The 47,099-nt window shown below is 60.9% G+C and carries 39 protein-coding genes, 1 tRNA gene and 2 pseudogenes; 22 read left to right on the forward strand and 20 right to left on the reverse strand.

The window, feature by feature from the left end; translation table 11 throughout:
* Positions 1-234: 234 nt before the first annotated feature.
* The 3 genes from M5B99_RS25710 to M5B99_RS25720 are packed head-to-tail and all read left to right on the forward strand — an operon-like array spanning position 235 to position 3,800.
* Positions 235-894 (forward strand): paraquat-inducible protein A, encoded by a 660-nt coding sequence (locus tag M5B99_RS25710; protein WP_191485792.1) that lies wholly within the window; start codon positions 235-237, stop codon positions 892-894.
* Positions 881-1,504, forward strand: coding sequence for a paraquat-inducible protein A (locus M5B99_RS25715; protein ID WP_248806691.1), 624 nt, complete (start codon positions 881-883; stop codon positions 1,502-1,504). Before M5B99_RS25710 ends, M5B99_RS25715 begins: the two co-directional genes overlap by 14 nt.
* The gene (locus tag M5B99_RS25720; RefSeq protein WP_248806692.1) at positions 1,497-3,800 is read left to right on the forward strand and encodes a PqiB family protein; all 2,304 of its coding nucleotides are present in this window, start codon (positions 1,497-1,499) and stop codon (positions 3,798-3,800) included. The genes M5B99_RS25715 and M5B99_RS25720 overlap by 8 nt, the downstream gene beginning before the upstream one ends.
* A gap of 258 nt (positions 3,801-4,058) precedes the next feature.
* Here the strand turns inward: M5B99_RS25720 and mksF are convergent, their stop codons facing one another.
* Genes mksF through mksB form a run of 3 tightly spaced genes read right to left on the reverse strand, consistent with a single transcriptional unit; the run spans position 4,059 to position 8,879 of the window.
* Positions 4,059-6,899, reverse strand: coding sequence for an Mks condensin complex protein MksF (gene mksF / locus M5B99_RS25725; RefSeq protein WP_248806693.1), 2,841 nt, complete (start codon positions 6,897-6,899; stop codon positions 4,059-4,061).
* Positions 6,896-7,609: an Mks condensin complex protein MksE gene (gene mksE / locus M5B99_RS25730; RefSeq protein ID WP_248806694.1), complete on the reverse strand. Its 714-nt coding sequence runs from the start codon at positions 7,607-7,609 to the stop codon at positions 6,896-6,898. Before mksE ends, mksF begins: the two co-directional genes overlap by 4 nt.
* Positions 7,599-8,879, reverse strand: coding sequence for an Mks condensin complex protein MksB (gene mksB, locus M5B99_RS25735; protein WP_248794945.1), 1,281 nt, complete (start codon positions 8,877-8,879; stop codon positions 7,599-7,601). The genes mksE and mksB overlap by 11 nt, the downstream gene beginning before the upstream one ends.
* Before the next feature lie 167 nt (positions 8,880-9,046).
* Here mksB and M5B99_RS25740 point away from each other — a divergent pair, with 167 nt between their 5' ends.
* From M5B99_RS25740 to can, 3 genes are all read left to right on the forward strand, one after another.
* Positions 9,047-9,826, forward strand: coding sequence for an energy transducer TonB (locus tag M5B99_RS25740; RefSeq protein ID WP_248806695.1), 780 nt, complete (start codon positions 9,047-9,049; stop codon positions 9,824-9,826).
* Complete coding sequence (gene rimI / locus M5B99_RS25745) at positions 9,819-10,271, forward strand: ribosomal protein S18-alanine N-acetyltransferase (RefSeq protein ID WP_100942348.1); 453 nt, start codon at positions 9,819-9,821, stop codon at positions 10,269-10,271. Before M5B99_RS25740 ends, rimI begins: the two co-directional genes overlap by 8 nt.
* A gap of 69 nt (positions 10,272-10,340) precedes the next feature.
* Complete coding sequence (gene can, locus M5B99_RS25750) at positions 10,341-10,985, forward strand: carbonate dehydratase (protein WP_248806696.1); 645 nt, start codon at positions 10,341-10,343, stop codon at positions 10,983-10,985.
* Between the two features lie 85 nt (positions 10,986-11,070).
* Here can and M5B99_RS25755 read toward each other — a convergent pair whose 3' ends face one another.
* The 4 genes from M5B99_RS25755 to M5B99_RS25770 form a co-directional block, all read right to left on the reverse strand.
* Positions 11,071-12,243 (reverse strand): hypothetical protein, encoded by a 1,173-nt coding sequence (locus M5B99_RS25755; protein ID WP_248806697.1) that lies wholly within the window; start codon positions 12,241-12,243, stop codon positions 11,071-11,073.
* A gap of 199 nt (positions 12,244-12,442) precedes the next feature.
* On the reverse strand, positions 12,443-14,140 hold the full coding sequence (locus M5B99_RS25760) for an acid phosphatase (RefSeq protein WP_248806698.1): 1,698 nt from the start codon (positions 14,138-14,140) through the stop codon (positions 12,443-12,445).
* Between the two features lie 179 nt (positions 14,141-14,319).
* A complete protein-coding gene (locus tag M5B99_RS25765) occupies positions 14,320-15,006 on the reverse strand; it encodes a helix-turn-helix transcriptional regulator (protein WP_248806699.1) in 687 nt (228 codons plus the stop codon).
* A gap of 278 nt (positions 15,007-15,284) precedes the next feature.
* Positions 15,285-16,703, reverse strand: a complete 1,419-nt coding sequence (locus tag M5B99_RS25770; RefSeq protein ID WP_248806700.1) for a short-chain fatty acid transporter — start codon at positions 16,701-16,703, stop codon at positions 15,285-15,287.
* A 241-nt stretch (positions 16,704-16,944) separates the two neighbouring features.
* Here M5B99_RS25770 and M5B99_RS25775 point away from each other — a divergent pair, with 241 nt between their 5' ends.
* Positions 16,945-18,258 carry an MFS transporter gene (locus M5B99_RS25775; RefSeq protein ID WP_248806701.1) on the forward strand — a complete coding sequence of 438 codons (1,314 nt, stop codon included), beginning with the start codon at positions 16,945-16,947 and terminating at the stop codon, positions 18,256-18,258.
* A gap of 19 nt (positions 18,259-18,277) precedes the next feature.
* Here M5B99_RS25775 and M5B99_RS25780 read toward each other — a convergent pair whose 3' ends face one another.
* Positions 18,278-18,502, reverse strand: coding sequence for a DUF6555 family protein (locus M5B99_RS25780; protein ID WP_248806702.1), 225 nt, complete (start codon positions 18,500-18,502; stop codon positions 18,278-18,280).
* Positions 18,503-18,691: 189 nt separating this feature from the next.
* On the opposite strand from M5B99_RS25780, the gene M5B99_RS30080 reads away from it, so the two are divergent.
* Positions 18,692-20,008 carry a PAS domain-containing methyl-accepting chemotaxis protein gene (locus tag M5B99_RS30080; protein WP_318654589.1) on the forward strand — a complete coding sequence of 439 codons (1,317 nt, stop codon included), beginning with the start codon at positions 18,692-18,694 and terminating at the stop codon, positions 20,006-20,008.
* Here the strand turns inward: M5B99_RS30080 and M5B99_RS25795 are convergent.
* Positions 20,001-20,105, reverse strand: a pseudogene (locus M5B99_RS25795) (RidA family protein); the annotation flags it as partial. The gene M5B99_RS30080 and the pseudogene M5B99_RS25795 overlap by 8 nt on opposite strands.
* 123 nt (positions 20,106-20,228) lie before the next feature.
* On the opposite strand from M5B99_RS25795, the gene M5B99_RS25800 reads away from it, so the two are divergent.
* The 3 genes from M5B99_RS25800 (at position 20,229) to ddlA (ending at position 24,066) form a co-directional block, all read left to right on the forward strand.
* The gene (locus tag M5B99_RS25800; protein WP_248806703.1) at positions 20,229-21,860 is read left to right on the forward strand and encodes a sensor domain-containing diguanylate cyclase; all 1,632 of its coding nucleotides are present in this window, start codon (positions 20,229-20,231) and stop codon (positions 21,858-21,860) included.
* 74 nt (positions 21,861-21,934) lie between these two features.
* A complete protein-coding gene (locus tag M5B99_RS25805) occupies positions 21,935-22,804 on the forward strand; it encodes a Dyp-type peroxidase (protein WP_248806704.1) in 870 nt (289 codons plus the stop codon).
* Between the two features lie 167 nt (positions 22,805-22,971).
* Positions 22,972-24,066, forward strand: a complete 1,095-nt coding sequence (ddlA, locus tag M5B99_RS25810) for a D-alanine--D-alanine ligase (protein WP_248806705.1) — start codon at positions 22,972-22,974, stop codon at positions 24,064-24,066.
* Between the two features lie 58 nt (positions 24,067-24,124).
* Here the strand turns inward: ddlA and M5B99_RS25815 are convergent, their stop codons facing one another.
* Together M5B99_RS25815 and M5B99_RS25820 are read right to left on the reverse strand one after the other, a co-directional pair.
* Positions 24,125-25,081, reverse strand: a complete 957-nt coding sequence (locus M5B99_RS25815) for a cation diffusion facilitator family transporter (RefSeq protein ID WP_248806706.1) — start codon at positions 25,079-25,081, stop codon at positions 24,125-24,127.
* A gap of 390 nt (positions 25,082-25,471) precedes the next feature.
* The gene (locus M5B99_RS25820; protein WP_248806707.1) at positions 25,472-26,143 is read right to left on the reverse strand and encodes an ATPase; all 672 of its coding nucleotides are present in this window, start codon (positions 26,141-26,143) and stop codon (positions 25,472-25,474) included.
* A 209-nt stretch (positions 26,144-26,352) separates the two neighbouring features.
* Here M5B99_RS25820 and M5B99_RS25825 point away from each other — a divergent pair.
* Positions 26,353-26,532, forward strand: a pseudogene (locus M5B99_RS25825) (nuclear transport factor 2 family protein); the annotation flags it as partial.
* A gap of 30 nt (positions 26,533-26,562) precedes the next feature.
* Here the strand turns inward: M5B99_RS25825 and M5B99_RS25830 are convergent.
* Complete coding sequence (locus M5B99_RS25830) at positions 26,563-26,934, reverse strand: VOC family protein (RefSeq protein WP_248806708.1); 372 nt, start codon at positions 26,932-26,934, stop codon at positions 26,563-26,565.
* A 103-nt stretch (positions 26,935-27,037) separates the two neighbouring features.
* Positions 27,038-27,727 carry a helix-turn-helix transcriptional regulator gene (locus M5B99_RS25835; RefSeq protein ID WP_248806709.1) on the reverse strand — a complete coding sequence of 230 codons (690 nt, stop codon included), beginning with the start codon at positions 27,725-27,727 and terminating at the stop codon, positions 27,038-27,040.
* 388 nt (positions 27,728-28,115) lie between these two features.
* Between M5B99_RS25835 and M5B99_RS25840 the strand changes: the two genes are divergently transcribed.
* The 3 genes from M5B99_RS25840 (at position 28,116) to M5B99_RS30005 (ending at position 29,691) form a co-directional block, all read left to right on the forward strand.
* The gene (locus tag M5B99_RS25840; RefSeq protein ID WP_248806710.1) at positions 28,116-28,469 is read left to right on the forward strand and encodes a hypothetical protein; all 354 of its coding nucleotides are present in this window, start codon (positions 28,116-28,118) and stop codon (positions 28,467-28,469) included.
* A gap of 342 nt (positions 28,470-28,811) precedes the next feature.
* Positions 28,812-29,333, forward strand: coding sequence for a DUF4765 family protein (locus M5B99_RS25845; protein ID WP_248806711.1), 522 nt, complete (start codon positions 28,812-28,814; stop codon positions 29,331-29,333).
* A 232-nt stretch (positions 29,334-29,565) separates the two neighbouring features.
* Positions 29,566-29,691: a hypothetical protein gene (locus tag M5B99_RS30005; RefSeq protein WP_263860634.1), complete on the forward strand. Its 126-nt coding sequence runs from the start codon at positions 29,566-29,568 to the stop codon at positions 29,689-29,691.
* Position 29,692: 1 nt separating this feature from the next.
* Here M5B99_RS30005 and M5B99_RS25850 read toward each other — a convergent pair whose 3' ends face one another.
* The 6 genes from M5B99_RS25850 to M5B99_RS25875 all read right to left on the reverse strand — a co-directional run bounded on the left by M5B99_RS25850 (position 29,693) and on the right by M5B99_RS25875 (position 36,865).
* Complete coding sequence (locus M5B99_RS25850) at positions 29,693-30,538, reverse strand: LysR family transcriptional regulator (protein ID WP_248806712.1); 846 nt, start codon at positions 30,536-30,538, stop codon at positions 29,693-29,695.
* A 221-nt stretch (positions 30,539-30,759) separates the two neighbouring features.
* The gene (locus M5B99_RS25855) at positions 30,760-31,101 is read right to left on the reverse strand and encodes a DUF6124 family protein (RefSeq protein WP_248806713.1); all 342 of its coding nucleotides are present in this window, start codon (positions 31,099-31,101) and stop codon (positions 30,760-30,762) included.
* A gap of 435 nt (positions 31,102-31,536) precedes the next feature.
* Positions 31,537-31,613 (reverse strand) — tRNA-Met (locus tag M5B99_RS25860).
* A gap of 115 nt (positions 31,614-31,728) precedes the next feature.
* Entirely contained in the window at positions 31,729-33,774 is a 2,046-nt protein-coding gene (locus tag M5B99_RS25865) for a methyl-accepting chemotaxis protein (RefSeq protein WP_248806714.1), read from the reverse strand.
* 533 nt (positions 33,775-34,307) lie between these two features.
* Positions 34,308-35,030 (reverse strand): FadR/GntR family transcriptional regulator, encoded by a 723-nt coding sequence (locus M5B99_RS25870; RefSeq protein ID WP_248806715.1) that lies wholly within the window; start codon positions 35,028-35,030, stop codon positions 34,308-34,310.
* Positions 35,031-35,128: 98 nt separating this feature from the next.
* Entirely contained in the window at positions 35,129-36,865 is a 1,737-nt protein-coding gene (locus M5B99_RS25875; RefSeq protein ID WP_248806716.1) for an IlvD/Edd family dehydratase, read from the reverse strand.
* Between the two features lie 193 nt (positions 36,866-37,058).
* Here M5B99_RS25875 and M5B99_RS25880 point away from each other — a divergent pair, with 193 nt between their 5' ends.
* The 6 genes from M5B99_RS25880 to araH all read left to right on the forward strand — a co-directional run bounded on the left by M5B99_RS25880 (position 37,059) and on the right by araH (position 44,641).
* Positions 37,059-38,381, forward strand: a complete 1,323-nt coding sequence (locus M5B99_RS25880; protein WP_248806717.1) for an MFS transporter — start codon at positions 37,059-37,061, stop codon at positions 38,379-38,381.
* A gap of 21 nt (positions 38,382-38,402) precedes the next feature.
* On the forward strand, positions 38,403-39,395 hold the full coding sequence (gene araD1 / locus M5B99_RS25885; RefSeq protein ID WP_248806718.1) for an AraD1 family protein: 993 nt from the start codon (positions 38,403-38,405) through the stop codon (positions 39,393-39,395).
* Positions 39,396-39,405: 10 nt separating this feature from the next.
* Positions 39,406-40,986, forward strand: coding sequence for an aldehyde dehydrogenase (NADP(+)) (locus tag M5B99_RS25890; protein WP_248806719.1), 1,581 nt, complete (start codon positions 39,406-39,408; stop codon positions 40,984-40,986).
* 63 nt (positions 40,987-41,049) lie between these two features.
* Positions 41,050-42,054 carry a substrate-binding domain-containing protein gene (locus M5B99_RS25895; RefSeq protein WP_248806720.1) on the forward strand — a complete coding sequence of 335 codons (1,005 nt, stop codon included), beginning with the start codon at positions 41,050-41,052 and terminating at the stop codon, positions 42,052-42,054.
* Between the two features lie 64 nt (positions 42,055-42,118).
* The gene (gene araG, locus M5B99_RS25900) at positions 42,119-43,663 is read left to right on the forward strand and encodes an L-arabinose ABC transporter ATP-binding protein AraG (RefSeq protein ID WP_248806721.1); all 1,545 of its coding nucleotides are present in this window, start codon (positions 42,119-42,121) and stop codon (positions 43,661-43,663) included.
* Positions 43,664-43,672: 9 nt separating this feature from the next.
* Complete coding sequence (gene araH, locus M5B99_RS25905; protein WP_248806722.1) at positions 43,673-44,641, forward strand: L-arabinose ABC transporter permease AraH; 969 nt, start codon at positions 43,673-43,675, stop codon at positions 44,639-44,641.
* 275 nt (positions 44,642-44,916) lie between these two features.
* On the opposite strand, the gene M5B99_RS25910 is transcribed toward araH, so the two are convergent.
* Entirely contained in the window at positions 44,917-46,065 is a 1,149-nt protein-coding gene (locus M5B99_RS25910; RefSeq protein ID WP_248806723.1) for an aldose epimerase family protein, read from the reverse strand.
* Between the two features lie 210 nt (positions 46,066-46,275).
* Between M5B99_RS25910 and M5B99_RS25915 the strand changes: the two genes are divergently transcribed.
* Entirely contained in the window at positions 46,276-47,058 is a 783-nt protein-coding gene (locus M5B99_RS25915) for an SDR family NAD(P)-dependent oxidoreductase (RefSeq protein ID WP_248806724.1), read from the forward strand.
* Positions 47,059-47,099 lie beyond the last annotated feature (41 nt).

The raw sequence follows: 47,099 nt of genomic DNA on the forward strand, positions 1-47,099 counted from the left end.
GTCGTCAAGATTAAATTCCAGAACCCCTGATTGCTAACGCGATCAGGGGTTTTGTTTTTGTGCTGCGCAAATGTCCGGTGCCCGATCCAGAATCTAGAGTGGCTGCTCAGCCGCCATCGCCAGCAAGCCGGCTCCCATACGAGGATACCGACCCTTTCCTGACAAATTGACAAGGTTATTTTTGATCCGGAACACTAGAATAGGCACCGTCTTTTACAGAGCCTGAGCCCCTTTATGCCGGATCCGGTTGACTCTTCAAAGGTGTCGGAACTGCCCCTGGACACATTGGTGGCCTGTCACGAATGCGACCTGCTGATGCTCAAACCCCAGCTGGGCCTCGGTGAAAAAGCCCAATGCCCACGCTGCGGCTATGAGCTCTATGCCCATCGCCACAATGTCATCGAGCGCAGCCTGGCCCTGGTGATCGCAGCACTGCTGCTGTACATCCCAGCGAACTTTTTACCCATCATGCGACTCAATCTTCTGGGCCGATCCTCAGAGGATACGGTCTGGAGTGGTGTCCTGGGCCTGTACCATACCGGCATGTCCGGCATCGCCGTGGTGGTGTTCCTGTGCAGCATGGGTATTCCCCTGCTCAAGCTGCTCTGCCAGTTGGCCGTGCTGTTGAGCATCCGTTGGGATATCGGGCGTAGCTACGGCTTGTTGCTGTACCGCATTTACCATCATCTGCGCGATTGGGGCATGCTCGAGGTCTATCTCATGGGCGTGCTGGTGGCGATTGTCAAACTCGCCGACCTGGCGGAACTGAGCCTCGGCCTGGGGCTGGCCTGTTTTGTCGGTTTGCTGCTGGTCCAAGTGCTGCTGGAGGTGCTCATGTCGCCTCACCAGATCTGGCAGGCGTTATCGGGAGAAGACGAACATGCGGGCGATTGATGCAGGTATTCTGATCTGCACGGAATGCCACGAGTTGAACCGCCAGGACGCGGATAGCGACGAGCAGGTCTGTACCCGCTGCGGTGCCTTGGTACATCCACGCCGCCCCAACAGCCTGATGCGTACCTGGGCGCTGCTGTTGACCTCGGCGATTCTCTACATCCCGGCCAATATGCTGCCGATCATGACCGTCAACTCCCTGGGCAAGGGTGATCCCAGTACCATCATGTCCGGTGTCATCGCCCTGGTGCAGCACGGTATGTTTCCGATCGCCGCGGTGGTCTTTGTCGCCAGTATCCTGGTGCCAACGTTCAAACTGGTGGGCATCGCCCTGTTATTGTTCTCGGTACAGCGCCACCAACCGCTGTCAGCCCGGCAGCGGATCGTCATGTACCGGTTCATCGAGTTCATTGGCCGCTGGTCCATGTTGGATATCTTTGTGATCGCCATCTTGGTGGCGGTTGTGAACTTTGGAAGAATTGCCAGCATCGAGGCCAATCTCGGTGCGATAGCCTTTGCCAGTGTGGTGATCTTGACGATGCTTGCAGCAGTAACTTTCGATCCCCGACTCATCTGGGACAACACGGAGTCGGATGACGACCATGACTGATTTGCCAAAAGCCAAAGCCCGCCCGGCCTCGAACTGGTCGGCCATCTGGGTTCTGCCGTTGATTGCCCTGATCATCGGCGGTTGGTTGGGCTGGCGTGCCTACAGCCAGGCCGGTATCGAGATCCAGGTGCGCTTTGAAAGCGGCGAGGGTATTCAGGCCAACAAGACCGAGATCGTTTACAAAGGCATGCCCATTGGCAAGGTCAAGGCCCTGAACCTGGATGTCGAAGGCTCCAGCAAGGGGGTCGTCGCCACCATTGAAATGAACAAGGACGTCGAGCCGTCCCTGCGTACCAATACCCGCTTCTGGCTGGTCAAGCCGAGCGTGACCCTGGCGGGGATTACCGGCCTGGATACCCTGGTGTCCGGCAACTACATTGCGGTCAGTCCCGGTGATGGCGAACCCGCGCGCAAGTTCAAGGCGTTGACCCAGGAGCCACCGCTGTCGGATCTCAAGCCCGGTCTGCACATCACCATCAAGGCCGACCGCCTGGGCTCGCTGAATCGTGGCAGCCCGGTATTCTACAAGCAGATCCAGGTCGGCCAGATCAAAAGCTATGCGCTGTCTTCGGACCAGAACATGGTCGAACTCAAGGTCTTTATCGAGCCGACCTACGCCAACCTGGTGCGCAAACACACGCGCTTCTGGAACGCCAGCGGCATCAGCATCGACGCCAACCTGTCCGGGGTGAAGGTGCGCAGCGAATCCCTGGCGAGTATCGTTGCCGGCGGTATCGCCTTCGCCACGCCGGAGAACCGCAAGGACAGTCCGCCCACCGATCCGAGCCTGCCATTCCGTCTCTATGAGGATTTCGATGCGGCCCAGGCGGGGATCCGGGTCAAAGTGAAACTCAGCGATTTCGAAGGGTTGCAGGCCGGTCGTACTCCGGTGATGTACAAAGGGATCCAGGTCGGCAGTTTGAAAGCCCTGAAAATCGATCCCGACCTGTCCAGCGCCAATGCCGAGCTGACCCTCGATCCGTTGGCGGAGGACTACCTGGTGAGCGGTACCCAATTCTGGGTGGTCAAGCCGTCGATATCGCTGGCCGGTATCACTGGGCTAGAGGCTCTGGTCAAAGGTAACTACATTGCCGTTCGCCCCGGCGACAAAGGCGGTCACCCGCAACGCGAGTTCGAGGCCCGGGCCAAGGCGCCGCCCCTGGACCTGCGCTCCCCGGGGCTGCACATGGTGCTGTTCACCGACAACCTCGGTTCCCTGGATGTCGGCAGCCCGGTGCTCTACCGCCAGGTGAAAGTCGGTTCGGTGCAGAGCTACCAGTTCTCCCGCACACGCAAGCAGGTGGTGATCGGCGTCCATATCGAGAAGGAATACGAAAACCTGGTCAACGCATCGAGCCGCTTCTGGAATGCCAGTGGCATCACCTTGAGCGGTGGCCTGACCGGGGGCATCCAGGTGAAAAGCGAATCGCTGCAAAGCCTGATGGCTGGCGGTATCGCCTTCGAGACCCCGCAGGACAAGGCCCCGCTGCAAAAACGCATTCCGCGTTTCCGCCTGTTCCCCAACCATGACGAGGCGCAGCAGCAAGGCACGCTGATCACCATTCGGGTCGATCGTGCCGATGGCCTGCGCAGTGGTACGCCGATCCGCTTCAAAGGGCTGGATGTGGGCAAGATCGAAAGCGTCGACCTGAGTGATGACCTGCAGTCGGTGCTGCTCTCGGCACGGATTACCGAAGTGCCGGAGCGGATCGCCCGGGTCGGCAGCCAGTTCTGGGTGGTGAAGCCGGAGTTGGGTCTGATCAAGACCGCCAACCTGGAAACCCTGGTCACTGGGCAGTACCTGGAAGTGCAGCCGGCGACGAAGAAGCTCGGGGTACAGAAGGATTTTGTCGCGCTCAAGGAGCCGCCGGATGCGCTGGCGCCACAAGCCGGTTTGAGCCTGACCCTGAGCGCGGCGCGACGGGGGTCGCTGAAGGAAGGCGTGCCGGTGACTTACCGCGAGGTGACGGTGGGCAAGGTGACCGGGTATGAGCTGGGGGCCACCGCCGACCGAGTGCTGATCCATATCCTCATTGAGCCGCGTTATGCGCCGCTGGTGCGCAGTGGCAGCCGGTTCTGGAACACCAGTGGCTTTGGTGTCGACTTCGGCCTGTTCAAGGGCGCGACTGTACGTACCGAATCGCTGGAGACGCTGATCCAGGGTGGGATCGCCTTCGCTACGCCGGATGGCGAGCGTATGGGCGTGGCGGCGCGGCCGTTGCAGACCTTCCCGCTGTTCGACAAGTTCGAGGATGAATGGCTGACCTGGGCACCGAAAATCAGCCTCGGCAAATAGCCGGGGGATTGCGGGTAGACACCAGGCCTGCAGCGGCAGAGCCTGTGTGGCTGTAGAGCTTGTGTGAGGTGTAGAGCTTGCGTGGGAGCGGAGCTTGCCCGCGAAGCTTTTAGCGGTCTTGAGGGCCCCTTCGCGGGCAAGCTCCGCTCCCACAAGAGTGCAGGCGCGACACACATCGGTGTTCATCCGTGGGTTGAGTAGCCAAATGAAAAGGCCGCGATCAATGATCGCGGCCTTTTGTTTTTCCAGCTTCCGGAGTCAGACCTCGTCCAACTCCGCTGCCACCACTGCGCTTGGCACCGTTGCCCGGACCTCATCGTGCCGGCGGATGTACTTCCAGTCCGCTTCGTCGATATAGATTCCGTTCGGCCCGCTGCCGCCTTCCAGGTCAATGGCCACGTGCGCCGATACCTGCGGCTTGACGCTCGCCAGGATCGGCACGAAGCCCAATTGCAGGCTGGTCTCCAGCAGCGCCGCCTGGTTGCGTTCGTCGATGTCCGCGGCCTCGTCGAGGTAATACGGCAGACGCACGCGCCCGGCCTGGTCGCGGTCCATCAGGTGCAGCAACAGGTACATGTTGGTCAGCGCTTTGATGGTCATGGTCGTGCCGTTGGACGCCGCGCCGTCGATATCGGTGTGGATCACCGGCTGGCCGTTGACCTTGGTGATTTCGAACGCCAGCTCGAACAGGTCCTTCAGGCCCAACTGGTTGTGGTTCGCCGCCACCAGCCGCGCCAGGTATTCCTTGGCTTCTTCGTTCTTGTTGTCCTGATCGGCACTCTGGCTCAGGTCGAATACCGACAGCGTCTCGCCTTCCTCGTACTGGCCGGCACTGTGGATGATCTGGTCGATGTGCTTGAGGGCTTCCTTGTTCGGCGCCAGCACGATGCGGAAGCTTTGCAGGTTGGAGACCTGGCGCTTGTTGATCTCGCGGTTGAACAGCGCCAGCTGGTGTTCCAGGCTGTCGTAGTCGCTGCGGATATTGCGCAGGGTCCGGGCAATATCGGTCACCGCCGCGCGGCGCGCCTTGCCCAGGGTCAGGGCTTCGTCGGTGCGATGGTCATAGGCGTTGATCAGCAGTTGCAGGCGGCGCTCGATATCGTCCTCGCTGTCGAACTTGGCCACGCCCTTGAGGCGCACCTGGGCGTAGAGCGCGTCGATCTGCCCGTCGGCCCGCTGCAAGCCTTGCCAGCTGTCCTGGTAGTCGTTGAGCAGCGGCAGCAGGTTGTCCATGGAATCGTCTATCGGATCCATGAACGGCGTGCCGAACGGCAGGTCGGCCGGCAGCAGCTGGCGACGGCGCAGGGCGTCGTCGAGGGTGCGCTGTTTGGCTTCCATGTCGCCGATCTGCCGGCCGACCAGTTGCAGCTTGGCCGACAACTGCTGGACGCGTTCGGTGAAGGCGTCGCTGGAGCGCTTCAGTTCATCCTGCGCGGCTTCCAACTGGGCCAGTTGTTCCAGCTTCTCGCCTTCCTCGGCGCTCAAGGTCTGGGCGCGGCGGAAATCTTCCAGGGCTTTCTGCGCATCCAGCACCTGCTGGTACAGCGCTTCGGTCTGGGTCTTGCTCGCGGCGCGGTCGGCGGCCACGGCCTGCTGGGTTTTCAACTGCTTGAGCTCTTTGTCCAGGCGCTCCTTCTGGTCGCGCAGCGCGGCGCGATCGGCCAGGGCCTGGAGTGCCGGCGGCTCGATATGGGACAGGTCGATGGACAGGCCCGGTACTTCGAAACGCTCGCCCTTGAAGCCGTCGAGGATCAGTTCCATGGACTTGACCCACTGGCCTTCCTCGTCCAGGGCAATGCCGTGCTCGCCCAGCGGCAGGCTGAACAGGGCACTGTTGAACAGGCGCATCAGGCGTTCGACATCCTGTTGCGAGAACTCTTCGCGCAGCCGTGCATAGCTGTTGTTGTCGGCGTGATCGAGTTGTTGCTTCACCGACTTCAGGCGTTTTTCCAGGTCGCGCAGGCGCTCTTCCAGGTCCTCGGCGCTGAATTGTCGGGACTGGGCCAGGGCACCGGCGAGCTCGTCGTGGGCATCCTTGGCCGCCAGCAGTTGCTGCTCCAGCACCTTCACATCGTTGACCAGGGCGAAGCGATTCTTGAGCACCGACAGCTCGCCGAGCCAACGTTGCAGGTCGCTGATTTCCCGCTCCAGGCGCATCAGCTCCTGGGTGCTGCTGCGCTGGTCGTTCTGCAGAGCGTCCTGTTCATTGCGGTAGTGCTCGGACTGGATCAGCAGCTCTTCCTTGCGCGCCCCGGCATAGTCCGACCAGGTGCCGAGCAACGAGTCGAGCAGCGGCGAGATCCGGTGCAACTTGCCGCGCAGCACATCGCGCTGGCGCACCCCCGAGGCCAGCGCCTCGACCAGGGGACCGGCGGCAACCATGGCGTTGTAGTCCTGCTCCATGCGCCGTACGTCGCGGAAGGCTTCCTCGCAGGCGGCGATATAGTCGACGCTGCCGGAGCGCAGGCTGTGCTCGAAGGCATCGAGGAACAGCTGCTTGAGCTTGGCGGCGGTGATCTCGCGCATATGCAGCAGGTTGATGAACAGGGCGCGGAAGGTCTTCAGGCTCTGTTCGCTGGTGGAGCGCAACGGGATCAGCGTCAGGTCCAGGGGAATCGAGGTGTGACCGCCGACCAGCAGCCGGCGCAGTTCATCGGGCTTGAGCTCGTAGGCCTTGAGGCCGTTGCGCTCCAGATTGTTGAACAGCTCCTTCTGGCGCAGGCAGGTGTCGTCTTTCTGGTAATGCGCCAGGTCCAGGCGCCCGGCATAGGCGAAGAACTGGTGGCCGAAACCGCCGCCCGGGCCGCGCCCGACCACGCCGATCACATGCGGGCCGTGGGGCAGGGCGACTTCGACGAGGATGTAGCTGGTGTCGGTGGCGAAATAGAAACGCCGCGACTGTTCCAGGCTGTACTTGCCGAAGCTCATGTCCGACATGCGCGCCAGGATCGGGAACTGCAAGGCGTTGATCGACGCCGATTTACCCAGGTTGTTGGCGCCGTACACCGACAGCGGATGTTCCAGGGGAAACAGGCCGAGGCTGTAGCCGGCGGTGTTCAGCAGGGCGAAGCGGCGAATACCGTAGCGTTCCTGGCTCATGCGTCCATCTCCTGTTGCTCGGCGGCAATGGCCCGGGCCAGCGCGTCTTCTTCACTTTCTTCAGGGGCCTCGACGAATTCGCTGAGGTCCAGCGGGTCATCGGTTTCCAGCAGTTTTTCGTCGCTGTCGTCGTCCACCAGCACCGGCGTCGGCAAGGGCAGCACGCTGTGCAGGCTGGCGGCCATGTCGCGGTCCTGCTGGACCGACAGGCAAACGTCGAGGAAACGGTGCATCGGCGGCAGGAAGCGGAACAGACCGGGCTCCTCGAGGGCGAAGCCGAGCTGGGTCATGCGGCGCATGATCTTCTCTTCCAGCTCTTCCTGGGTGGTGACTTCGGCCTGGACGAACAGGTCGCGGTATTTCTCCAGCAGCGACGGCAGTTCGTCACGGCCGAGGCTACCGCCGTCGAGCACGGCAACCGGGTCGCGGCCCTGGTCGGCCAGGTGCTCCACCAGGATGAAGGTGAACAGCGCCAGGCGCTGGGCGGTCTTGTTGACCTGGGCGGCGGCGTTGTCCGGGACGAAGTAGTAGAAACCACGGGTGTCGCAGACCAGTTCGAAGCCCAGGGCCTTGAACAGGGTGCGGTATTGGTCCTGGCAGTTGGACAATTGGGCGTACAGCTCCGGGTCGCGGCGGCTGACGTGGTAACCCTTGAACAGCTCGCGAAAGATCGGCGCCAGCTGGGACAGTTCGGAAAGATCAAGATGCATGAGGTGTGCTCGCGGAATTCTCGCCGGCTTCTTCGACACGCGAGAGCAGGGCGAAGGAGCGCAGGCTGACCTGGTGCTCCTGGGTGTGGTAGTCGCGGCGTTCGAGGCGCTCGCGCTGGAAACGTTTTTCCCGCGACAGGCGCGAGAACCAGTAGAGCAATTCGTCGGTGGCGCCGTCCGGCTCCTGCTCCAGCAGCCAGCTCATCAGGTCCGGCATCGGCAGGGCGTCGCTGCAGCGTTCGAGCATTTCCTTGACCGTGCGCGGGGCCCGTGGCGACTCGCCGCCCTTGGACGACTTGTGCGCCTTGGGGAAACGCGACGGCTTGGCTTCGAAACGGGCCAGGGCGTAGACATAGGCCTCGACCTGGCCGGAGCTGCCGAGAAAGGTGCTTTGCGGACGGCTGAACATAGGCATCGCCGCTTGTGGCACGGCGTCGAGGCCCTTGCGGCGGATCACCGACAGGGCCAGGGCCGCGCCACGGGTCACGGCGTTGTGCCGGCGTGCTTCTTCACGCAGCGGCAGCAGCAGTTCGCGGGCATGGCGCAGGGTCAGTTGGGCGCTGGTCTGCATCTCGAGGATTCGCGCGTGGGTACGCAGCAGCATGTCGTCGTCCACCAGGTGGCCGAGGCGCTGCTGTTCGCTGAGCATGCGCAGCAGCACGTTCTCGACCTTGCGTACGCCCTGTTCGAAGGCACCGTCGGCGTTCACCAGCTGGATCATCGGTTCGACGTATTCGTCCCAGGTCGCCAGGACCTCGGCGTAACGCTGACGCAGCGGGATCTGCCGGTCGCTGGTCTTGGCCCGTTCGGCGACGGCCACCAGGGCCTGTTCGTCGTTGGCGAGCTTTTTCAGGACATCGCGCACGCGCATGTCGAGCAGGCGCAACTGGCGGGCCAGGTCGTTGCCGTCGCGGATGTCGAAGGCGTCCTGGATGTAGCCGGCCAGGCGCTCGAGGTGGCGCAGGTAGGCTTCGATCTCCAGGCACAGGCCCAGGCGGTGTTCGCGGCGCAGGTAGGCGAGGAAATCGTGGATCTGCGCATTGAGCTCGAAACGGTTCGGGCTTTTCGCCACGGGCACCAGGATGTCGAGGCGAATCCACACGTCCAGCAGGCTGGTGATGTCCTGGGGCGTGCTGTCCAGCTGCTGGGCAGCCAGTTGCTGGCGCAGTTCACCGAGGCTCAGGGTGCCTTGGTCGAAGTGTTCGCACAGAGGCTCCAGAAGGGCCCAGTGCTCGGCGAGGGCGCGCAAGACGCGCTTGGGTTCGATCATGGGAGAGGCCGGCTGGTTGGCAAATTAAAAGGAGCGATTGTACTGCATCAGGCACCTGATTGACCCGCAGGTGATCGGTGGCTTGGCGTTCTTGCGATCAACTGCGGGCGATCTTCGCCGAAGGGCGGTAGAATCCCAGCTTCAACTTATCCACAGATGGCCGACCTTTGCTTATCGAGTCCCGCCGCCGCGCTTATCTGACTGCCATGCAGGTGGTCCATTGGCTGCCCCGCACCGAACTGCCGTTCGCCGCGCCGTCGCGGCCGGAGTTGTTTGTCGAGTTGGAACCGTTGGTCGAGGTCCAGGCCCCCGTGCCTGAGGCACCCAAAGCCGCGGAACCGCTGGCCAAGCCCGCCGAGCGGGCGAAGATCGAAGTGCCACGGCCTTCGCCGATCCAGCGCGCCGAAAGCAAGCCTGCGGTTGTCGCCGAAGAGGCGCCGACCCCGGTCAAGGTGGTTCAGGTGCCGCCGCCGCGTTTCGCGCTGCAATTGTTGCGCGCCGGGCGTTGCCTGGTGCTGGTGGAGTTACCCACGGGCGAAGCGTTCCAGAGCCGCGATCCGGCCTACCTGTTGCTCAAGGACCTGCTGCGTGCCGCCGGGCTGCCGGACAGCCCGCAGATCGTCGGCGAGCCGGTGCGCTGGCCGCTGCTGGTACGCGGCAACCTCGACCAGGGCCCGGACGCGGCGCGGGATTTTGTCCAGGGCTTTGTCCAGGCCCGGCGGGAAGAGGGGGAGTGTGCCTGCCTGTGGCTGATCGGCCTGCCGGCAGTGCGTTTTGCCGGTGAGGTCGATGCCGAATCATACAACCGTGAGCTCCAGGTCGAAGGCCTGGGCTCGGCCTGGGCGCTGCCTGGCCTGGAATTATTGATGGATGAGCCACAGCGCAAGGCTGATGTCTGGCAAGCCATGCGCCGGCTGATGGCGCGCTGGAAAAGTGACGATGAGTGATGCAGTAAGTTTTCGCCCGATGACCGAGGCGGACCTGGATGCGGTGCTGAAGATCGAATATGCGGCCTTCAGCCATCCCTGGACCCGCGGGATTTTCCTCGACGGCCTGGGCAAGTATCAGATCTGGCTGATGTTCGAAGGCAGCCAGCAGGTCGGGCATGGCGTAGTGCAGATCATTCTCGATGAGGCGCATCTGCTCAATATCACGGTCAAGCCGGAAAGCCAGGGCCGCGGCCTGGGCTTGCGCCTGCTCGAACACCTGATGTCGCGGGCCCATGCGGCCGAGGCCCGGGAGTGTTTCCTCGAGGTGCGCGACAGCAATCGCGCGGCCTTCCGCCTGTATGAGCGCTATGGTTTCAATGAGGTCGGGCGCCGTCGCGACTACTACCCGGCGGTGGGTGGGCGCGAGGATGCAGTAGTGATGGCGTGTACGCTGGTTGACTGAGGATTTTTCCACGTGACCCCAAGCCGGGGTCGGGTGTCATAACTTCGGACTATCTTGAGGCAGTAGAGCATGAACGAACTACAGGATCTGATTGATAACAACGAGCGCTGGGCCGCTGCGATCAAGGAAGAAGACCCGGAGTTCTTCGCCAAGCTTGCGCGCCAGCAGACCCCGGAGTTTCTCTGGATCGGTTGTTCCGACGCGCGGGTTCCGGCCAACGAGATCGTCGGCATGTTGCCCGGCGATCTGTTCGTGCACCGTAACGTGGCCAACGTGGTGTTGCACACCGACCTCAACTGCCTGTCGGTGATCCAGTACGCGGTGGATGTGCTGAAGGTCAAGCATATCCTGGTCACCGGTCACTACGGTTGTGGCGGTGTGCGGGCTTCGATGCAGGATCGTCAGTTGGGCCTGATCGATGGCTGGCTGCGGTCAATTCGCGACCTGTACTACGAGAACCGTGAAGTGCTGGCGCAGTTGCCCACTGAAGAGGAACGGGTCGACCGCTTGTGCGAGTTGAACGTGATCCAGCAGGTGGCCAATGTCGGCCATACCACCATCGTGCAGAACGCCTGGCATCGTGGGCAGAGCCTGTCGATCCACGGCTGCATCTACGGGATCAAGGATGGGCGCTGGAAGAGTCTGAACGCAACCATCAGCGGTATCGAGCAGTTGCCGCCGCAGTACCGGTTGCGGCCGGTGGAAGCGCTCTGAGGTTTTGCTGACCCGGCAAATCTTGCGTCGAGCGCCCCTGTAGGAGCCGGCAAGCCGGCTCCTACAGGGGTGGTTGCAGCGTTTGTCAGATAACCGGCATCGCCGTCACTGGCGCTGGTGCCGGTGTCTTCAGCTGATTGAGCTGCGTCTTGATCTCCGCGGTCGAGCATTTCTTCTCGGCATCGGCTTGCGACAGGTTGCGTATCGACTCATAGAACAGCACGCAGGTTTTCTGCGTGTTGGTCACCTGCCAGTTGTCGGTACAGCTTTTCAGTTGCGCCGCCGGATCGCTGTCCGGTTTCTGGCCCATCCCGGCCTGCCAGCAGGCGGCACTCAAGTCCTGCCCCATCACTTTCAAGCCCGCCGCATCGGCTTTCGCCTGATCGCCGCCATAGCTGGCCGGATCTGCCGCGTACCAGATGTAGCTCGGGTGGTTGGAGCCCAATACCGGTACTATCGTCCCCGCTGTCGGGCGGATGAGACCTAGCTGTAGCACACCGACGTCCGCGCCATATTGCTGCTTGATCCAGTTCCGCACCGGTGCACCGAAGGCCACCATCGGCAATGCCTTGCCCTTGGTGGTGATGCTGACTTCCTTGACCATGGTGGTCTGGTAGTCGGTGAAGTAGCTGTAGACGGTTTCCAGGGTGCTGCCGGCGTTGGACGGCGCGGCAATCGGGGCGATGTCGATGATGGTCTGGTAACCCGGTGTCTGATCCTTGGGGATGCCGTTGTCGGTCAGCAGCTCGGCCCAGCGGTCGGTGGTGGCCGACTCCAGATAGTCCTGGGCCTGGGTCAACGAGTAATCCGGCGGGAAATGCAGCAGTTCGACACTCTTGCGGTTGTCCAAGGCCAGGCCCAGCGGCAGGAACAGATACCAATTGTAGGCCCATTTACCGTCGGCATTCAGCTTGGAGGCACCTTTGTAGGCCAGTTCGCCGGCGTTGAGCAGTTGCGCCAGCGGTTTGTCATAACCGTTCGGCACGCCGCTGAAGTGGGCATAGAGTTGGCCGGCATCGGCTTTTACCGTCACCTTGGCGTTGGGGTAGCCGTCACGCTTCACGCTCTGGTTCAGATAGTGCTCGGCGGTCTGTTCCAGGGTCCAGGGGCGAAAGCAGATGACATTGCAATTGTTGGGATAGGCGAAAAGCTGGGTGACGCGTTCCCGGCTACCCAGTTTCATTTCGACATCGGCGTGGGCGAGGGTACTCAGGGTGAGTGCGGCTAAGGTACTCGTCAATACAGCGAGTTTTGACATGCTCAGATCCTTTTCAGCGTTGGCCCCTTCAATGCGGAGGCAGCTCCATACTGGATCAGGCACGGCCAGTAGAAAAGCCGGTAGCCGGTGTTTTTTGCGTTGTTTGACGCAAGTGGGAAAGCTTGTCGCAATTGGCTGTAGGAGCTGTCTGAAAGGAGGGCTCGCTCCCCGTGGGGGAGCGAGGACGAAGCGGTATCCGTCAGGCCGTGAAGCGCAGTGCGTTGGTCAGATCGCCCATCGGCTTCTGGCCGCGGGCGACCATTGCGTCATCACGCTGCTTGAGACCGTCGAGTTTCTCCAATTGGAACACCCGGGTAATCAAACGCAGGATCGAGGCGGTGTCATACACCGTGTGATCCACCGTGCCCTTGCGGGCGAAGGGTGAAACCACCAAGGCTGGAACACGTGTGCCCGGCCCCCAGCGATCGCCTTGTGGCGGCGCCACATGGTCCCACCAGCCGCCGTTTTCGTCGACGGTGACGACCACCACCATGTTTTTCCATTGCGGGCTTTCGCGCAGTACTTTCAGGACACGGTCGATATGCCGGTCGCCGGAGGCCACGTCGGCATAACCGGCATGCATGTTCAGGTTGCCCTGGGGTTTGTAGAAGGTCACCGCGGGCAACTTGCCGGCCTGGGCATCGGCGACGAACTTGTTGGTGCTCGACTCGTCACCCAGCCCGCCATCGCGCAGGCGCTTGGCGCGCTCGCCGGGGTTTTCCGGCCCCTGTTGCTTGAAGTAGTTGAACGGCTGATGGTGGTACTGGAAGTTCGGGATCTTCGGAATGCCGCCCGAGTCCTTGAACTGCTCCAGGGTGACCTGCCAGGCGCCGGCGTACCAGGCCCAGTCGATGTTCTTCTTCGACAGCTTGTCGCCGATGTGTTCGTGGACCTGTGGCACCAGCACCGTGGGCAGGTCCGGCTTGGCATAATCCGGATGCTCGGGGTCGCGGATCCAGGTCGGCCAGTAGGGCGGGGCCATGGTGTTCACCGCGTAGCCATCCGGGGTCAGTGCGCTGGGGCCGAATTGCGGCGCGCCGGTCATGGCGCTGGCCGGGGATTTCTCCAGGGGCTTGAGGCGTGTGTCGAGCGGGTTGTCGCTTTGCAACGTGGCGATCTGCGGCTTGGCCACCGAGTTGGCGGCGTCCGGGTAAAAGGGCACCGCCGCGCTGACGAGGTATTGGTGGTTGAGGAAGGAACCGCCGAAGGTGCCCTGGAAGAAGTTGTCGCAGAGCACGAATTCCTTGGCCACGTCCCACAGGCGCAACGAGTAACGGTTCTGGGCGTAGTGCCCCATGGTCAGGCCGCCGGAGTCGGCCCAGGCGACGAACTGGTCGTTCTTGCCGCCGTTGATCTGCATCTGGTTCTGGTAGAACACGTGCCACAGGTCACGGGTGACCAGGCTCAGGGGCAGGTCCTCGCCGCTCGGGCCCTTGAGGGCGTACGGGGCGTTGGGCAGGTTCTGCTGGAACTGGGTTTCCGCCGGATAGGTCACGCCGTCCACGCTTTGCGGGCCGAGCTGCAGGACTCCGCCCCAGGCCGGTGGCAGGGTCTGCAGCAGGCTGCCATCGCGGTCGCGTTGCTGGTAGTCCGCGGGCGCGAGGGCCGACAAGGGTTTCTCGAGCCCGGGGAAGTCGGCGAACAGGTTGTTGAAGCTACGGTTTTCGGCGTAGACCACCACCACGGTTTTCACCTGATCCTGCAGCGCCTTGTCCAACTCGGCGCCCGACAGTTCGCGAGGCTCCGGCTTGCCGGGCTCGCTCGGGGAACCGCAGGCGGTCAGCGTCGCGCCAACCCCCAGCACCGCCACGCCACCGAGGAAGCGGCGACGGCTGGTGTCAGTGGGGTTATCGGTTTCGGGCGCTTGCGACTGGTCGAGGTCTTTCTCGTCACTCATCCTGGGTTCCTGCTGGCTGGGTTTGACGTATCAAAATATTTCGCATCGCAACTTAGCAATGCAATGTGACGGAACAGCGACAGATCCGTTCTGCCGCCGGGCAGTATGCCTATTGTCGAGAGGATGGGGCAGGGATTGCGTGACGGGATTTTACCTGGGGCCGGGCTTTTTTCGCGGACCTACAGGACCCCGGACTGAATCGCCGCGACTATCGCCGCGATTTTGTTGGTGGTGCCGGTCTTGGTGATCGCGTTGGCAATATGAAAGTTTACGGTGCGCACGTTGAGCTCAAGCAGTTGGGCGATTTCCGGCGCGGTCTTACCTTCGCCTGACCATTTCAGGACCTCGACCTCCCGAGGGGACAGCAGTGGGATGGATGTTGCCGGAAGGTCGCGAGTGGCCGCCGAGTGCAGGACATTGCACAGCCATAGAATATGCACAGCCTTTTGGTGGAATTCGCGCCGATCGATTTCGCCCTCGGGGCGGGCAACACACAGAATGCTCTGGTGGCCCTGGATATGCTGTACCGCCTGTGACCAGCCATGGCGCATACCAAACGATTGCTTTTTGCGCCAGAACGCCGGTGCCTTGGCAAAAGTTTCCGGTGACCAGAGCACGGGCTGGTGCGAGTGCCAGGCATGACTCAGTACCGGGTCGATCTGATGGAGGTTGTGGTCCTGGTAGTGCTGGTTCCACTCATCGGGATAATTGTTCTTTATCCAGGGGGCGGTGCCGACCTTGAGTCTGATATAGCGGTAATAGGGGTAGCCTATTTGCCTGACCAGCCTGGGCAAGAGTTCGAGCAAGGTCTGTTCGTCCTGGGTTGCACCCAGAAGTCGCAATTGTTCTTCTTTCCAATGGTTCATGATGACTCATCCACCTTGCTGCACAACGGGTGGGGCAGGGCACGCTCGAAACCACATAATGGTACGATCGTGCCGGTCTATTTCAACAGCCTAATACAGGATATGAATCAGTCACCAGGGGATTTGCTTTCTTGTGTATTTGTTCAGCATCAATTCAGGATTGTGACAAATAGCGTCGTCGTTTTTGCGATTGAAACCTGAGCGAATGGTTTTCAGGTCGGGGCAAACCTCAAGAGCACCGGTAACAGTGCTCTTGAGTCGGGGGGGAATGTTCGCGGTTATGGCATTACCGGCCCGTTGTAGGCCAGCGTGGTCCCCAGTGCCCACAGCAGGAACAGCACCAGTGGCGCATGCACCAGCAGTTGCACGAAGGAGAAACCGATCAGATCCCGCGCCTTCAGCCCGAGCACGCCCAGCAGCGGCAGCATGTAGAAGGGGTTGATCAGGTTCGGCAGCGCCTCGGCCGCGTTGTAGATCTGCACCGCCCAGCCCAGGTGGTATTTCAGGTCATTGGCCACCTGCATCACATAGGGTGCCTCGATGATCCACTTGCCGCCACCGGAAGGGATGAAGAAACCGAGCACTGCCGAGTACACCCCCATCAGCAACGCGTAGGTGTCATGGGAGGCGATCTGGGTAAAGAAGGTCGAGATATGGTGGGCCAGGGTCAGCGCATCGCTGCCCTTGACCGTGGTCATCAGCGCCGCGATGGAACCGTATAGCGGAAACTGGATCAGCACGCCGGTGGTGGTCGGCACCGCACGGGCCACGGCATCGAGAAAGCTGCGCGGGCGCCAGTGCAGCAGCGCACCGGCCATCAGGAACAGGAAGTTGTAGGTGTTCAGGCCGGAGATGGCGCTGATCGCCGGTTTGCTCGAAAACTCATGGAACAGCCAGCCGGCGGCCAGCAGGGCCAGCAGAATGGTCAGCAGCGGGCTGTATTCCAGCCATTCGCCGGGGCGTGTGCGGGGGCTCAGGGGCGGCAGATTGAAGCTCGGATCGACGCCGCAGGCCTTGGCGTCCCGGGCCGAGTCGGGCCCCGGTGCGGTGGCGTAGGCAATCACCAGCGAGACCACGATCAGCGCCAGCAACAGGACGCCGGACTGCCAGAGGAAGATGGTCTGGGTGAACGGGATCACCCCGGTGATCGACAGGATCGACGGCGGCAGGCTGGCCGGGTTGGCCTGCAACTGCGCGGCGGACGAGGACAGCCCGAGGGCCCAGACGGCGCCCAGGCCCAGGTAGGCCGCGGCACCGGCGGCGCGGTAGTCCATGTGCAGGTCGGTGCGGCGCGCCAGGGCGCGGACCAGCAAGCCGCCGAAGACCAGGGACAGGCCCCAGTTCAGCAGCGAGGCGACCATGGAAATCAGCGCGACCCAGGCCACCGCCGAACGGCCGTTCTTCGGGATCCGGGCCAGACGGTCGATCAGTTTCACCGCCGGGGGTGAACTGGCGACCACATAACCGCCGATCACCACGAAGGCCATCTGCATGGTGAAGGGGATCAGGCTCCAGAAACCGTCGCCGAAAGCCATCGCCGCTTCGCTCGGCTTGGCGCCGATGGCCAGGGTGGCGAGGGCGACGACGATCACCGCCAGCGAGGCAAACACCCAGGAGTCGGGAAACCAGCGTTCGGCCCAGTTCGAGCAGCGCAGGGCAAAGCGGGCGTAGCGGCTGGTTTCAATAGCAGCGGCCATGGAGAGGTCCTCTTGTTCTTGATCTTATTGGGGAGTCACAGGCGCAACCTGTGCGCAGGTGACCACGATAAATCAATCCCGTGGCTTTTTCCGATTTTGGTTAATGGCAGAGTGATATTGCACTGGAGTGGCATTGTCGACATCGGCCCAATGCCGTTGGCAAACTCAGGTATCCTCCGATTTTTGCAGCGGCTGGCAAACCGACCGATGCGCTTCCTGAATACGTTGCCAGGGTGTTTTCATGACTGCCGATCACATTCCCCACCCCCGTCGTTTTGTCCGGTCTGACTACAAGACCCTGGGGCTGGCGGCCTTGGGCGGTGCGCTGGAAATCTACGACTTCATCATTTTCATGTTCTTCGCGCTGACCCTCAGCGAGCTGTTCTTCCCCCCGCAAATGCCCGAGTGGCTGCGGCTGTTGCAGAGCTTCGGGATTTTCGTCACCGGCTATCTGGCGCGACCACTGGGTGGCATCCTGATGGCGCACTTCGCCGATCGCCTGGGACGCAAGCGGGTCTTCAGCCTGAGCATCCTGATGATGGCCCTGCCATGCCTGCTGATCGGGATCATGCCGACTTATGCCCAGATCGGTTACTGGGCGCCCCTGCTGCTGTTGCTGCTGCGGGTGTTGCAAGGCGCGGCGGTGGGCGGCGAGGTGCCGAGCGCCTGGGTCTTTGTCGCCGAACACGCGCCGGCCGGGCACCGCGGTTACGCCCTGGGGGTCTTGCAGGCGGGGCTGACCTTCGGCTATCTGCTGGGCGCCTTGACCGCGACCGCTCTGGCGCGGATCTACAGCCCAGGCGAAATCCTCGATTTCGCCTGGCGCTTGCCGTTCCTGCTGGGCGGGGTATTCGGCGTGATCGGTGTCTGGTTGCGCCGCTGGCTCAGTGAGACCCCGGTGTTCATGGCCTTGCAGGCGCGTCGGGAAGAAGGCGAGGAGGTGCCGTTGCAGGCGGTCTTGCGCACTCACCGTCGGGCGATCCTGCCGGCGATGCTGCTGACCTGTGTCCTGACCTCGGCGGTGGTGGTGCTGGTGGTGGTCACGCCGACCTTGATGCAGAAGGTCTTCGGCATGAGTGCCAGTCACACCTTTGCCTTGAGCAGCCTGGGGATCGTGTTCCTGAACATCGGCTGTGTCCTCGCCGGTCGGCTGGTGGACCGGATCGGTGCCTGGCGCGCCGTGCTGTTCTACAGCGCCTTGCTGCCGTTGGGCATCGCGCTGCTCTATAGCTGCCTGATCCATGGTGCTGAATGGGTTGGCCTGGCCTATGCTCTGGCGGGCCTGGCCTGTGGCGTGGTGGGGGCGGTGCCTTCGGTGATGGTGGGGTTGTTCCCGGCGCGCATCCGCGTCTCCGGCATTTCCTTTACCTACAATATCGCTTACGCACTCTGGGCCAGCACCACGCCGCTGTTGCTGATCGGCCTGATGCCCTGGAGCCCATGGGTCTGCGTCGGCTATTGCGCGGTGATGGGCGTCGTCGGCGTGCTGATCGCGTTGTACTTCGGGCCGCGTGCAACCGCGACGGCCGAGGCTTCGAGCGTGCGCGGCTGCTGAGCCGCGTCCGTCCAGCCCCTCAGGCCTGGCGCCAGCTCACCGCGTCGATACCGAATTTCTCGGCCATGGGCTTGCTGGTTTTCTTCACCCGTTCTCGACCGAATTTGCCGATGCGGCCCACGCCGGCATCACAACTGGCCCAGTGCCAAGCCTCGGCATTGTCCATGTGCTCGGAGCGGATCACAAAGGACTTGGGAGTGCCGTTAAGGGTGTAGTCGATAACGAAAAGCTTTGCCGTGCTCATAAACCTGAGAATCCTCCTTGGGATGCTTCCTTGTCGTTCTAAAGTGATCCCAGGCAGCGGGAAAAATTCAGTCGAATTGTCCGCCGGCTGCTCGCGGGAAATAACCCGAAATTCTCCTTCAGAAAAAAACACCCTAGCCGATGCCAATGACAGCTTAATCCGCGCTTTCATTTGCCCATCGGTGCCCGCATGTTTAACAAACGCTTGAAGCAGGAGCTCTCGGCTCTTCGCGAAGAACTCTCCAGCGTCCAGCAAGTCAAGGATAGCCTGGAGCAGGAAATGCTCGTGCTGACCCTGGACCCCGACGGTCGCATCGAATCGGCTAACCAGAATTTCATCCAGGAAATGCTCTACCCGAGCACCTCGCTGGTGGGGCGTAGCCTTGACGAGTTAGTCCCGGAGTACCTCAAGCATTCGGACTTTCACCTGCGCTTCAAGAATGCCTTGACCCGGGGCGAGCATTTCAGCGGCGCGGTGCGCTTGCTGCGTGGTAACGGCGAGGAAGCCTGGCTGCGTTCGATCCTGCAGCCGATTCGTGATTCCCAGGGGCGTATCCGCCATTTTTCGATTTACTCCAACGATCTGACCCGCACCATCGAATCGTCCCGCGAGTATGAAAACCTGATCGGCGCGCTGTTGCGTTCCACCGCGGTGATCGAGTTCAACCTGGCCGGAGAGGTGCTCACCGCCAATGACCGCTTCCTCAACGCCATGGGTTACAGCCTGGCGCAGATCCAGGGCAAGCATCACCGTGTTTTCTGCGAGCCGGCGCAATACAACAGCGCCGAATACCAGACGTTCTGGACACGCCTGAACGCCGGTGAATTCGTCGCCGGTCGTTTCAAGCGGGTTGACAGCCACGGTCGCGAGGTCTGGCTGGAGGCGTCCTATAACCCGGTACTCGATGCCAATGAAAAGCTCTACAAAGTAGTCAAGTTTGCCACTGTGATCACCGATCAGGTGAGCCAGGAGAGGGCGGTAGCCGAAGCGGCGAACATTGCCTACAGCACCTCGTTGCAGACCGACAGCACCGCCCAGCGCGGGACCACCGTGGTAACCCAGGCCGTGGAAGTGATGCGCGACCTGGCTGCACACATGCAAACCGCCAGTGACGGCATCGAAGCCTTGAATGCGCAGTCCCAGGTGATCGGCACCATCGTCAAGACCATCAGCGGCATTGCCGAGCAGACCAACCTGCTGGCGCTCAACGCGGCCATTGAGGCGGCGCGCGCGGGTGAGCAGGGTCGCGGGTTCGCGGTGGTGGCGGACGAAGTGCGGCAGTTGGCCTCGCGCACCAGCCAGGCCACGGACGAGATCGTCGGCGTGGTGCGGCAGAACCAGGACATGGCGCGGGACGCGGTGTCGCTGATGAACAGCGGCAAGACCCAGGCCGAGGAAGGTCTTGCGCTGGCGGCGGAGGCGGGCACGGTGATCGTCGAGATCCAGGACGGTGCGCAGAAAGTGGTCAACGCGGTCGGGCAGTTCGCCAACCAGTTGTCTAGTTGAGCACCACCGCGCTATCCACCTGGACCGAGGCGTTTTTCGGCAGTTGGAACACCCCGACCGAGCGGCGGGTATGTACCCCGGCTTCGCCGGACACCGAGCTCGTGCCGGGGCCGCTGCTGGCTCCATGGCGCGATCCGGTCTCCGCGAGGCTTGGCTGCCGCGTTTGAACCGCGTTGGGGAAAATAGCGAAAAGTGCAATGTCGTCGGTTACACTTCGATAATGTCAAAAAAACATCATGCACTTTCGATCCTCGCCCGAATCTACAACAGCGTGTTGACCCGACTGCTGGTGTTGGCGCTGTGCATTGTCGTTTCCGGCGCTATCCTGCGCTATTACGTGCTGACCAACTTTCTGCGCGAGGACCTGAGCGCCGTCGTGGAAGGCCAGCAACTGGCGTTGGCCACTTATGTCGCGCACGATGTCGATAGCAAGATTATTCGGCGCCGGCTCTTTATCGAGCACCTGGCTGCCAGCGTGCCCTTCGATTTGCTCGCTAGGCCTGAAAAACTGCGAGATTGGCTGAAAGAGCTTTCGCCCTACCAGACCTTGTTATCGATCGATATCTTCATCGTCGATGCCAGTGGCCGGCGGGTGGCGGGCTACCCCGATCAAGAGGCAGCGTCCGATAGCGATTATGTGAATCGGGACTATGTTCAAGCCGGATTGGCCGACAGACCCTTTATCGGCCGGCCGATCGAGAGCCCGTCGAGCGCGGAACCGATACTGCCGATATCCGCGCCGATCAGGAATGCCGCGGGTGAGGTGCAGGGGGTCGTGGTTGGCATGATGTCACTCGCGGCCCCCGGGTTTCTTGATTCCTTGCTGCAGAGCCGTGGGGGAACGACAACGGGCGAATTCCAGCTGGTTTTTCCGCAAAGTCGCTTGCAGATCGAGTCCACGCCGCTGGGGATACGCTTCAAGCCGGTATCGCGTCCGGGCCTCAATACCCTGTTGGATCGAGCCATGGCGGGTTTTCGCGGTACCGGGATAACGCTCAACGCGCAGGGCCAGGAGGAGGTCCGTGCCATGGTCACCGTCCCAAGCACGGGCTGGTTCATTGTTGCCAGCCTGCCGGGCCACGAGGCGTTTTCAACCGTTGAGCGAACCCAGCGTTTCTTGATCAAGGGTGCTATCGGCTCGATTCTTCTGTTCGGCACTATCTGTTCCATCGTGCTGTATTTTGTCTTTCGTCCGCTATTCCATGCCGCCGCCCAGGCGGACTGCATGACCCGCGATGAACTGCCCCATGCACCCTTGCCGGTGCTGCGCAACGATGAAGTCGGTCACTTGATCTCGGCGTTCAATCGCCTGTTGTTCAAGCTCAACGAGAAACAGGCGGAACTCGAAAAGATCGCCCATCACGACACGTTGACGGGCCTGCCCAACCGCCATCACCTCTCTGGCCGCCTGCGTCAGGTGTTGGCCCAGGCCCAGCGCAAAGGCACCCAGGTCGGCTTGCTGTTCATGGACCTCGATGGCTTCAAACGCATCAATGACACCCTCGGGCACGAGGCCGGTGACGAGGTGTTGCGTCAGGTGGCGAAGCGCTTTGGCGCGGTTGTACGGGGCAGCGATACCCTGGCGCGCATCGGCGGCGATGAGTTCGTTGTCCTGCTGAGCGATCTTGGCGCCGACGCCGAAGAAACCGTGAGCTCCGTGGCCACCAAGTGCATCGAGGCGCTGAGCATGCCTTTTCTCATTGCCGGTACGGTTTGCCGGGTGGGGGTCTCGATCGGTATCGCCCTTGGAAACGGCGAAAGCTCCCCTGATGCGCTGCTGCTGACCGCGGATCGAGTCATGTATCAGGCCAAGAAAACCGGGCGCGGTCGCTACATGACCCACAAGCTCTGAGGGCGATCCAGGTGCAGTTGCAAGCACCGCGGGCGCAACAAAGGTAAACTCCGTGCTTTCCCAAAGGAGTTCCCATGAGTCACTACCAGCCCGGCATCCTTGCCAAGCCCGTGCCCTTGCAGGCACGCCACCTGTTCTTCGCCCTTGAGTCCGCCGAAGCATTGCCGGTCGCACTCGACAATCTCACCCGGCTGGTGGATGTAAAGCACACCGTGGTCGGTTTTGGCGAGTCGCTGGTGCAAGCGCTGGGTGGGCATGTCCAAGGGTTGCGGGCTTTTCCCGTTATCACTGGCGTGGGCGTGGATAATCCGTCGACCCAGCATGCCCTGTGGTGCTGGCTGCATGGCGAAGACCGTGGTGACTTGCTGCACCGCGGTCGTGCGTTGGAGCAGGCGTTGGCGCCGGCCCTGAAGTTGGTGCAGATGACCGAGGCCTTCCGGCACAAGAGCGGCCACGACCTGACCGGTTATGAAGACGGCACCGAGAACCCGGTGGATGAGGCCGCGGTGGCGGCGGGGATCGCCGCTGACGGGGGCAGCTTTGCCGCGATCCAGCAGTGGCAGCATGACCTGGACGGTTTCGCTGCGCTTGCGGCCCATGAGCAGGACAACATCATCGGGCGGCGCAAGAGCGATAACGAAGAGCTCGACGATGCACCGGAGTCCGCCCACGTCAAACGCACTGCCCAGGAGAGCTTTGCTCCGGAGGCCTTCGTGGTGCGCCGCTCGATGCCCTGGTCGAACGAACAGGGCGCCGGCCTGATGTTTCTGGCGTTCGGCCATTCCTTCGCGGCCTTCGAGGCGCAGTTGCGGCGCATGAGCGGTTTGGACGATGGCATCGTCGACGGCTTGTATCGCTTCAGCCGGCCGATTACCGGTGGCTACTACTGGTGCCCGCCGTTGAACGAAGGGGGCCTGGACCTGAGTGGGTTGACCGTCGCTTGAGCCGCTGTCGCGCCTGAAGGATGAGACTCGGGCTCCACCGGAGCCCGGGAGTGTTCATCATGATCTGAAGAAAATACCCATCAGGGGATGCCAAATCTTCGCCTTGCGAATAGTCTGCGTACAAAGGGAATTCCCCTGAAACACAGATTTGGGCACGAGGTCGGAAGATGGGCAAGTTGCGAGTCGGGATTATTTTCGGTGGGTTGGGGGCCGAGCACGAGGTGTCGTTGCAATCGGCGCGCAATGTGGTCGATGCGCTGGATCGCGAGCGTTTCGAGCCGATTCTGATCGGTATCGACAAGCAGGGCCGCTGGCACCTCAATGACAGCTCCAACTACCTGATCAACGCCGAAAACCCGGCGCTTATCGCCTTGAACCAATCCAATCGCGAACTGGCCGTGGTGCCCGGAAAGTCCAGCCAGCAGTTGGTGGACACCAGCAGCCAGGCGCTACTCGAGCAGGTCGATGTGATCTTCCCCATCGTTCACGGTACCCTCGGTGAAGACGGTTGCCTGCAAGGCTTGCTGCGCATGACCGACCTGCCTTTTGTCGGTTCCGATGTGCTCGGTTCGGCCGTGTGCATGGACAAGGACGTGAGCAAGCGCCTGTTGCGCGATGCCGGGCTGGCGGTGACCCCCTTTATCACCGTGAACCGGACCAGCGCCGCGCGGCTCGGCTTCGAGGCTGCACAGGCGAAACTGGGCCTGCCGCTGTTCATCAAGCCGGCGAACCAGGGCTCGTCGGTGGGCGTGAGCAAAGTGGAGACCGCCGAGGAGTATCAGGCCGCCTTGGCCCTGGCGCTGGGCTTCGACGAAAAGGTCCTGATCGAGTCGGCGGTCAGCGGACGGGAGATCGAATGCGCGATCCTCGGCAACGACCAGCCGATTGCCAGTGGTTGCGGCGAGATCATCGTGCGCAGCGGCTTCTATTCCTACGACAGCAAATACATTGATGAGCAGGCCGCCGAAGTGGTGGTGCCGGCGGCCATCAGCGAACAGGACAGCGAGCGCATTCGCGCCCATGCCATTGAGGCGTTCCAGGTACTGGGCTGCGCCGGGTTGGCGCGGGTCGATGTGTTTCTCGGCGCTGACGGCGAGGTGCTGATCAACGAGGTCAACTCGTTGCCCGGTTTCACCCGCATCAGCATGTACCCCAAGCTCTGGCAGGCTGCGGGGATGAGCTACAGCGAACTGGTGAGCCGCCTGATCGAACTGGCGCTGGAGCGGCATGCGGCGCGCAAGAGTCTGAAGAACAGTCGTTAAAAGGCCCGAAGCCGCTGCGCCGCTTCAGGCCGGGTAAACGCTTGGCTGAGCCCTGGTTTCAGGCTCCGGACCTGGATGGATCGAGATGGTCCAGGTCTGGCCGGTGCCAGGGGTCAATGTGTGTCATCAGGTTCAGGACCCGATGACGCAGCATGACGTTTTCACGCGCGGCCACGGCAATCGCATGCCCTTCTTCGACGGTCATCGAGGCTTCGACTTCGATGTGCGCATCGACCGTGAGCATATCGCCCATCTTGCGCGTGCGTACATCATGCACGCCCTTGATCCCCGGGGTTTCCAGGAGCGTGGTGCGAATGGAAGCGACCTCTTCTTCATCGGCCGCGCTGTCCATCAGGTCGTTCAAGGCGTTCCAGCCGAACGACCAACCCATTCTGGCAATCATGCCGCCGACCACCAGCGCGGCAATCGGGTCGAGAATCGGATAGCCCGCCAGGTTGCCGACAATACCGATACCGACCACCAGCGACGAGGCCGCATCCGAGCGTGCATGCCAGGCGTTGGCAATCAACAGGCTCGATTTCACCTTCTTCGCCACTCCGAGCATGTAGCGAAACAGCAGTTCCTTGGTCAGCAACGCGGCACCCGCCACCCACAAGGCCGTCATATGCACTGTCTGGATGGATTCCGGGGTTTGCAGCTTGAGCACGGCCGAACCGATCATGCCGATGCCCACGGCCAACAGCAGCAGGCCGAGGATCATCGAGGCGGCGGTTTCAAAGCGCAGGTGCCCATAGGGATGGCCATCGTCGGCGTCCTGCTTGCTCTTATGGCTGGCGAACAGCACCACAAAGTCGGCAATCAAGTCTGACAGGGAGTGAATACCGTCGGCGATCAGGCCCTGGGATTTCGACAGGATGCCCACGACAATCTGGGTGCAGGACAGCGCCAGATTGACGCCGACACTCGCCCAGGTGCAACGGGAAGCCGCCGCCGCTCGCTCGGCGGGGCTGCAGTATTCGTCCTCAGAGTCTTCGGAGAACTTCTCATCGATCATTAGAAACTTCTTCCCTTATTTGCAAATGACTATCAACGCTTGGCAATCCCGGCTTGCCGACCAACTAAGTGCGAGCCCCGAGGTGATTGGCAATCATTGGCGTTCGCCTTGAAACAGGCGTGATCAAAGAATAAAGCATACTTAAAAGTTGAAGGGGTATACAGATTATATTAAATAATCAGGGCGATTGAAAATTTGTTTCGTATACATATCGCTTATGTTCTCAAATGCGAATCTTAATGTTTCGTTGCCTAGTGTTCAAAGGCACTTGCACTCACGCCAATAGTTTTATACCCGGCTAACGGTGGATGACTTTCAGTGGGCCTATATTGATTGGCTGGCGAATGGCAAACAGAGGGGGAGCGTAGCTCCCCCTGGCGGGGTGTGGAGTCAGTTGGTGGCGACCCGGTCGGTTTCGCCGGTGGTCACCAAGGCTTTGAGCGAGGCATCGAATTGCTTCAGGGCGTTGACCTGCAGATCGCGTTGCTGGTTGATTTGCGCGGCAATTTCCGGCGCGGCCTTGCCATGGACCCAGATCGAAGGCAGTTCCTTGCCACCGAAGCCTTCGGCCTTGCCGATGTACTGCAGGTTCGAATCATAGAACGTGGCGACGAAGCGCGCTTCGAACTGGCTGTTGCGCTTGGTCACCAGACGGCTGTAGGTGTCGAGCATCACCACCACGTCAGGGCGGGCCTTTACCAGCGCATCGAGGTTGTCATAGACGGTCACCGAGGCGAACTGTTTCTGCAACGACCCCATCAGCCAGTCGATGGCCAGCTTCGGATCGGAGCTGTTGACGAAGGCGTCGCTGATGCGTGGATCCAGCGCAGGGTTCTTTGCGCCGCTCAGTGCAACGCTGTGGTAGCGTTCCAGATATTGGAGCGTACTGACGGTGTTTTCACTATAAAGCACCCCCACTGATTGGGCCTGCTTCAAGCTGGCGGCGCTGTCGACCACCGGCAGGAAATGGCAGGATTGAACGTCCGCCGCGTAGCTCGGGGCGGTGGCGAGGAAACCGCCGGTCAATACGGCGACAAGAGCCAGCAAGGTCGAAATTCTCATCGCGCGTTTTCCTTCTGAAGTCGGTTCGGCATGACGCTATCCTCCTCCTTTGACAGAAAAACTGAACTCGCATTCCTTGATGGTTACTATCAACTGAACGAATGATAGGCGGCCGTGCCTTGTAGTGTAGTCGTCAAAAGGGCGCCTTATAGGGCGCGCCAGCGCAATATTCAAAATGTCATCTCATGCTACCGGCGCCTGCTGCATTTATTCCTGAATTGAAGGCCCTGACCTCCGAGAACCTGACCTACGGGTATTCCAGTGGCAAGGTGCAGGGCAAGAAAGACTTTATCGGCGATATTGAAACAGGGAAAAGCGCGTTCAAGACGCTGGAAATGCAGAACCAGACCGTCAGCCTGTCAGGTGACGTGGCTTTCGTCCGCCATCACTAGGGCTGCAAGCCTCAGCGCAGTCGCCCATCAGGCGTCCGACGAAGCGAACACCCGCAGCCGATGACCGTCCGGATCAAGTGCGACAAAGGTATAGCCGAAATCCATCTCTACCGGTGCTTGGAGAATGGCCAGCCCCTTGGCAACCCACGCTTGATAGGTTGACTCGACCAGCGATTTTTCCGCGACAGAGAATGCCACTTCGCCTGCCACCCCGATATCAGCGCCCCGTGGTTCCACCGTGTGCTTCGACCAAAGGCCCAACATGAGTCCGGAGCCCAATGCGAACATTGCAAACGTGGCCGAAGCTTCTATCGCCGGGCTACCGAACAAGTCGGCGTAGAAGCGGGCGCTGGACTCCGGGCTGTCGACATACAAGATGAAAAAATTGGGCTTGATCATAGAAAGGCTCCTGGCCTGGGATGGAAGTGGCCTATCAGCACAGTGCTGGCCGGCGCTTTCCATCCTACGCAGGCCACTACCCATTTTTGTCAGCAGTCATCGCCTATTGCGGCCTGATCCCTTCCTGTAGACGCCAAGCCTTCAGCAATGCCTGGCGTCGGCGCGGATATCGCTCCTGGGCCACCTTGAATTCGCTGATCCGGTCACTGCGGAAATGCCGAAAACCGTCACGTAGCTCGCACCAGGCCACCAGTACGCGGGCCTCGTCGAAATAACCCAGTGCAAAGGGCCAGATGGTTCGGCAGGACTGTTCGCCCCTCAAATCCTGATAGACGATCTCCACTTTCAGTTCCGCCCTGATCGCCTGGCGAATCAGCGGCTGTACGATGTCTACCGGCAGCGGCGAGGCGCTGGGCCCGATAAGTAGCGCAGATGCGTCCAGTTCGTCCCTCAGCCCTGGTGGAAGGACCGCCGATATTTTGTTCAGGGCATTACGTGCCGCTTGACCCAAGCGTTCATCCGCACGCTCGGCCACCCAACGCGAACCGAGGACGAGAGCCTCTATCTCGTCCTCTGAAAACATCAGTGGCGGAAGTAGAAACCCGGGATGCAGGACAAAACCCAGTCCGGCGACCCCCTCGATGTTTGCGCCTTGTTCCTTCAAGGTTCCGATATCCCTGTAGAGGCTGCGCAGGGTGATGCCAAGCTCCTGGGCCAGCACTGCGCCGGCCACCGGAAAACGATGGCGTCGTAAAATCTGGATCAAGGCCAGGAGGCGTTGGGAGCGCGACATTGAGCTGAGTTCAAAAAAGACGATGTTCGAGAGGATTTCATATCAAGGCAGGTACTACAACCGCTCGCCACCTGGTCAGGACATCCCCCGGATACATTCGACGCATTAGGCTGATGGCCAGATGATACATGGTTTTATATACATGGAAATCTGTCTGAAGTTGATGCGGGAAGGGCCGGAACCATTCATTGGCAGGTTTGTTTTCGTGTTCATAAAACCGCCGAATACAGCCGTTCAGTTCAGCGTCGGTTTCAGGTGACGAGCGGACAGTAAACTTTACCTGGTATTTACTTTGGCGCGTCGTGAATTCATCAAAAAAAACTGTCTGAAAGGTAGGTCCGGATATATTATTGAAACCGGCTCGGTGCAAAGAAGAGGATGTGTCATGATGAGTCGACTCTCAAAAATGAAACTAGCCGTCTTGCTCATTGGCGTACTCGCCATTGCAGGGCAGGCCGAGGCCCGTGGCGGGTACGGTTATGGTTGGGGTCACGGTCACGGTTATGGTTATGGACACGGTGGGGGCTGGGGCTGGGGTGGCCCGGCCCTGCTGGGGGCGGTGGTCGGCGGTCTCGTAGTGGGCTCGGTTGTCGCCAACTCCCAGCCTCCGGTTTACGTTCAGCAGCCGGTTTACGTCCAGCCACAGCCGGTGTACATCCAGCAACCGCCGCCGGTCTACTACCAGGCGCCACCACCGCCACCGGGCTACTACTACCCGCCACAACCGGTTCCGATGCGATAGGTGCTTGTGGGTCATCGCCACGTGCTTGATGGCGCAGGTCCCGGCGTAATTACCTCCGGGATACCTGGAGCGCCTGCGTGAGTCGGAACGGGAGGCGCAGGTAGTCGTTTGTAATTTCTGAATGAGTTGACCATTCAGCCAGGCCAACTGCGGGATAGTCCCGAAGCTGATCAGAGGTTAACACCACAACGTTGTCTGCTTTCTCCGCGTCATCTCGGGGCGGTGTGGCGTTTTTTGTACACGGTTTAACTTGCTTTTGATTCAGGGGCGGTGGCGTGAGTAAGAAGCTCAATCGATGATCTATACTCGTACTTCTTATATGGGACGGCGTCAGGTGGAATTATGGATGGGGAAGAAAAGAAGGAGGCGGCTCCAACCGCTCCTCCCACACTGAATGAGGAGCAGCGTATTGCGTACCTTAACGCTGTGGTGACTGAGAGCATACTTATTGAAAATGCTATCGCACAAAATCAACATATAGATGTTTGGTTGGTGAGGGGGGGAGGGCAGGAGAGCTGTTTAACTGCGATCAATGCTGGCAGCGCTGGTGGAGAGCCTGAAAACGAGGCCTGTGGGAAACCCACGCCCGAGCAGGTGATTAGCCAGGTAGGTGGTTCGCGACCCGGAGTTCCTCAAGAGAAACTGCCTGAATTTACGTCTGTTGCGCGAAACTCGGCCAAATGGGCGCGGCGTGGCGGTTGGCTTCTTATAAAAATCAATACCAAATATCTGGCGGCTGGAGACGCCATTGAGAGCGGCTGGATCTGCTTGAAGTCGGCGCCGTTTACCAAAGCAAAATACATCCCGCATCCCAATCCGATTGTCGCTGTCGGGGGAGGTCGAGCGCTACCAAACGCAGATTGATGCTGGGTGATGCAGAATCCATTAAGAAATAAAAAGCCCCGGAGCATAAGTAGGGCGGGGGCTTTTTATGTTGCTAATAGTGAGAGGGGGCTTTGGCGCGTTGCATTTGATTGGCCACCTTGGGTGCTCGCAACCCGCACAACGGTTATCACTGAAATAGCCTGCGACGTCTGTTTCACGCACTATTCCCCTCCCCATACTGTTGCTTCTGGAGCCCGCCAAGGAAGCTAATATGGAACAGTATCGAATGCGCTCGCTGATGGTCGTGCTTGTACATCTCGCGGCATTCGTCCTCGTCAGCCTGGGTTTGCTGAGCCTGACGATGATGATGGCCTGGGTCGGACGCTTGTTCTTCTAGTTCAACCGTTTGAAATGTCTGCGCTCAAAGTACTGATCAGCGCTTGGGCCTGGGCATCGCGTTGCGCGGTATGGAGCACGATTTCACGCGAGGGCAGGGGGGGTAGGTCGATCCGCTGTGCCACGTCGACACAGCCGTTTGGCGCCATGCGCCCGACCATCGCGCCTATTCCGATGCCGGCCGCCACCGCTGCGCCGATGGCCAGAATCCCGCTGCCGACAAAGACCTCTTCCCAAGGGCGGTTCTGCGTTTGCAGTGCCGCCATCACCATGCTCCGCATGCCGCAGGGCTCGGGTTGTATCGCCAGGGGTAAAGCTGCTCCGGGCGGCAGTTCGAAGTCTTGTGCGGCCATCCAGCTGAATCGTGCCGCGCCGATCACCTCGCCGTCCTGGCGTCGGTTGTCGTGCCTCAGGATCAAGGCCACATCCAGCTTGCCCTGCTCGTAGCTCTCCAGCATGTCCCGGGAAGTGCCCAGGCTGAAGGCGACGACAACCTCCGGGTCGGTGTTCGCCATGCGCCGCAACCATAGGGTGAGATCGGCCCCGACAATGTGATGGCTGACGCCGACCCGCAGGGTGCGCTTCTGCTTGCCGAAGCAGTTCATCGCTTGCTGGTAGTTATCCAGCAAGTGCCGTGCGCTGGCCAGGAAAGTCTGTCCGTGAGCCGATAAGGTTACCCGTCGCGGCGTGCGTTCGAGCAGCTTGCGCCCCAGGGTTTCTTCCAGGCGCTTTATCTTCAGGCTGATAGCCGCCTGGGTGCCGCCTATGACATCAGCGGCACGGGTGAAGCTCTTGAGCTCCGCGACCAGGACAAACGCCTGGATAGCGTCGATGTCGGGCATTTTCATGGTTGAGCTGGAGGTCCTGTCTCGAAGGTAGTGAAGTTACCATGACGAGCGACATGTGTGCCGAAGGCGGCTTTCGCGACAGCCTATTTTGAAAAAAAGCCCCAAAGCATTACGAGTGCCTGGGGCTTTGCGTGTTGCTAATAGCGAGGGTTTTTGGAGGGCAAAAAGGAAATGGGTTATGAGAGGACGTTAAGCCGGTGCTTTCTATCGCATTGCTCTTGTCAGCTCGTTATAGCTGTTTCCTCTATCACAGAGTCCACCTGTCTTTGTGCCAGCTCGATCAAATGCACGATGCCCATCGCCACCTTGCGGTTGGCGCCCGTGAGGTTGTCAGCATTTTCATAGGCGGTGGCGGCAGCGGAGTCGAGAATCGAACTGGCGTTGACGAGGGCGTCTTCGCGGCTTTGGGATGCCTGTTGGCGTTTGTGCGGTTTTATGGAAATGGGTGGCTTTGGTGCGTTAGCTTCTGGCCACAGATAGTGAGCCAAGGCGCGATCGATGGCTTGTGGATCAATGCTTTCGACGGCGGATGAAACAGGTGGATTTGGCGTTACCTTGAACATGATTGTGCATCCCCAATGTTGAATGGAGCTGCCGGCTATCGCTGCTAAACGAAGGAGGGTGGCAGCTGTACGCAGGTTAGCAGACCGGAACATTGGGAAACCCGGCGCACCCGAAGGTGCCCTGCGCACAGCCACCATAAAACGGAGGCAAAAAAATTGCGCCCGACTTGGGTGGCGCTGTGCGCCCAATGTTAAAGATTCCAGGCTGCTAAACCCGATCACTGATTTGGCAGTGACGTCTCAAGGCTAGCCACCGAAATCGGCAGGCGCAACAGCTCGGAAGTTTCTAGGAAATTTCACGCGAGGGAAAGGGAGGTGTCTTGCTGGCCTCTGAAAATCACGGACCAAAACGAAAGCGTTTGTTGCTGCTAGCGCCAGCACTTTTCTCCGGGCATAAAAAAACGGCCTACCTTTCGGTAAGCCGTTTTTAGTACTTGGTGGCTACACAGGGACTTGAACCCCGGACCCCAGCATTATGAATGCTATGCTCTAACCAACTGAGCTATGTAGCCAAGTGGCGCGCATTATTCGCCGGTAACGATATTGTGTCAAGCAAATATCTGAAAATTTTCTCTACGCTATCAAACGCTTAAGGCCCGACGGCGAAAACCGTGGGCCTTGGGTACCTCAACTCAGGCGGAAACGCCCGGTATTGTCGCTCAGGGCCTTGCTGCCTTCACTCAGGCTGTCCGCCGCACGGTTGACCGCGCGCGCGCCTTCCAGCAGCCGTAAGGCCGCCTGGTCGATCTGCTGGATATTGCCGCTGACCTCATCCGCCGTGCTCGCCTGTTCGTCCACCGCCGTGGCGATCTGCGCCAGGGTGTCGGTGACGGTCTGCACCGCGCCGGCGATTTCCACCAGCCGCTGACCCAGTCCGGTCACCGATTGGGCGTCGGTCTCGGCCTGGATGCAGGCCGCTTCCATCAGGGTCACCGCCTGGCTGACCGTGGCCCGCAGGCTGTCGACAGTGCTGGCGATCTGCGCGGTGGACGATTGCGTGCGCTGCGACAGGCTGCGCACCTCATCCGCCACCACCGCAAAGCCCCGTCCTTGCTCGCCGGCCCGTGCCGCTTCGATGGCGGCGTTCAGGGCCAGCAGGTTGGTCTGCTCGGCCACGCCCCGAATGGTGTCGACCACCAACTGGATCTGCTGGCCCTGCTCGCTGACCCGGCCCAGTGCCGCCGCCGTTTCGTTCAGACGCTGATTCAGTTGTTGGATGCTGGCCGTGGTGCGCTGGCTGTCGCGGCTGCTTTCCGAGGCGATGCGCTGGGTGTTCTGGGCGCTGCCGGAAGCCTGTTCGCAACTCTGCGCCACGCCCTGGGAGGTGGCTGCCAGTTGCGTGGCCGCCGCGGCGATCTGGCTGATCTGTGCCTGTTGCGTCTCGACCTCGCTCAGAGCGCCGCTGGAGTGGGTGTTGAGGGTGCGCACGGCCGCGCTCAGTTGCAGGGTCTCATGGTCGACCCCTTGCAGGCTGGTACGCAGTTGCACCACGGCGACGTTCAGCGCGGTGCTGATGGCTGCGAGCTCGTCACGGCCTTCCACCGGCACTTGCAGGCAGAGGTTGCCGTCGCGCAGGGATTCGGCCAGCAGGGTGATGCCGCTGGCGCTACGGCGGATCGAGGCTTGCAGGCAGACGAACAGGTACAGCGCCGCCAGCAACAGGCAGCCGAAGACCGCCGCCAACAAGCTGAATTGGCGGATGGCCGCGCCGTGGTAATAGTCCAGGCGGCTGTCGAGGGAAGTCAGGCTGTCCTGGCGCAAGCTGGCGAGTTCACCGAGCATCTTGTCCAGGGTCTGTTCGAAGCCCTCGGGCTTGAGGGTGATGCTGCCGGCGAACATGCCGTCATCGAGCACCTTGAGACCGTCGTCCAGGTGTTGCAGGCTGGCATGGTAACGCTCTGCCCAGTTTTTCAGCTCCGGCGGCAGACGGCTTTCCAGCAGGTTGCCGGTTTTGGTCAACTGCTCGCGAGCATCGCCGATACGACCGCGCAGGTCCTTCAATTGCAGGCGGCTTTGCAGGCTGAACTGGCCCGAGACCACCGATGCCTGGCCGACACTGGCCAGGCGACCGACCCGTTCGATCAGGTCCGGCGCGTGCTGGGTGGCGATTTGCGTGAGCAGGTAGGTTTCCATCCACGGGGCGAGGATCAGGCGGCTGTCCATGGCGATCTGCTCGCGCAGCGCTTGCAATGCACTCAAGGCGCTGGTGAAACGATCATAGCCGTCCGGCCACCAGCCAACCGTGCTCAGGCTGGCGGAGTCGAGGCCGGCGAGGGCGGCTTGCAGGGCCTGGTAGCGTTTCAGGGTGTCGGCATCGTGCAGGGTCTTGCCCAGTGCCTCGACCGCCTGGTTGATTTCCGGTTGGGCCTTGTCCAGGGCCGCCATGGCCGCGAGGGTGGCCGGTGTCGGTTGCCGGTTGGTCTCCGTGGCGCGCCAACGGGCGGCACGATCACGCTGGGCCTCCAGCAGGTTGTCCAGCGAGTCGAGGGACAGCAGTTGATTGACGCCGGCACGCTCCTCGGTAATCAGTGCCAGCTTGCCGCGATAATCCTGGCCTATCAGGTACAGGCTGCCCATCAGCGGCACGATGAACAACAGGAACAGTACCTGAAACTTGCGGGCGAACCCGAAGCGGCCCAGCAGTCGAATCCCCGGTGATAAAAAAGCGTGCATGGTCGACTACTCCTCAGGGCACCGCGCACGATTTTGGTGCGATCGTAACGGGTGCCGTCGTTAGATACTTCGGAAGTCCGGCAGTGAGGCATTGTAGGTCGGCCGTTGTAGCGAAACTTCCCATTCTCGGTCCCCTTTGTAAGGGGGCGTGCTGTAAGCACTCAGAGCACGCAAGATTCAGACCAATGGCGTTACGCTATCAGCCGTTCCGTCGGGGAAAATCGATCGTTAGCTCAACAAGTATCTGGCGTGGCCGCACCAAAAAATGGCACATTGCTGCACCTGCAACTGTGCATCCGTCGGTGTTACGGAATCACTTCATGGCCGTTGCTCAACCCACTGATGGCTCGACCTGGACGTCAGTGTCGCCCAAAAACCGCCGATTGGTGATGCGCGTGATCGGTTTTATCCTGGCAGCGGTCTTCTCGGCCATCGTGGTGTTCGCCCAGGAACTGGTGCCGGGCAATGTCGGGACGATCGCCGGGGTGTTCTTCGGCCTGACCCTCGGCAGCAAGCGTGCGCTTGTCCTTGGGTTACAGCGGGGTGAGGACGTTCATCACCGTATCCAGGGCGACACGGGTATCGTCAAGCTGCACCAGCGAGGCATGCCGGGCGCCGAGGGCGTCACGATTCTTGATGGCGGTCAGGATCGCCTTGTGCCGAGGCAGGCTGAGCCGCTGGATGTCGGGGCGTCGGTTGGTGATGCTGATGGACTCGCGAAGCGGCAGTGAAAGCATGTTGCACATGTAGGCGAGCAAGTCGTTGCGGGTCGCGTCGGCGATCGCCCGGTGAAAATCCAGGTCCGCCTGCAGGAGGTTCGCATGGGTCTGTGCCGCTTCCATGGCCAGGTAGGCTTTTTCGATGACGGCGATATCAGCGTCGGTGGCCGTGGTCGCTGCCATGGCGGCGATTTCCGGCTCGAGGATTCGACGCACACCCGCCAGGGTGTTGAAAAACTCGCTGTGGGGCGTCGACTGCATCAGCCAGGACAGTACGTCCGGATCCAGCAAGTGCCATTTCAAACGTGGACGTACTACCGCGCCGACCCGTGGCTTGGAGTACACCAGCCCTTTGGCGCTGAGTACCCGAGTGGCTTCGCGCAGCACCGACCGACTGACTTGATACTCCTCGCACAGCGTTGCCTCCAGGGGCAATCGCTCTTCCGGCTTGAAACGTCCGGAGACAATGTGCATGCCCAGATCCTGAACGATCTGGGTATGCATACTCTTGCGTGGCTTGGGGGGCTGGTGATCCATGACAGGGACGCTGCTCTGACGAAATACGCCGCATCATAACATCGCTCCCGTCTCTATCAGACGCTCCGCCCGCATGCGATGACGCTGCGTCACGAGGATCAGTGTGAATGACGCGGGACCTCGGCTCCGCGGCAACCCACCAGAAAGTCGAAGTCGCACCCCTGATCTGCCTGTAGCACATGGTCGATGTAGAGCTGACGATAGCCCCCCACGAGCAGTTGCTGTGGTGGTTTCAGGTCGGCCATGCGTGCCGCCAGTTCGGCGTCCGGGATGTCCAGGTGCAGGCGCCCATTGGCACAATCAAGCTCAATCCAGTCGCCTTCCTGCACGGTGGCCAAAGGTCCCCCGGCCGCGGCTTCCGGTGCGACGTGCAAGACCACGGTACCGTACGCGGTGCCGCTCATCCGGGCATCGGAAATCCGCACCATGTCGGTGATGCCCTGGGCCAGCAGTTTGGCCGGCAAGCCCATGTTGCCTACTTCAGCCATGCCGGGATAACCCTTGGGGCCGCAGTTTTTCATCACCAGAATCGAATCGGCGTCGACCTCCAGTTCCGGGTCGTTGATCCGTGCCTTGTACATGTCGAAGTTCTCGAACACCACGGCACGGCCGCGATGCTGCATCAGTTCGGCGCTGGCTGCGGAAGGCTTGAGCACTGCGCCGAGAGGGGCCAGGTTGCCGCGCAGTACACAGATGCCGCCGTCCGCGCGGATCGGGTTGGAGAGGGTGCGGATCACTTCATCCTGGCCGTAGATCGGTGCGTCTCTGGTGTTTTCGCCGATCGACTTGCCATTGACGGTCAAGGCGTCGGGGTGGGGAATCAGGTTGGCTTCGCCGAGGCGGCGTAATACCGCCGGAAGGCCCCCGGCATAGTAGAACTCTTCCATCAGGAAGCGCCCGGACGGTTGCAGGTCGACGATGGTCGGCATACCGCGGCCGATCCGGGTCCAGTCATCCAGATCAAGCTCGACGCCGATGCGCCCGGCGATGGCTTTCAAGTGAATCACCGCGTTGGTCGAGCCGCCGATGGCGGCGTTGACGCGGATGGCATTTTCGAAGGCTTCCCTGGTGAGGATCTTCGACAGTTTCAAGTCCTCGCGAACCATTTCCACCGCGCGCATGCCGGACATGTGCGCGAGGACATAGCGCCGCGCATCGACCGCCGGAATCGCCGCGTTGTGCGGCAGGGAAGTGCCCAGTGCCTCGGCCATGCAGGCCATCGTCGAGGCGGTGCCCATGGTGTTGCAGGTCCCCGCCGAGCGCGACATGCCGCCCTCGGCCGCGAGGAAGTCGTCGAGGCTGATGGTGCCGGCCTTGACCTGCTCGCTGAGTTGCCAGACCACCGTGCCCGAGCCGATGTCCTGGCCCTTGTGCTTGCCATTGAGCATCGGCCCGCCGGTGACAACGATGGCGGGTACGTCGCAACTCGCGGCGCCCATCAGCAGCGCCGGGGTGGTCTTGTCACAGCCGGTCAGCAACACCACACCGTCGATCGGGTTGCCGCGAATGGCTTCCTCGACGTCCATGCTGGCCAGGTTGCGGGTGAGCATGGCGGTCGGGCGCAGGTTCGACTCGCCGTTGGAGAACACCGGGAACTCCACGGGAAAGCCGCCGGCCTCGATCACCCCGCGTTTGACATGCTCGGCAATCTGGCGGAAGTGCGCGTTGCACGGGGTCAGCTCCGACCAGGTGTTGCAGATCCCGATGATCGGCTTGCCATGGAACTGGTGGTCGGCAATGCCCTGGTTCTTCATCCAGCTGCGGTACATGAAGCCATTTTTGTCGGCGGTGCCAAACCACTGGGCGGAGCGCAGGTCGGGTTTTTTATCAGGCATGGTCAGCTCTCTTATTGTAAGACTATATAGTTCTCAGTTGGGGTTAACATAAGCGCAAAATCTTACGTTTGGAAGTGTTGTTGGCTAAATAGTAATACTATATAGTCGTTTTCAACAGAGGTTCGACCTTGACGGTTTTCCGTGGGAGGCGTGCCCGGAGTCTCTATAAAAACAACAATTGGACATCGATCTCATGAGCCAGGAGCTGCGGCTGATCCGTCGCATCACGCTGAAACTGATTCCTTTCCTGATCCTGTTGTATCTGATCGCCTATGTGGATCGCTCTGCCGTCGGCTTCGCCAAATTGCACATGGGCACGGATATCGGCATCGGCGACGCGGCGTATGGGTTGGGTGCCGGTCTGTTCTTCGTCGGCTACTTCCTTCTGGAAATCCCCAGCAACCTGATGCTCGAGCGCTTCGGCGCACGGCGGTGGTTCGCGCGGATCATGCTCACCTGGGGCGCCATCACCCTTGGCATGGCATTTGTCCAGGGGCCCTCCAGTTTCTATCTGATGCGCTTGCTGCTCGGCGCGGCTGAAGCCGGGTTCTTCCCGGGCGTTCTCTACTACATCACCCAATGGTTCCCGGTGCGCCATCGCGGCAAGATCCTCGGGCTGTTCATCCTCTCCCAGCCCATCGCAATGATGATCACCGGCCCGGTGTCCGGCGGTCTGCTCGGCATGGACGGCCTCCTTGGCCTGCACGGCTGGCAGTGGCTGTTCATCGTCATCGGTACGCCGGCGATCCTGCTGACCTGGCCGGTGCTGCGCTACTTGCCCGACGGCCCACACCAGGTCGCCTGGATGGACCAGGCCGAGAAAGACTGGTTGGCCGGCGAGCTGAACAAGGATCTGCAAGCCTACGGTCAGACCCGCCACGGCAATCCGCTGCACGCTCTCAAGGACCAGCGGGTGTTGCTGCTGGCGTTGTTCTATCTGCCCGTGACCTTGAGTATCTATGGCCTGGGCCTGTGGCTGCCGACCCTGATCAAGCAGTTCGGCGGCAGCGACCTGACCACCGGGTTCGTGTCGTCGGTGCCGTACATCTTCGGGATCATCGGGCTGTTGATCATTCCCCGCAGTTCCGACCGCCTGAATGATCGCTACGGACACTTGGCGGTGCTTTACGTGTTGGGGGCGACTGGCCTGTTCTTCAGCGCCTGGCTGAGCGTCCCGCTGCTGCAACTGGCGGCGCTGTGCCTGGTGGCGTTCGCGCTGTTTTCCTGTACCGCGGTGTTCTGGACCTTGCCGGGGCGCTTTTTTGCCGGCGCCAGTGCGGCGGCCGGGATTGCGTTGATCAATTCGGTGGGCAACCTGGGCGGCTACATCGGTCCGTTCGTGATCGGCGCACTCAAGGAGTACACCGGCAACCTGGCGTCGGGTTTGTACTTCCTTTCCTGCGTGATGCTCTTCGGTTTGCTGCTGACCGGTGTGGTCTATCGGTTGCTGGAGCGCAGGCATGTGCTGCCGAGCGACCAGTTTGCCGCCAGTGCCCGTAGCGCCACGCGTACTTAATCGGCAATCAGGAGAAGCTTCATGCGTTTAGTTCAGTTCGAGTTGAGTGACGGCGAGCGTCGGGTTGGTGTGGTCGAGGACGGTCGGGTACGTGAAGTGCAATCCGTGCGCACGGTGCGCGAGCTGGCGCTGGCCGCCATCGAGGCGGGGGGCGATCTGCGGCAACAGGTACAAAGCCTCGGGTTGGGTATCAGCCATGACTATGCCCGGTTGCTGGCCGAGCTCAGGGTCCTGGCGCCGTTGGACCATCCGGACCCGGCGCATATGCTGGTCAGCGGCACCGGTCTGACCCATCTGGGCAGTGCGGCGGCGCGGGACAAGATGCATCAGCAGGCCGCTGACGACACCGCGCTGACCGACACCATGCGTATCTTCAAATGGGGCGTGGAGGGTGGTAAGCCCGCCGCCGGGCAGGCGGGCGTGCAGCCGGAATGGTTCTACAAAGGCGACGGTAACTGCGTCGTGCGTCCGGGCCAGGCATTTGCCCTGCCGCCGTTCGCCGAAGATGCCGGCGAAGAGCCGGAAATCAGCGGTTTGTATGTCATCGGCCACGACGGCAAACCTTATCGCCTGGGGTTCGCCGTGGGCAACGAGTTCTCCGATCACGTCATGGAGCGCAAGAATTACCTGTACCTGGCCCACTCCAAACTGCGCAATTGCAGCTATGGCCCCGAGCTTCGGGTCGGTGAACTGCCCCGGCACCTGGCGGGTACCAGTCGTATTTTGCGGGATGGCGAGGTGGTGTGGCAGAACGAGTTCCTCAGTGGCGAAGCCAACATGTGCCACAGCCTGGAAAACCTTGAGTACCACCACTTCAAATACAGTCAGTTCCTGCAACCTGGAGATGTGCACATTCACTTCTTCGGCACCGCCACCCTGTCTTTCGCGCAGGGGGTGCGGACGCAGCCGGGTGATGTGTTCGAAATCAGCCTGGCGGAGTTCGGTGCGCCATTGATCAACGGTATTCGTGCTGTCGACGCGGTGTTCGCTCCCGGCACCATAGGCACTCTTTGAGGAGACAGGCATGACCCAGTTTTTTGGCCACAACTACATCGGCGGCCAGCGCAGCGCGACCGGTACCGTCAAGCTTCAGAGCGTCGACGCCAGAACCGGTGAAGGTTTGCCCTATGATTTTTATCAGGCGACTGCCCAGGAGGTCGATGCCGCCGCCAAGGCGGCCGCGGCGGCTTACCCTGCCTATCGAGCCCTGAGTGCGCAGCGTCGTGCCCAGTTCCTGGAGGCGTTGGCCGATGAGTTGGACGCGCTGGACGATGAGTTTGTCGCCCTGGTCTGTCGTGAAACCGCGTTGCCCGCCGCACGGATTCAAGGCGAGCGTAGCCGTACCAGTAGCCAGATGCGTCTGTTCGCCAATGTGCTGCGTCGCGGCGATTTCTACGGGGCGCGTATCGATCAGGCGCTGCCCGATCGCCAACCGATGCCGCGCCCGGATTTGCGTCAGTACCGCATCGGCCTGGGCCCGGTAGCCGTGTTTGGGGCGAGCAACTTTCCCTTGGCGTTTTCCACCGCGGGGGGGGACACGGCGTCGGCGCTGGCCGCCGGCTGCCCGGTGGTGTTCAAGGCTCATAGCGGTCATATGGCAACGGCCGAACGAGTCGCCGATGCGATCATGCGCGCGGCACATACCACCGGGATGCCTGCCGGTGTGTTCAACATGATCTTCGGTGCCGGGGTCGGCGAAGCGCTGGTCAAGCACCCGGCGATCCAGGCAGTCGGCTTCACCGGGTCGCTCAAGGGCGGGCGAGCCTTGTGCGACATGGCGGCGGCACGCCCGCAACCGATTCCGGTATTCGCCGAGATGTCGAGCATCAACCCGGTGATCGTGTTGCCCCAGGCGCTGCATGCGCGGGCAGAAGCGGTGGCCCGTGACCTGGTCGCTTCGGTGCTACAAGGTTGCGGTCAGTTCTGCACCAATCCCGGTCTGGTGATCGGCATCCGTTCGCCGCTGTTCACCGCGTTCGTCCAGCAGGTCGCCCAGTTGATCGGCGATCAACCCGCGCAAACCATGCTTAACGCCGGCACCTTGAGCAGTTACGGCAATGGCTTGCGAAGACTCCTTGGGCATCCCGGCATCGAACACCTGGCCGGTAGTCCCCAAGCGGGCAATCAGGCGCAGCCACAGCTGTTCAAAGCGGATGCCAGCCTGCTGATCGATGGCGATAGCGTGCTGCAGGAAGAAGTGTTCGGTCCGACCACGGTGCTCGTTGAAGTGGCCGACCAGGCGCAACTCCGTGCCGCGTTGAACGGCCTGAAGGGCCAGTTGACGGCGACGATCATCGGCGAGCCCGGGGACTTGCGGCAGTTCAGCGAGCTGACGCCATTACTGGAGCAGAAAGTCGGGCGCATCCTGCTCAACGGTTATCCGACCGGCGTTGAGGTCTGTGATGCGATGGTACACGGCGGGCCTTTTCCAGCGACCTCCGATGCACGTGGTACTTCAGTGGGGACCCTGGCCATCGACCGCTTCCTGCGCCCGGTATGTTTTCAGAACTACCCCGACAGCCTGCTCCCGGACGCGTTGAAAAATGCCAACCCGTTGCGCATTCAACGCCTGGTGGACGGGCTGCCATCCCGCGACCCGCTGTAACACGAGCCCGCTCATCAGCACCTGAAATCAGAGCAGTCCACAACAAAAACAAGGAGTCACCTTATGAATCGTCATCGTTGGATCCGTTCCCTGTGCTGTACCGCTCTGGCGGTATCGGCCTTCAGCTTGAGCAGCCTGTTGCTGGCCGCCGAGCCGGTGAAGATCGGTTTTCTGGTCAAGCAGCCGGAGGAACCCTGGTTCCAGACCGAATGGGCATTCGCGGAAAAGGCCGGCAAGGACAAGGGTTTTACCGTGATCAAGATCGCCGTGCCGGACGGCGAGAAAACCCTCTCGGCCATCGACAGCCTCGCCGCCAACGGTGCCAAGGGTTTTGTGATCTGCGCGCCGGACGTATCCCTGGGGCCGGCGATCATGGCCAAGGCCAAGGTTAATGGTCTGAAAGTGATCGCGGTGGATGACCGCTTTGTCGATGCCGCAGGCAAGTTCATGGAAGATGTGCCCTACCTGGGCATGGCCGCGTTCGAAGTGGGCCAGCAGCAGGGCGCCGCGATGGCGACCGAAGCGAAGAGGCGCGGCTGGGACTGGAAAGACACCTATGCGGTGATCAATACCTACAATGAACTCGACACCGGTAAAAAACGTACCGACGGCTCGGTCAAATCCCTTGAAGACGCCGGCCTGCCGAAAGATCACATCCTGTTTACGGCGCTCAAGACCCTCGACGTGCCGGGTAGCATGGACGCCACCAACTCGGCATTGGTGAAACTGCCCGGTGCGGCGAAAAACCTGATCATCGGCGGCATGAACGACAACACGGTGCTGGGCGGCGTGCGCGCCACCGAAAGCGCCGGTTTCGCCGCGGCCAATGTCATCGGTATCGGTATCAATGGCACTGACGCCATAGGCGAGTTGAAAAAGCCCAGCAGCGGCTTTTTCGGCTCGATGCTGCCCAGCCCGCACCTCGAGGGCTACAACACCGCGAGCATGATGTTCGAGTGGATCACCACCGGCAAGGAACCGCCGAAATACACCGCGATGGACAAGGTGACACTGATCACGCGCGACAACTTCAAGCAGGAGCTGGAAAAAATCGGCCTGTGGAACTGACGGTCGGTTGCTTTCCCTGGCGGCCTTGGCGACAGGGCTGCCTGATCTGAGTGATGAGGTGGTTATGCACGCGCAATTGAACGAACACCCCCACAGCGCCGGTGCCAGTTTGTGTTTCAACGGCATCGGCAAAACCTTCCCCGGGGTCAAGGCGCTGGACGGCATCAGCTTTACTGCCCGCCCGGGGCAGGTGCATGCCTTGATGGGCGAAAATGGCGCCGGCAAGTCGACGCTGCTCAAGATCCTCGGCGGCGCCTATCTGCCCAGTAGCGGCCATTTGCAGATCGGCGAGCGGACGATGGTCTTCAAGTGCGCCGCCGACAGCATTGCCAGCGCGGTGGCCGTCATCCACCAGGAGCTGCACCTGGTGCCGGAAATGACCGTGGCGGAAAATCTGTTTCTCGGGCATCTGCCGGTTCGGTGCGGGGTGATCGACCGCGGTGCTTTGCGTCAGCAGGCACTGGCCTGTCTCAAGGGCCTGGCCGATGAAATTGATCCCCAGGTGAAGGTCAGCCGTCTGTCCCTGGGGCAGCGGCAGTTGGTGGAGATTGCCAAGGCGTTGTCCCGTGGTGCCCATGTGATTGCGTTCGACGAACCCACCAGCAGTCTGTCTGCCCGGGAAATCGAGCGCTTGATGGCGATCATCGGACGCCTGCGGGACGAGGGCAAGGTGGTGCTTTACGTGTCCCATCGCATGGAGGAAGTGTTCCGTATCTGTGATGCGGTGACCGTGTTCAAGGACGGTCGGTACGTACGCACCTTCGAGGACATGAGCGCGCTGAGCCACGATCAACTGGTCACCTGCATGGTCGGTCGCGATATCCAGGACATCTACGATTACCGCCCTCGTCAACGTGGCTCGGTAGCGCTCAAGGTTGATGATGTGTTGGGGCCGGGCTTGCGCAAACCGGTGAGTTTCGAGGCGCACCAAGGCGAGATTCTTGGCCTGTTCGGTTTGGTCGGCGCGGGGCGTACCGAGCTGCTGCGCCTGCTGGCCGGCCTTGAGCGCATCACCGCCGGAACCCTGCAACTGGGCGGTGAGGCACTGCAACTCCGCTCGCCGCGCGATGCCATCGCCGCCGGTGTCCTGCTGTGCCCCGAGGACCGCAAGAAGGAGGGCATCATGCCGCTTTCCAGCGTTGCCGAGAACATCAACATCAGTGCCCGCGGCGCCCATTCTTTTTTTGGGTGGTTGTTGCGTGACGGCTGGGAGAGGGGCAATGCCGACAAGCAGATCAAGGCATTGAAAGTGAAGACACCGCATTCGGCGCAGAAAATCATGTACCTGTCGGGGGGCAATCAGCAGAAGGCCATTCTTGGCCGCTGGTTGTCGATGCCGATGAAAGTCCTGCTGCTTGACGAGCCGACGCGCGGTATCGATATCGGCGCGAAAGCCGAGATTTACCAGATCATCCATAACCTGGCTGCCGACGGGGTGGCGGTGATTGTGGTGTCCAGCGACCTGATGGAAGTGATGGGCATCGCCGACCGCACCCTGGTGCTTTGCGAAGGCGCGATACGTGGTGAAAAGAGCCGCGAGCAGGCCAATGAATCCAACTTGCTACAACTGGCCTTGCCGCTCCAACGCGCTGATGGCCTGGTGAACTGAGAGGTGACTATGACAACCCAACACAACGTGATGCCAATGGCACGCAAGCCCCTGGACCTGCGCGGCTTACTCGACAATTGGGCGATGCTGTTGGCGGCGCTGGGGATCTTTGTGCTCTGCACCTTGCTCATCGACAACTTCCTGTCGCCCCTGAACATGCGCGGCCTGGGCCTGGCGATTTCCACCACCGGCATCGCCGCATGCACCATGTTGTATTGCCTGGCGTCCGGGCATTTCGATTTGTCGGTGGGCTCGGTGATTGCCTGTGCCGGGGTCGTTGCGGCGGTCGTGATGCGCGACACCGACAGCGTGTTTCTCGGTATCGGCGCGGCGCTGCTGATGGGGCTGCTCGTCGGGCTGATCAATGGGATAGTGATTGCCAAACTGCGGGTCAATGCGCTGATTACCACGTTGGCGACCATGCAGATCGTGCGTGGCCTGGCCTATATCGTTGCCGACGGCAAAGCGGTCGGCGTGTCCCAGGCGCAGTTCTTCGTCTACGGCAATGGCCAGCTGTTTGGCGTGCCGGTACCGATACTGATCACCCTCGGCTGTTTCCTGTTTTTTGGCTGGCTGCTCAACTACACCACCTACGGGCGCAATACCATGGCCATTGGCGGCAACCAGGAAGCGGCGCTGCTGGCCGGGGTCAATATCGATCGGACCAAGATCATCATCTTCGCCGTGCATGGCGTCATCGGGGCATTGGCCGGGGTGATCCTGGCCTCGCGGATGACCTCCGGTCAGCCAATGATCGGCCAGGGTTTCGAATTGACGGTGATTTCCGCCTGCGTGTTGGGCGGGGTGTCATTGAGTGGCGGGGTTGGCATGATTCGACATGTGATTGCCGGGGTATTGATTCTGGCGATCATCGAGAATGCGATGAACCTGAAAAATATCGATACGTTTTATCAGTACGTGATTCGGGGTTCGATCCTGCTGCTGGCAGTGGTGATCGATCGTCTGAAACAACGCTGATTGCGGTTGTTCGATGTGGATGGCGGATTTACCGGTACGCCGCCAAGAGCTTCGCGGGCAAGCACCGCTCCCACAAGGTATTCAGACGCCTGCAAACTCGCGGATCAACATCCATATTGTAATGTGTGGTTCGACAGCGACATTGTAGGCGCTGTCGAGCCTTGGCGAAGCGGCGATGACGGCGGTACAGTCGACATTGATGTTGCCTGATCTACCGCTATCGCCGCCTCGCCAGGGCTCGACAACTCCTACAGGTACAGGTTCGGCTATCAGGCTCAGTCGGCGGAGAATTTCAGGACGGTATTCTGGGTATACGTCTGGCCTGGATCCAGCCGCGTTGTCGGGAAGCTCGGCTGGTTCGGCGAATCGGGGTAGTGCTGGGTTTCCAACGTGAATGCCCCCCAGTGTGCGTAGGCCTTGCCCGCCTTGCCCTTGACCGTACCGTCGAGGAAGTTGCTGGTGTAGAACTGCACCCCGGGCTCGCTGGTGTAGAGCTGCAAGCGTCGACCGGATTGCGGGTCACGCACCTCTGCGGCAAGTTGGCTGACATCACCCTTGGTATCCAGCACCCAGTTGAAGTCAAAACCGCCTTGTTTCGGCTCGGCGAATTTGAGCTGCGGATGATTGTCCTGGATGTGCTGGCCGATGGCGGTCGGTTGAAGAAAGTCCATCGGCGTGCCAGCGACCGGGGCCAACTCACCGGTTGGGATCAACGTGCCATTGACGGGTGTGTAATGGCTGGCATGTAAGGTGGCGAGCTGTTTGAGCACATCACCGTTACCGGCACCGGCAAGATTGAAGTAACTGTGATTGGTGAGGTTCAGCACCGTGGGTTTGTCGGTGGTGGCTTTGTAGTCGATATGCAATTCGTTCTTGTCATTGAGACTGTAGGTGACCTCGACTTTCAGATTGCCGGGAAAGCCCATTTCACCATCCACCGACAGGTAGCTGAGCTTCACACCGACGGCATCCTTGCTCTTGACCGGCTGGGCTTTCCAGACGCGCTTGTCAAAACCCTGCGCACCGCCGTGCAGCGAGTTGGGGCCATCGTTAAGCGGCACCTGGTAACGCTTGCCGTCCAGTTCGAACGCACCCTTGGCCAGGCGATTGCCGTAGCGTCCGATGGTCGCGCCGAAGAAAGCCTTGCCGTTCTGATAGCCCTGGACATCGTCAAAGCCCAGTACCACGTCTTCGACCTTGCCGTTTTTGTCCGGCACTTTCAGCGCTTGCAAAACACCACCGTAGGTAATGACCGTGGCTTGCAGGCCATGGCTGTTGCGCAACACATATTGCTCGATGGCGGTGCCATCAAGGGTCTTGCCAAACGCTTTGTGCTCGCTGGACAGGCCGTTAGCCTGGGCGCCGAAGCTGCTGATCATCAGGGAAAGACCTAGGCCGGAAAGCAGGTGCCGGGATTGTCGCATGGTTGAACTCCTTTTATTGTTGTCGAGTTGAATAGTTCTACTAATTTGAGATATTTTGTCGATATTACCGTTTATTTATAGCCTTTGCTGGCAGATTTTCAATATAAAATAAGACTAATTGGGCGGGTGACGAAAAATGACCCCGGGTGTCCGAGCACACCTTGAGTCGCACTGCTTGAGTCGAAGTGCCTACTGTGGAGTAACTGTCAGATGAATCATGAAACAGGCGCCGGTATCCCGGCCGTGTACACCGACCTGAAAAATAAAACCGTACTGATTTCCGGTGGTGCTTCGGGGATTGGTGAAGCCATGGTGTGCGCCTTTGCGCGGCAGGGGGCCAAGGTTGCGTTTGTGGACATGGCCAAAAGCCAAGGTGAACGGCTGGCAGCCCACTTGTTGGCTGAGGGCCATACGGTTGAGTTCGCTCACTGTGATGTCACGGACGAGACCGCTTATAAGGAGGCGATCGGGCACTTTGCGCGGACCCTGGGGCCTGTGACGGTCCTGGTCAACAATGCCGCCAATGATGTAAGGCACACCTTGGATGAAGTTGACTCAGCCACATTCGACACGCTGATTTCCGTCAATTTGAAGCATGCTTTTTTGGCCGCCCGGGCTGTGGTCCCCATGATGAAGGCCGCAGGGGAAGGCACGATCATCAATTTAGGTTCCATCGGCTGGATGATGGCCTCCAGCGGATATCCGGTTTACGCGGCCAGCAAAGCGGCCACTCACGGTATGACCCGCGCGTTGGCACGGGAGTTGGGGCCATGGCGTATCAGGGTCAACACGCTGGTTCCAGGTTGGGTGATGACAGAAAAGCAGCTCGCTCTCTGGGTGGATGATGCCGCCAAAGCCTTGATCAGTCGCAGCCAATGTTTGCCGGGTAGCGTGGAGCCTTTCCATATTGCCAACATGGCTCTTTTTCTGGCCTCCGAGGCGTCCTCCATGTGCTCGGCGCAAAACTTCATCGTCGATGGGGGTTGGGTGTAGGTCTTTGGGTGAGCTGATTTGAGCTGATACAGGAATCAGCT

Source organism: Pseudomonas sp. MWU13-2100, from assembly GCF_023242365.1.
Lineage (GTDB): Bacteria > Pseudomonadota > Gammaproteobacteria > Pseudomonadales > Pseudomonadaceae > Aquipseudomonas.

Excerpts from the sequence above, each read along its gene's own strand:
- M5B99_RS25710 (WP_191485792.1), top strand. The coding sequence starts at position 235 with ATGCCGGATCCGGTTGACTCTTCAAAGGTGTCGGAACTGCCCCTGGAC.
- M5B99_RS25715 (WP_248806691.1), top strand. The coding sequence starts at position 881 with ATGCGGGCGATTGATGCAGGTATTCTGATCTGCACGGAATGCCACGAG.
- M5B99_RS25720 (WP_248806692.1), top strand. The coding sequence starts at position 1,497 with ATGACTGATTTGCCAAAAGCCAAAGCCCGCCCGGCCTCGAACTGGTCG.
- mksF (WP_248806693.1), bottom strand. The coding sequence starts at position 6,899 with ATGAGCCAGGAACGCTACGGTATTCGCCGCTTCGCCCTGCTGAACACC.
- mksE (WP_248806694.1), bottom strand. The coding sequence starts at position 7,609 with ATGCATCTTGATCTTTCCGAACTGTCCCAGCTGGCGCCGATCTTTCGC.
- mksB (WP_248794945.1), bottom strand. The coding sequence starts at position 8,879 with ATGATCGAACCCAAGCGCGTCTTGCGCGCCCTCGCCGAGCACTGGGCC.
- rimI (WP_100942348.1), top strand. The coding sequence starts at position 9,819 with ATGAGTGATGCAGTAAGTTTTCGCCCGATGACCGAGGCGGACCTGGAT.
- can (WP_248806696.1), top strand. The coding sequence starts at position 10,341 with ATGAACGAACTACAGGATCTGATTGATAACAACGAGCGCTGGGCCGCT.
- M5B99_RS25755 (WP_248806697.1), bottom strand. The coding sequence starts at position 12,243 with ATGTCAAAACTCGCTGTATTGACGAGTACCTTAGCCGCACTCACCCTG.
- M5B99_RS25760 (WP_248806698.1), bottom strand. The coding sequence starts at position 14,140 with ATGAGTGACGAGAAAGACCTCGACCAGTCGCAAGCGCCCGAAACCGAT.
- M5B99_RS25765 (WP_248806699.1), bottom strand. The coding sequence starts at position 15,006 with ATGAACCATTGGAAAGAAGAACAATTGCGACTTCTGGGTGCAACCCAG.
- M5B99_RS25770 (WP_248806700.1), bottom strand. The coding sequence starts at position 16,703 with ATGGCCGCTGCTATTGAAACCAGCCGCTACGCCCGCTTTGCCCTGCGC.
- M5B99_RS25775 (WP_248806701.1), top strand. The coding sequence starts at position 16,945 with ATGACTGCCGATCACATTCCCCACCCCCGTCGTTTTGTCCGGTCTGAC.
- M5B99_RS25780 (WP_248806702.1), bottom strand. The coding sequence starts at position 18,502 with ATGAGCACGGCAAAGCTTTTCGTTATCGACTACACCCTTAACGGCACT.
- M5B99_RS30080 (WP_318654589.1), top strand. The coding sequence starts at position 18,692 with ATGTTTAACAAACGCTTGAAGCAGGAGCTCTCGGCTCTTCGCGAAGAA.
- M5B99_RS25800 (WP_248806703.1), top strand. The coding sequence starts at position 20,229 with ATGTCAAAAAAACATCATGCACTTTCGATCCTCGCCCGAATCTACAAC.
- M5B99_RS25805 (WP_248806704.1), top strand. The coding sequence starts at position 21,935 with ATGAGTCACTACCAGCCCGGCATCCTTGCCAAGCCCGTGCCCTTGCAG.
- ddlA (WP_248806705.1), top strand. The coding sequence starts at position 22,972 with ATGGGCAAGTTGCGAGTCGGGATTATTTTCGGTGGGTTGGGGGCCGAG.
- M5B99_RS25815 (WP_248806706.1), bottom strand. The coding sequence starts at position 25,081 with ATGATCGATGAGAAGTTCTCCGAAGACTCTGAGGACGAATACTGCAGC.
- M5B99_RS25820 (WP_248806707.1), bottom strand. The coding sequence starts at position 26,143 with ATGAGAATTTCGACCTTGCTGGCTCTTGTCGCCGTATTGACCGGCGGT.
- M5B99_RS25830 (WP_248806708.1), bottom strand. The coding sequence starts at position 26,934 with ATGATCAAGCCCAATTTTTTCATCTTGTATGTCGACAGCCCGGAGTCC.
- M5B99_RS25835 (WP_248806709.1), bottom strand. The coding sequence starts at position 27,727 with ATGTCGCGCTCCCAACGCCTCCTGGCCTTGATCCAGATTTTACGACGC.
- M5B99_RS25840 (WP_248806710.1), top strand. The coding sequence starts at position 28,116 with ATGAGTCGACTCTCAAAAATGAAACTAGCCGTCTTGCTCATTGGCGTA.
- M5B99_RS25845 (WP_248806711.1), top strand. The coding sequence starts at position 28,812 with ATGGATGGGGAAGAAAAGAAGGAGGCGGCTCCAACCGCTCCTCCCACA.
- M5B99_RS30005 (WP_263860634.1), top strand. The coding sequence starts at position 29,566 with ATGGAACAGTATCGAATGCGCTCGCTGATGGTCGTGCTTGTACATCTC.
- M5B99_RS25850 (WP_248806712.1), bottom strand. The coding sequence starts at position 30,538 with ATGAAAATGCCCGACATCGACGCTATCCAGGCGTTTGTCCTGGTCGCG.
- M5B99_RS25855 (WP_248806713.1), bottom strand. The coding sequence starts at position 31,101 with ATGTTCAAGGTAACGCCAAATCCACCTGTTTCATCCGCCGTCGAAAGC.
- M5B99_RS25865 (WP_248806714.1), bottom strand. The coding sequence starts at position 33,774 with ATGCACGCTTTTTTATCACCGGGGATTCGACTGCTGGGCCGCTTCGGG.
- M5B99_RS25870 (WP_248806715.1), bottom strand. The coding sequence starts at position 35,030 with ATGGATCACCAGCCCCCCAAGCCACGCAAGAGTATGCATACCCAGATC.
- M5B99_RS25875 (WP_248806716.1), bottom strand. The coding sequence starts at position 36,865 with ATGCCTGATAAAAAACCCGACCTGCGCTCCGCCCAGTGGTTTGGCACC.
- M5B99_RS25880 (WP_248806717.1), top strand. The coding sequence starts at position 37,059 with ATGAGCCAGGAGCTGCGGCTGATCCGTCGCATCACGCTGAAACTGATT.
- araD1 (WP_248806718.1), top strand. The coding sequence starts at position 38,403 with ATGCGTTTAGTTCAGTTCGAGTTGAGTGACGGCGAGCGTCGGGTTGGT.
- M5B99_RS25890 (WP_248806719.1), top strand. The coding sequence starts at position 39,406 with ATGACCCAGTTTTTTGGCCACAACTACATCGGCGGCCAGCGCAGCGCG.
- M5B99_RS25895 (WP_248806720.1), top strand. The coding sequence starts at position 41,050 with ATGAATCGTCATCGTTGGATCCGTTCCCTGTGCTGTACCGCTCTGGCG.
- araG (WP_248806721.1), top strand. The coding sequence starts at position 42,119 with ATGCACGCGCAATTGAACGAACACCCCCACAGCGCCGGTGCCAGTTTG.
- araH (WP_248806722.1), top strand. The coding sequence starts at position 43,673 with ATGACAACCCAACACAACGTGATGCCAATGGCACGCAAGCCCCTGGAC.
- M5B99_RS25910 (WP_248806723.1), bottom strand. The coding sequence starts at position 46,065 with ATGCGACAATCCCGGCACCTGCTTTCCGGCCTAGGTCTTTCCCTGATG.
- M5B99_RS25915 (WP_248806724.1), top strand. The coding sequence starts at position 46,276 with ATGAATCATGAAACAGGCGCCGGTATCCCGGCCGTGTACACCGACCTG.